Here is a 54,305-nt window from a genome sequence, read left to right on the forward strand (position 1 = left end):
TGCGAAGCAAGCTGTTCGTCCCCGGCTCGCGGCCTGAGCTGTTCGGCAAGGCGCTCGCTTCGGCCGCGGATGCCCTGTCGGTCGATCTGGAAGATGCGGTCGCCGACAGTCAGAAAGCGCGGGCCCGTGCCGAGCTCGGCCAATTCCTGCGAGACCTGCCGGCCCCCGCGCCCAAAATCATCGTGGTCCGCGTCAACGCCCCCACGACGATTGAATTTGGCGCCGACATCGACGCGCTCGCCGGAATGCGGATCGACGTCATCAATCTCCCGATGGCGGAAGATAGGGATGATGTTGTCGACGCCATCGAGCGGATCGAACGCAGCGAAACGCTGCATTCCTCCGACAGGCAGGCCAAAATCCTGCTCAACATCGAGACTCCCAAAGGCCTGCGTCATGCCGCCGAACTTGCGAGCGCACATCCCCGGGTGGTCGGCTTGCAGATCGGCTACGCCGATCTGCTGGAGCCCTGCGGCATCGCCCGGTCGGACGGCAGCGCACTTGCCCATATCCGGCTCACGGTCCGCTTCGCCGCTGCGGAAGCAGGTGTCGCCGCCTATGATGGCGCCTTCGCGAGCGTCAAAGATATCGACGGCTACCGCGCCGAGTGCCAGGCCGCGAAACGCCACGGTTTTGCCGGCAAGAGCTGTATTCACCCCAGCCAGATTGCCGCCGCGAACGAGACGTTCATGCCTGATAGCGCTGAAATCGCCTGGGCCAGGAAGGTCGTGTCAGCGGCAGCGGAAGCCGACACACGCGGTGTGGGCGCCTATCTCGTCGACGGCCAAATGATCGACAAGCCCTTCGTCGAGCGCGCGCGTGCGATCGTCGCGCTGGTGGATCGTATTCAGGCCGGAGACCCGAGATGAGCAACCTGCACGCCCGCGACTACCAACCTGATCGTCAGGGCACGCTCGATGGCATCCGCGTTCTGGACCTCTCGCGCCTGTTCGCGGGAAACGTCCTCACTCAACTCCTCGGCGACTTCGGGGCCGAAGTGATCAAGATCGAACCGCCCGAGGGCGACACGCTGCGCGGGTGGAAGACCGAGGGCATTGAGACGCACTGGAAAATCTATGCCCGCAACAAGAAGAGCCTGTGCCTGTCCTTGCGTGATCCGCGAGCCATCGAGATCATCCGCAAACTGGTGCCATCGGCGCAGATCCTGGTCGAAAGCTTTCGGCCCGGCGTGCTGGAAAAAATGGGGCTATCGCCGGATGCGCTGCTGGCGCTCAACCCGTCGCTCGTCGTCGTTCGCATTTCTGGATGGGGCCAGGACGGTCCTTATGCCCAGCGCCCGGGTTTCGGCACCGTGATTGAAGGCGTATCGGGTTTTGCCGCGATCAACGGATTTGCCGATCGGGAGCCGGTCTTGCCGCCGATGTATCTTGCCGATGGCGTTGCCGGACTCTATGGCGCCTCCGCGGCGATGATCGCGCTACGCGAAGCGGAAATGAAAGGTCGGGGCCAGGTGATCGATCTGTCACTGCTCGATCCCCTGTTTGCAATCCTGGGCCCGCAAGCCGCCAACTACCGCCTCACCGGCAAGGTAAAGCCACGCACCGGAAGCCGCTCGACCAACTCGGCGCCCCGCAACGTCTATCGATGCAGCGACGGTCACTATGTCAGCCTATCAGGTTCAATCCAGAAGATGACCGAACGCCTGTTCCGGGCGATCGGGCGAGCGGAGCTGATCGACGATCCGCGCTTCCGGACCAATTCGGACCGCCTGCGTCATGCGGAGGAACTGGACGCCATCATCGGCGCATTCATCGGGGAGCGCACGCAACAGGAAAACGTCGCATTCTTCGAAGAAGCCGAGGTCACGATCGGCCCGATCTACGACACGCCCCAGATCATGGCCGACCCTCATGTCATCGCTCGCGAAGTGATCGCCGACTATCCGGACCCGGAGATGGGACACATCCCGATGCACCACGTTGTCCCGCGTTTTGCACAGACACCGGGCTCGATACGAACGCCGGCGCCGGCTCTTGGACAGCACAACCGCGAACTGCTCGCCGAGATCGGCATCAGCCCGGCAGCTTACGACGAGCTCAAGCTGGCAGGGGTGATCTGCGGCGGCTGACAATCGGTCCGATAGGCATCGGCCAGCCCCGAACGCAAAGACACACAAAACCGGCGCCCAATATGAAAAGGGAGGAGAAATCCGTGGCGACTCAGGAAATATCAGCCCCATCTCACCGACGAAGCTTCGTGGCGGGATCGGTCTATCTGTTCGAGCGGCTTCTCCCCGATCCGTTCGTCATTGCGATCGGCTTGACGTTCGCCGTTGCGGCCGCTGCGCTCCTGTTCGCTCCCAAGGGTGATCTCGTTACCGTCGTCACGTCCTGGTATGCGGGCCTGTTCGGCATCATCGGCTTTGCTTTCCAGATGATCATGATCCTTGTGACCGGGCATGCGGTCGCGCACGCGCCGCTGGTGCAGCGTGGACTCAAGCGGCTCGTGGCAATGCTCTCCACGCCGAACCAGGCAGTCGTCGTGACCTTTCTGATCGCCGCGGTCGCCTCCTGGCTGAACTGGGGATTTGGACTTGTCGTGGGCGCCATTCTGGCGCGGGAAGTCGCGAAGCGAATTCATCTCGATTTCGGCTGGCTCGTCGCAGCCGCCTATTCCGGATGGGTCATTTGGGCGAGCGGTCCATCGAGCTCGATCGCGCTCTCGCAGGCGACACACGGAAATGCGCTCAACATCGTCGAGAAGTTGACCGGCCAGATGCTTCCATTCGGGCAGACGGTCTTTACCACCTTTAATCTGGTGCCGACGCTGGCCGTGGTCGTCCTGGTCCCGATCGTCTTTGTGTTCCTCAAGCCCCGCGAGGATGAAATCGTGGCGTTCGTCCCCGCCGATGCGCAAGAGGCATCGTCCATCAAGCCCGCCAAATCCGCGGATTCATTCGCCGAAGCCGCCAATCGCGCGCCGATCGTGAGCCTCTTTCTCGTCTTGCTGGGCGTGAGCTATCTCGGGTTCACATGGTGGTCGAAGGGCGTCAACTTCGACGCCAATAGGGTCATCCTGATCCTGCTGATCGTCGGCGTGGCCCTCCACGGCACGCCAGTCGCCTATTCGGAAGCGATGAAGAATGCGGCGAAGCAGGCCGGCTCCATGATCCTGCAATATCCGATCTACGGCGGGATCATGGGCATCATGGACACAACGGGCCTGGCCGCGATGATTTCCAAGTTCTTCGTTGCTATCGCCACCGCACACACTTTGCCGTTCTGGACCTACTTCGCATCACTGTTCATCACCTTCCTGGTCCCAAGCGGCGGCGGCCATTGGGCCGTGCAAGGACCATTCGCGATCCCCGCCGCGGTGGAGCTCCACGCATCCATTCCAGCAACGACGATGAGCGTTGCAATGGGCGAGCAGGTCTCGAACATGATGCAGCCATTCTGGGCGCTGCCGGTCGTTGCGATGGCCGGGATCGGGATTCAGCGTGTTCTCGGCTATACCGTGATCACGTTTTTCGTTGCGGGCATCATTTATGGTGCCGCGCTGCTGTTGCTGACATGACGCAAGTACCGAATTCCAGCGGGACCGCACGTCCTCAAACCGCCGCGCCGGCGGGAGCGTGCGATTCACACTGCCACGTTCTCGACCCCCGCTTTCCGACGCCCGAACTCGAACGGCCGGCCGGGATGACCGCGGCCGACTATCGTCAGCTTCAGTTGCGGATCGGGACAAATCGTGTCGTCTTCGTGCAGGCCAAATATCATCGTACCGACCATGCCTGTCTTCTCGACGCGCTCGAGCGCTTTGGCGACAAGGCGCGGGGCATCGGCGTATGTGGTCTCGACGTCACCGATGGCGAATTGAAGCGGCTCGACGCCGCCGGCATTCGCGGACTTCGCTTCAGCGTCTGGAATCCGAAAGACACGGTCACCACGACCGACATGATCGAGCCGCTGGCCAGGCGTATCGCGGATATCGGCTGGCACGTGCAGATACATATGTCCGGCGAGCAGATCGCCGATACGGCGGCCATGCTCGGCAGACTACCTTGTCCGATCGTTTTCGACCACATGGGGCGGTTGCCACCGCAGCAAGGACCTGATCATCCCGCCTTCCGCGTCATCCTCGATCTCGTGGACAAGGGCCGGGCCTGGGTGAAGCTCGCAGGTGCCTATCTCAACACCACGCAAGGACCACCCGCCTACGCGGATGCAACCAGAACGGCGCGGGCTTTCGTGGCCAACGCGCCCGAGCGGCTCGTCTGGGGCAGCGACTGGCCTCACGTAACGGAGAAGCACAAGCCGGACGATGCAAAGCTCTTCGATCTGCTTGCGGTCTGGGCGGACGACAGCAAGGTGCGGAGCGGCATCCTGGCCGACAATGCCGCCAAGCTCTATGGATTTGAGAAGAATTAGAGTGGTCGCTGCGCTCCGCGAATTGGGAGGACGCGCGCCCAACCTCCGGCGTCATTGCGAGCGCAAGCCAAGCAATCCAGACTTTCTCCGCGGATGGAGTCTGGATTGCTTCCGCTTACGCGCAAAGGCGCTTCGGCAGGACTTCACGCCTCGCCATAGCTCGCGCAGCGAGCGACGGCGGGTCGTCGCCTTCGCTCCTCGCAATGACGGGCCAGGAGAAAGCGCTCGCCCCGGCTCCGCAAGTTGATCGGCGGACGCCGGCAAGTCGCCTCACCTCAGCCCTGAAGCTGCTTGGAGAAGTCACAAAGCGTGCGGGCAAGCTCTACTACCACGGAGGTCAAGGCGGAGGGGCGATCGTTCCGGTACATCGCCGTGTAGGGAACGGGCGGAAGCGCGGGCCTGGTCGGAACGATCATGAGCTTACCGGCCTCGATCAAGGGCCGGAAGCACAGGGGCAGATAGCTCACGCCCAGCCCCGCCACCGCGAGACCGAGCACGGCTGTCATGCTGTCGCAGGTCAGCACGCGCGGAAACACCACGCCTTCCGATTTCAGCCACTTGCTGAAATAAAGGCCAGAGCCCGACTTGGCGCCCTGCATCAAGATCGGATAATCGATGAGAAGACCGGCGCTGAAAGCTGGATCCCCCTCTTCGATGATGCGGGCGTCGCGCTCTATCCCGAGCTGATGGCCGAGCTCAATGCCGTCAAGCGCGATCGCATCGGAGGCCTGATGCTGCGACGTGATTGGGGCAACCGCGGGCCGTGGCCTACATGGCCCAAGCCGGACATGCCTGACTTCACGCACATGAGTCGCAAGGTGAAGGAAGTGATCAGGGCCGCCGGCCTGCGCGATGAACTGTCCTTCACATCCTTCCGGCATGGCGGGCTAACTGAGACCGGCGATGCCGAGCTGACCGACCGCGAGATCCTGGCACAGAGTCGGCACACCACCGTCAAGGTGCTGCCGAAGTACGTCAAGCGCACCACGAAACAGATCGCACAAGGCACGAAGAAGCGTCGTGCCGTGCGAACGAAAGACGGACATTTGTCCGAATGAGCACCAGCATGCTTGTCCGAATGGAAAACGGAGGATGTGTTAAGTGATTGAAAAGCTTGGAGCGGGTGAAGGGAATCGAACCCTCGTATTCAGCTTGGAAGGCTGCTGCTCTACCATTGAGCTACACCCGCGAGGCCACGGGATCACCTAACACGGTCGGCCTGCCCGCTTCAACCGTCCTAACGCGCTTGTTCCACGGCGGAGGCGCTTTAACGGACAGCTTTAAGAAGCGCCTTTAACACGCGGCTGGGCGTGCCTATATTGGTTGTCCCATCAACAATGAAAGGAGGTGATCCAGTGTCTTATCCTAAGCGCTGTCACCTCGCTGAGGTCGCCCGCTAGGTACGTCTAGCGCCTGGCAATGGGCGCCTCGGCGCCTGGACCAGCGAGTTGCAACAGGTGAGCGCGGCGGGAGCGATCCCGCCGCGTTTCTGTTGGCCGGGTTATTCCCTCAATTTCGCGCCCTCGTTTCGAAGCGCGCGCCTACCGGCACTGGTGCGCTGTGCGGTCTCAGGATCGTTTTGCCGCATTGTGGCGGCGAAGGTTTGTGCGATGTCAGAAATGGCAACGCTCAAACGTCCTTGAGTAAGGTCGATCCGGTCAGGAAAGGGGAAAGCGATGCTCTATGCCATTCTCGCCTATCACGTCGAAACCGAGGTGATGTCGTGGACGCCGCAAGCCGATGCAACTGTCATGATGGACCTGGCCAAGGCCCATGAGCGCATCAATCAGCAAGGCAGATTGGGGCCCGCGGCGCGACTGGGCACGACCCAAAAGGCGCGGACCTTGCGCGGGCCCGGTGTAGGCACCGTGCTGGACGGCCCCTTTGCCGAAACCAAGGAGCAATTGCTTGGCTTTTACATCGTCGAGTTCGATGACGAGGATGGTGCGATCGCGGCCGCGCGCGAGCTGAAGAAGGCCAATCCCAGCGCGGTCTACGAGATCCGCCCGATCGGGGTGTTTCTGCCCGGCCAAACCATTTCGAGGAACGAGGCACCCGAGGTGATTCGCCCCGACTAAAGCGCGGAGGTCGAATCGACATCGCCCTTCCAGCTTCTTGTTCGAGCATGATCTCGGCGCAAATGCTTGGGGTTTGCGCCAACGCGGCCCTCCGGGTCCGGCTCATGCTCTGGTTACGCTACGGTTCGATCGCCGACGAAGCGATGCGCCAGCACGCCGCCGAAGGCGAGCAGCCAGAGATATTGGGCATATTGTGGGGCAACGGTCGCCAGTAGCGTGCCCGACAGCAGCAGGAGCAGCGGAAACAGCGCGCCCGCAAGCTCTGGGCGCGCCGGTTGGCCGCGGGTCGCGATCCACCACAGCCAGGCGTTCACGGCGGCAATCGCGGTCAGATGCAGCCCATAGAGCACCGCCACCGCGCTGCTCGCGCCATAATTGCCGTAGAGGCCGTTGCTGACCGGCAGGAGAATAATCAGGAGCAAAAAGCCCAAATTAATGAGGACCACCGCACGGCCGGCATGGGGCTGCCGGGCAAGCCTGCGCTGATGGCTGACCCAGAACACCCCGGCAATGACAAAGCTGAGCACCAGCGCGATCAGCCGTGGCGCATAGAGGTGGTAGAGCTCGGCCCAGCCCGGCGCATGGCCAAACTCCGTGGCCCGCGGCAGGTCATAGGCAAGCAGGGTCATGGCAACACCGAAAATGGTGTTGCTCAGGGATTCCAGCCGCCGCATTTCGAACTGTTCGGGGCTGGGTTTATCCATGGCGGTGATGCCTGGTCTAAGTCCGTCTTCGCTTTCGCTCGGCTTAAGCTACGCCGGACTCGCTTCGCCCTCACGGGCTAGGCGCGGCCGCGCCACCCGTAGCCCGCCTCCACCCTTTTCGGCGTGGCAGCCTTCGCGCTCAGTCGGCTTGCCAAGCCGCAGCTCGCGAAGCGAGCGAAGGCTGGTGGGGGAGGAAGGACTCGAACCTTCGAAGCCATGAGGCGGCTGATTTACAGTCAGCTCCCTTTGCCACTCGGGACACTCCCCCGCTCGATGGCCTCGCAACCCGCGAGGCCGCTTTCCAAGCGGCGACGGACCGGGACCATGGAGGGTGAAGACCGCGCCGCCCAATGACGGCGAACAGTCGGCCGCGTTTATGGGGACGGGGCGCGGCAAAGTCAACCAAGGCCGCCGGCGAATTTGGTACCGATTGGGGCCAAATTGCCATTGTCCGGAACCCGTGACACAAGGCGCGCAGGATGAGTGGGAGCCCATGACCGATCGCGACCGAAAGCCGCCGTTCCGGCGCGGCGGAAGACCATTCGACAAAAGCCGGTCCGGCGGCCGGCCGGCCTGGCGCGCTCGCGAGGGCGCGGGCGATGGCCCGGTCATCCTCTACGGCTGGCATACGGTGACGATGGCGCTCGCGAACCCACAGCGCCGCATCCGCAAGCTCTTGCTCACCGAGAACGCCGCGCGGCGGCTGAGTGAGGACAATATCGAGACCCTTGTGGCGCCGGAAATCGTGCGGCCCAACGAGATCGACCGCCTCTTGAGCGCCGATGCCGTGCATCAGGGGCTCTATGCCGAGGCCGATCCCCTGCCCTCGCCGGATCTGTCGACACTCGCCCCGGAAGGCCTTGTGCTGGTCCTGGACCAGATCACCGATCCGCACAATGTCGGCGCCATCCTGCGCTCGGCGGCAGCGTTCGCGGTGAAGGCGATCGTGACCACCGCGCGTCACAGCCCGGAGGCGACCGGGGTGCTGGCGAAAGCGGCCTCCGGCGCGCTCGAGCTGGTGCCGCAGGTCACGGTGCAAAACCTGGCGCGGGCGCTGACTGCGCTGAACGAACGCGGCTTCCTGACGGTCGGGCTCGACAGCGAAGGCAGCGAGGATCTCTCCACCATCGAGCTGCGCGAGCCGCTGGCGCTGGTGCTGGGCGCCGAGGGCAAGGGCCTGCGGCAATTGACGCTGGAGACCTGCCGCGCGGTGGCGCGTCTCGACCTGCCCGGCGAGATCAAGAGCCTCAACGTCTCCAACGCCGCGGTGCTCGCGCTCTATATCGGCACAAGCCGGCTTGGGCTGATGAAATGAGAGCGCCCGTCCGCGGGCTGCGAACGGGCGCTGAGATTCAGGCTGGAGCTCTTACAGCTCAGTAGTAACGGCGCAGCACACGGCGGCCATGGTAGTACGGGCCGTAGTGGTAGCCATAGTGACGCGGCGCGTAGCTGTGGTGGTAGCGATGGTGCCAGCGATAGCCGTAGCCATAGACGGGATAGGCATCTTCCTCGTAGGCCGGATAGGGCGCGAAGGCGCCGGGGCCGGTGTAGGTGGGGCCCTGGTTCACGTAGTAATATTGCGTGGTCGGTGCGGCGAGGCGCTCATAGGCCCAGCCGCCGCAGGTGCCGCATCCCGTGTAGCCATAACCGTAGCCGTAGCCATAGCTGTAGCTCGGCACATAGGCCGGCGCGCAAGGAGCGACATAGGCTCCACCACAAGGTGAGCAGCCGCCGAAGCCGCACGCGTTCGCCGTCGCGGCGCCCGCGGTCATCACGGCCGCAGCCGCAATCATTCCTGTTAAAATCTGACGCATTACTCTCTCCTGTTAAGCCTGTTTTTGTTGGCTTTTAGAATTCGGTGCGGACGTTTCTTGATTTTTGGCGGCTCGATATCACCGATAGTTCTGCGGCCCGCGCGCGCCGCCCATCGGCGGGGCGACGATGACAGGCGGCGGATAAAGCGGAACGTCCGGCGGCTGCGTGGCCGGCAGCGGCGCGGAATGCGCCGACCATGACTCGTGATATTCGGGTGGCGGCGGCGGCAATTTGCGATTGGGCGGCGGCTCGATCTCGAGCCGGCCATAGCCGGGCTTCTGGCCGAGGCTCGGATAATAGTGGCCGACATTGGGCGCGTAATCGACGTAGCGTCCGCCGTAAACGGTCGGCAGATTGTTCACGCCCTTGCCGAGGCCGAACTCGCCCTCGACGACTCCATAGGACGCATCGACGCCGTTGATGATCACGGGAATGCCGGGCCGCGCGGGGATGACGACATTGAATCCCTCCGAGGCAGACGCCGCCGAGGTCATTGCGATCAAGATGGCCGATGTCAAAGACAGACGCATGGATTGGTCCGATTGCTAAAATGCAATCTATCCGAAGGCGGGATAGGAAGGGTTAAAGGGGCGCGCCAAACTGCCGGTAAGCCTAACGCACGAGGCATTTACCGCGCTTAATTGCCGCCAATCCCGATACGAAACCGTTAACGATTCAAACGAACATGGTCTCGACGAGGGTGCGCAGGCCGATGGCGATGGTGATGACGCCGACCGCGCCCTGCAGCGCGCCGTTCGCGGCGGTGAGCCAGCGCGCGGAGACTGCAATGGGCACCGCGATCACGGTCGACAGCGCGCCCATCCCGATCATCGAGCCGATGCCGAACAGCGCGACATAGCCAAGTCCCGCGGCGACGCTCGGCGCCTGCGACACCGTCAGCACGAGCAGCGCCGCCGAGCCCGCCATGCCATGCATCAACCCCACTAGCAGCGTACGCCAGCGGAAGCCGTGGCTGTGCTGATGGGGCGCGCGCCCATGCGGCATGGTCTCGCCGGCATGGCTGTGGGCGTGAAAATGTACGGTGCCGTCGCCATGGCTGTGACTGTGGAAATGGATGCGGTCACGCCAAAGCCGCCACAGCACGTGTACGCCCAGGCCGACCAGCATGATGCCGACGGCCGTCTCCAAGGTCTGCGACCAGTTGTCCGGAATGGCATGGCCAAGCATGATGGCCGCGCCGGCGAAGACAAACAGGGTCACCGTGTGGCCGAGGCCCCAGGTCAGGCCGTGCTTGACGATATCGCCGACCTCGCTTCGCCGGGCGGCGATGCTGGATACGGCGGCGACGTGATCGGCCTCCAGGGCATGCTGCATGCCGAGAAGAAATCCGAGCCCCAAAATACCGAACATCGTCCCCGCCTGCGCTCGCAACTACCCTCGCCGCCTGTTCCACGATTCAGGCTGGCGGTGGCGGATGGAACTTCACACTGGTTCGGCCCTTGTACAACCCTCCTTCGCAAAAACCTCACGGCTGTGTGAATCGAGAGCCAAAAAAGAAGGGAACGACATCCGGCGCGAGTGCGTAGGGCTAGGTTCAACGTCAATGGAGCACCCCCATGACAAAATTAGCGATCCTTGGTGCGACGGCGCTTGCCGTCTCCGCGCTGGCGAGCCCAGCGATGGCCTGGGTTCATCATTCTGCCGGCGGTCAACATGCCGAGCGTGGTTATCGGCACCCTCATCGTGCCTATTACCCCGCAAACCCAGCCTACCAGCAGCAGGCGTATCAGCAGCAGGCCTGGAACAATGGTTATTACAACCGTGGCTATTATAACCAGGGCACCGGCTTCTGGCCCGCTGATGTCGCGGCCGGTGCGGTGGGAACCGCGGGTGCCATCGCCGCAGGTGCCGTGAACACCGCGGGCGCCATCGCGACCGCGCCGTTCCGCCCGGCTAATTCCTACGGCTATTACCCGGCTAATTCCTACGGCTATTACCCGGCCAATTCCTACGCCTATTACAATGGCTATAATGCCGGCGGCTGGCCGCAGCAGACCTATGCCGGGCCAAACGGCTTCGCCTGCACCCCCGGTACCTATTTCATGGGCGCCGACGGCCGCCGGCATCTGTGCCGGTGAGCAGGCGAAACGTTCCTCGAGAGGTAAAAAAGCGGTCCCTTCCGGGGCCGCCTTTTTTAGACGTTTTGAAGCTCGGACTTCGGCCGATGGCTTGGTTCACTAAATGTCATGGAAATGGTGCCGGCTGAGGGGATTGAACCCCCGACCTTCGGTTTACAAAACCGCTGCTCTACCGCTGAGCTAAGCCGGCTTGACCCAATTCGCTGGTGTGATCGGGCCGACGAGCTGTCGCGCCGGTCAGATAGCAGAGTTGGCGGCCAAGGGCTACAGTCCTCACTCCGCCAAGGACGGCAAGTTACCGCCCCTGCTGGATGCCCGGAATGGCCGCGATCTCCTGCGCAAGGAAATCGATCAATAGCCGCACGCGCGCGATGCCGGCGCGTTCCGGGACGATCAGCATGTTCAAGGGCACCGAGGGCGGCGCGTAGTCGGGCAGGATCGGCTTGATCCGGCCCGCGGCGATAAGATCATCGACCAGCCAGTGGTGCGTGGGCCCGATGCCGCGGCCGGCGACCAGCGCTTCACGCGCGGCCAAGCCATGGTCGACGCGAAGGCGCCCGCCAAAGGGCACCGCGTGGCGATGGCCGTCGGGCCCCTGCAGCACGAGCGTGTCGCTGCCGGCGACATTCGACATTCGCACGCCCTCATGTCCGGCGAGATCCTGCGGCACCATCGGCGTCCCGCGCGCAGCGAGATAATCGGGCGCGGCGACCAGCAGGCGGCGGGACCGGCCGAGCGGGCGCAGCTTCATCGAGCTGTCGGTCAGAGGCCCCAAGCGCAGCGCGATATCGACGCCCTCACGCACGAGATCGACGCGCTCGTCGGTGAGACTGAGATCGATCCCGACATCGGGATAGCGATCCTGAAACGCGAAGATCAGCCGGCTTACATGCATCACGCCGAACGCCGCGGTGCAGGAGATGCGGATGTTGCCGGCCGGCGCGCCGCGCGTGCCGCGGGCCTCGTCGCCCGCCTGCTCGACCAGGCGCAAGATCTGCACGCAATTTGCGTAATAGCGGCTGCCCTCGTCGGTCATGGTGACGCGCCGGGTCGTCCTGCTCAGCAAGGGAACGCCGACGGCATCCTCGAGCTCGCGAAGCTGCCGCGTCACCGTCGATTGTCCGAGCCCAAGCTCGCGCGCGACCGCCGACAGGCTGCCGCGCTCGGCGACCCGAACGAAGGTCCGCATGCGCTCCAGGGTAACGTCCGATCTATCCATTTTTCGGCACAATATTATGCGTCCGCGCCATATAGCGGATCAGTGGCAAATTCTCTAGTTGCGCGGCAGTAGCTCACCAACTGGACGCGCCTTCCCATGAAAGTTCTGCTTGTCTTCGCCCATCCCGAACCGCGCTCGCTCAATGGCGCGCTGCGCGACGTCGCCGTCCATGAACTCGAAGCGCAAGGCCATGAGGTCCGCGTCTCGGACCTTTACGCCCAGACCTGGAAGACCGCCGTCGATCGTGCCGATTTCCCGCCGCTTACGCCGGATGCACGCCTCAAGGTTGCGGATGCCTCCAAGCAGGCCTTCGAGGCGGATGCGCTGACCGAGGACGTGAAAGCCGAAATCGACAAGCTGTTATGGGCCGACGCGCTGATCCTGCAGTTTCCGCTGTGGTGGTTCTCCATGCCGGCGATCCTCAAGGGATGGGTCGATCGCGTGTTCGCCTATGGCTTTGCCTATGGCGTCGGCGAGCACAGCGACAGACGCTGGGGTGACCGCTACGGCGAAGGCAGGCTTGCGGGCAAGCGCGCGATGCTGATCGTGACCGCCGGTGGCTGGGAGGAGCACTATTCCGCCCGCGGCATCAACGGGCCCATCGATGACCTGCTGTTCCCGATCCAGCACGGCATACTTTATTATCCTGGCTATCAGGTGCTGCCGCCTTTCGTGGTCTACCGGGCCGACCGCCTCGACGAAGCCGGCCTTGCGTCTCATGCGGCGCGGCTGCGCGCGCGGATGCGGACGCTTTCGACCACAGCGCCGATTCCCTACCGGCAACAGAACGGAGGCGATTATCTGATTCCGAGCATGCAGCTCCGCGCAGGGCTCGCCGATCCGCACGCGCGCGGCTTTGCGCTGCACGTGAGAGATGAGGACGCGCTTCAGGTGCAGTCAGACCTTGAAGCCGCAGGGTGATACGGTTCGAACAGCTAAAGCGCGATGGGATTAGATCGAATCGCTATCGCGCTTTAGATTCTTGTTTGAGCATGATCTTTTCGGAAAACCGCTTCACACTTTTCCGGATCATGCTCTAATACCGCGTCCCGTCCTTGCGAAAATATCCCGCCGCGGTGGCATGCAGATCGACATCAGGATAATGGGCTTGGTCCTCACGCAGATTGGCCGAGCCGATTTCGAGAATGCGTGCGGCCGCTTCGCTGCGGTTTTGCAGGTGATGAGCGTCGGCATCGCCGGCGCGGAAAGCCGCGCAGTCGCCGGCGCGTAAAATCTCCTCGCCCGCGTCCGTCACCAGCACGACCTCCCCTTCCAGAACGTAGACGAACTCTTCCGCCTTGGTGTGCCAATGCCGCTGGCTCGACCAGGCACCGGGACCCAGCTCCAGCAGGTTGACGCCGATCTGCTTCAAGCCGGCGCCCGCGCCGAGCCGGCGGCGAAGCTTGTTGAGGCAGGGCAGCGCCAGTTCTCCGGGATAGCGCGAGCCCGATGAAACGGGTGCTTTTTCGATATCGATCCTTTTCATCCGCCTTACCCTCCCAAGTTGGCGTTCGCCTCGCGCGCCCACGCCACAGCGGTCCGACGCCACAGAAATTAACCTGGCGTTAGCCATGATTGGAGCAGCCTCGGAACCAAGCAATTCGCTGCAAATTGTCCCTGCAAGGAGACGGGGCATGGACAGATTGGCATATCTTCAGGATCAGGCGCTGCGCGCCGAGCGGCTCGCCAAGAGCATCACAGACACGCTCACCGTCGAGCGGCTGCAATCCTTCGCTGCCGAATGCCGTCGCCAGATCAAGCTGATCAGCGGCAGCCCGGATCCCATAACCTGCGCGGCGAAGCTGCACCAGGCGCAACAGGCGGCGCTTGCGCGCTCTCCTCTTGGCTAGACATTGAGAATGCGAAAATCCGACCGCGGCACGGTCCGTACCGGCGCATCCATTGCCTTGCTTCGCGCCTGATTTTGCGCGGCCAGTTTTTGCAGGCAGGCCCGCAGTTCGGCGTCCGTTTGCTTGATCTGGTTGCGAATTTCCTGCCGCTCAAAACGGGTCAGCGATGGCTCGGCGAGGTAGCGCCACGCCTGCCTGAGCCATTCCTTCAACGCCTGTACATCTCGTTCCAGAGTGTCGGCCATGGCCTCATCTTTCCAGGTACGGCATCGATAGCTTAAGCGATTCGCGGCCGAGCGAGCCCTCATCCGGTAGTTTTACGGGGAGAACTATGCGCTTTGACCTTGGTCGTCGCCGGCCGAACCTGCCGCGCCATCGCCCACTCCGGATCGGGCGTCGGGCCGGTGGCATCGCCGGTCGTTCCGACCAGTTGTCCCGGCAGCGCGTCGGTCGTCCGCATCCAGCTTTGTGTGGAGCAGAGCAAACCGAGCAGGCAGCCCTTGATGTTCAGGCGCTCGGCGCCGTCGCGCCAGATCGTGATGCCGTAGGTCCTGCCGTCCTCGGCGTTGTAGATCTCGCCGGCAAAGCGCCCCTCCTGCGTCGGCCTCAGGCCGAGGATGAGCTGATGGCCGAGAAGCGCGCGTGCACGCTTGGCAGGATCGGGATTGAGCTTGTCCCGCAGCGGCTGGCCTTTGCCGTCGGCAGCCTCCTTCATCCAAACGATATAGCCGCAGATCCGCTCCGGCGCCGCGCCGCAGTGCTCGACCCGAATGCGGGCGCGGCCGTCTTCGGTCAACCACGTCCCGCTCGGATCGGAGAGGGCCGCCGCCTGACCGCGGTTTTGCGCCACGGCCAGCAGGGTGGCCACCGCGGTACGGATGATTATTCGCCACAGGATTTTCAACACCCTCGTCGTCGTGCGCGTCTCGCCAAACCATCATCTGAGCTGAGCCAGGAGAGCGTCGGCGCCCTTGTCGATGCCGGCCGGCGCGGCTGTGAGCGCGCCGACGCTTGCCTTGATGTCGTAGGGCGTCGGGTATTGCTTGCCGACGAAGGCGTGAGGAGCCGCCCGCTCGGCGCATCAAAGACCTCGACGACATAGACCACCGAGCCTGTCAGCGTTCCTTCGCCGTCGCGCGCGGCCCGCACCCCGTTGTAGACGGCGCCGGCAAGGTCGAAGCGCGACAGGGTGCCCAGCACCGGCGTGTTGGCGACCGCTCCCGTCAAAGTGAGCCGCACGCGCAAGGTGTTCGGCGCCCGACTGCTGGTGATCGCAAAACGGCTGCCGAGGCTTTCCAGAAAGCTGGTCCGCATATAGGCGGCAAGCGTCGCCTTGTCGCGCTCGGACATGTCGCCGAATTGGTGATCGCGTCCGCGATAGATCACGAGAGGATCGAGCATGACCTTGTCGTAGGACCGCCAGTCCACAGCCGCGGCGTAACGGTACGGCATGCGGCCCGAGGAATCGGACTGGTTGGGCGCGAGATAGGCCGACGAGGCGAGCTCCGAATAAGCCACCGGCGCCACGCTGGCGCATCCCGCAGCACTCGCGCACAGCGCCAGCAGCAGCACGCCGCGCGCGGCGGTCCAACCATTCATCTCGATCTCTCCTCATTTCGGAACCGGAAAACGGACGGCGTGGCGCGGCCGACGTCGTGAAAGCGTAAGGCTGAGGCACCGGGGGCTGCAGCCATGCCGAGCATCTTTAAAACCGACCAGGCGGTTTGTAAATGGGTTAATCGACGTGAGGCGATCCGCCGCAACCAGGGCAAGCGAGCGCGAGCGGCTTGCGTTCAGCGCCTTTGACGGGAGACGGCGCGCTTGTACCTAGCCGTTCCGGCGGGCCGGTGCACGAACGGGCCGCTCGGCCTGCTCCCTCTGCGGCTGCTCGAGCGCGGGCCAGAGGCTCTCGTCAAGCAACCGCGCGAACAGCCGCTCCGACTCGGCTTCGGAGATCGGGGATAGCCGGAGCATCGCGAGCAGTGCGAGTCCGCGCGCCGCCGCCCAGCGCAGAACAGCCAAATCCGGATCGGCAGCCTCCGCCTTGATGGCATCGAGGTTCTTGGCGTCGCGGTCACGGGCCTCGGCAAGCAGGCTGGGCTCGGAAGCGAGCGCGGCGAGCATCGCCTGGGCGACCGAATATTGCTGGGCAATGATTTCCCGTGACGTGGCTATGGCCGTCGCCAGCTTTGGTTCGCGCGAAGATGAGCCGGCCGTGTTCAGAAAGTCGATGGAGAACTGGTTGAAATGCGAAAACTGCTGCTCCAGCAGTGCTCTCAACACCGCGTCCTTGGTGCGGAATTGGTGCATCAGGCCGCCTTTGCTCAGGCCGCTTTCTCGCGCGATCGCATCCAGCGTCAGCCGGCCCGGCCCATCCCGCGCAATAATGGTGAGGGCTGCGGCAAGCGCGGCTTTACGGGACCGTTCGGAGCGAGAAGGATTATCCATCGTTCAACTAAAAAGCGGGGCGCGACGGACCGGAAGCAGCGGCCGGAATGCGACACAGGACGCGCAGCGACGCCAATTGCCTGCGTTACCCCAAGCAGTTGGGATGCCAATGCCTCCCCTGTCAAGCCGTCCGGAGATCACGTCCTTGTCCGTTCCTCCGCCAGCAGCCGACAACTTCTGCAAGTCGCTGATATTTACTTACAACTTGCGGCAGGCCGCCCGCCCTTGACCGAAATCCTTATGGCCTGCGGCAAAGCCCTGACACGGCCCTTGATTCTCCCCTCGCCCTTTGCTGAAATCACGCGCGGCTGAGGTGTGCCATGAAGTGGATGCGAGAACGCGACGCTTTGATCGCGCAGACACTGGCCTTCGTTCAGTCGGTCGCGGGCAGGAAAGCGGCTGCCGGCGCGCCGCCACCTTCTCCTGCGCCCGAGTCCGCCGACACCGGCTCTGCCGCCCCCGAGATGGCCCAGCCCGACGGCACATCGACCATCGCGTCGAACCCGCCGGTCCCGCCAGCCACCGATCTGCCCCCACTCCCGGCCGCTAACGCGCGATCGAGCATCGCGGACGACCTCAAGACCGAGATCAATGCCCGTGTCGCCAGCTTTCGCGCACACCAGGAGCGGTTCAACCGCGAACGCGAGGAATATTTTTCGGCCACGCTCGCAAAGCTGCGGGCCGCAATCAGGGATGGCGCGCCGCCCCGTCCGCGAAAATAGGCCGTCGCAAGCAGCGATCCACCTGAGCGTCCAACAGGATCAGAGGAAAGCCCATACCAGCGCGACATTGGCGGTGCAGGCGACCAACAGGCCGGCCGCCAGCGCCAACTGCACGCGTTCGCCGAAAGTATGGAGTGTCGTTCCCATGGGCGAGAACATCCGGCGATTCTGGCCGTGGAGTCTCGGGGATTCTTTTTCTCGGCATTCACTTCCTGTTAAGGACTCAGGCGCCGCCCGAAGGCCCTGGTCCGGGCCTCAAGCGCCGGTTCCGGCCCGCCCCGCTGGCGGAAACCTGAAGCGGCTCCAGGCGTTATCGGCCGGCTAATCCGGAGCCAAGCCATGCCTTATGCGTTGTTTTTGAATGACGCCAAGTTGAGCAAGACCTATCCCACCGAAGCGGATGTCTGGAAACTGGCCCGCAAGAGCGGTCTTGTGGTCGACGTCGCTTCCGAAGAGGACAAGCCGACGCCCCATCCAGTGCTCGACAATGACTACGAAATCCGCGCCTGCCTGCCGGATCCGCAGGAAGACCCGGAACAGAACCAAGCCGATGCTGAACGCGACGAGGCGCGGACCCCGCAAATCTGACGCACTACTCTCAGTCGCGATTTACGTCCTGCCCCCAGCAGCTCCCGCCGTTTGACGTGAACCGAACAGCCCCAGCGCAGCCGACGTCAGGGCGTCGCGACCGCAAGCGAGGCCTGCTCGGACGAGAGCACGACGCATGCGCGCTTACGATGCAGGCCGCGGATCGCGCCGGTGACCCTCAACACCTGGCCTGCGGGGCAGGATGCATCCTGCACGAAGGCGACCTCGTACGGTCCCAGCACCAGCGGTTCGGATTTCAGGATCGTTCGGCCGGAGCAAGGCACCATCATCGCAGAGAAAATCAGCACCGCTACTAAATTACGCATGTTTCTCGTCCACCCGCCGGCGGCTGCATAATAACCGATCATCGGCTAAAGTTTCGCAAAGGGCGAAAAAAATTTTGTGCCGCGAGCTGCGCGCACACAGCGAAGAACAGAGAGCAAAAGAAAAGGCCGGCAATGAGCCGGCCTTTTGCAAGAGACGAAACGGTTCGGGCGTCTCAGTACCTGGACTGGACCGGACCACCCCAGCCGAAGCGATAGTTCACGCCGACCTTGACCGTGTGCTCATCGTCGCGGAAGCGGGAGCCGACGATCTCGGCAGGGCCACTGGTGAAGGTGGTGTTGCCGAAATTGTAATACTGGTACTCGGCCTTGGCTGACCAGTTCGGCGCGAACATGTATTCGAGGCCGGCGCCGACGGTCCAGCCATCCTTGTGCGCGCCGTCGGCCGTAAAGGCGACCGGCGTGCCGCCGACGCTCACCCCGATGTTGGGATTATCGCGCCAGGCGTAACCGCCCTTGGCATAGACCAGCGCCGGACCCCAGGTGTAGCCGAAGCGGCCGGTGACCGAGCCGAGTTGGTCATTCTTGCTCGTGATCAGGCTGCCGCCCGGAAACAGCACGCCGCTGCTACCGTTGGTCAGCCAACTGTACTGGGCCTCGGCGCCGATCACCCAGTTGGTCGCGAACTGGTAGTCGAAGCCGCCCTGCACGCCACCGAGGAATCGGCCGTCGCTTCCGATCAGGCTGTTGTTGCCGGCGAAGGCGCCGCCGATGTGGCCGCCGATATAGAATCCAGTCCAATTATAGATCGCCTGCGGCGGCGTATAGACGGGAGCCTTCGTATAGGTACGCGCCGGCATGTCGGCCGCCATCGCAGAACCTGCGAAAGCCATCAATGCAGCCGCGCCAAGCAAAAGCCTTTTCATCAGAATTCCCCTTATTGCGGTGGCGACCCTATCCAACAACATGGCCTCAATTTGGTTGCCCGGAGGGGATGCCGCAGCTTTGATCGTTCGCGACTGTGACGGACCGGCAACAAAGCGGTTTTGTTCCGGCCTGCGTCAATCTTTCGCAAACAGCGCATGCTGTTCCCTGTCATTTGGTGATCAGCGTTGCTGGCCGGTTCAGCGTTCGCAGAAAATTGAACGGATATCCCCCGCGCTGCTTGGCCGCAGTTCCCGCGACACGCCCGGACCTCGGCGGCTAGCGGCTCATATGCTCGAGATCCGGGAACGGCTGGTAATTGGCGCCAACGCAGAGCTCGCGCGCATCCTGCACCACGCGATCCAGCCTGCCATTGATGAAGAGCACGGCTTGCTCGCGTGGCGGGCGGTACGTGCCGTCGGCTTGCTGCTCGGAAAAGCGCAGGCAGCTAACGTAGCGCACCCTGCCCCCGACCGTTCGCTGCACCGGATCGGCCATCATGGCATCGCGCACGCCGACCGGATTGTTGAGGTACGTCCGCATGAACGCCAGCAATTCCGAACGGTAATTTTCGGGAAAGGGTTGCGGCGCGCTGCTGTCCTCCATGAAGGACGGTGGCCCGCTCTCATCACTGCCCAGGCAACCCGCAAGCGCGAGCGGCAACAGCACGATCGCGACAAGCCTTGCTGAAATCCCCAATTGCCGAAATCCCCAAGCTCCGGAAACCCGAAGCGCAACTCGTCTTGAAGTTCCCGAAATACGCGGCCGACCGGCACGCGTGCGCCGGCCTTCTATCCTCTCACCTGAAAAAAGGGAATCGACTTTTCGGCCAACTTCTTTTCGGCCGACTGTAAGACACGGCCCGGCCCGCCGCCATGTGTGCCAGCAGATGGCGAGGGCCGGGCCTGACGTCCGTCGGCGCGGTGGGGAAACGGATCAGCCGCGCCGAACGGAATCGCGGATCAGCTCCGCTTGGTCGAGAGCGCCGCGGGTTTGGTGCTGACCTTCGCGGCGACCTTCGGATGGCTCTTGTGCAGGCTGACCTTCTTGTGGTGATGATGGCGGATCATCTTGGCATTCGCGTTGAGCTTCTTGCTCTTGCTCGACGTGGCCGTGGCACTGGTCTGCGGCTGTCCGGTCTTGGCGGCCGGGGCTTGCGTCTGTGTGGTTTGGGTCTGGGTGGTCTTGTTCGCCGGGTTTTGGCTGCCTGAATCGGCGGCAAGCGCGGGGGCTGCGATCATCGAGGCGGCAAGCAGAGCTGCAGAAATCGTCTTGAGCATGGTTCATCTCCTACTCAGGATCTGACGTTGCCGGCCGGAGCGGCCGGGATCCGTCGATCATGCTGGCCAGCCTAGGCGGCGCGCACTGAACCTGCCCTGACACGCGAGGTCGGATTTCGTTCATCTGCATGACGACTTCGTCATGTTCCCAATAAATTGAGCACCCGAGGCCGAACTCGGACAAATAATGGCCGCCGGTTGGGAATTTTCTTTCCTTGCGGCGGTTCAGGTCCTCGGGCCTTTGGCTATGAGCGGAGGCCGCCGGGATACCGGGTCGTCACGACATCAACAGGAGAGATGCATGCGAAAATCTGCGGCCAGGCTTCTGACACTCGCGACATTGTCAATGGTACTGGCGACGGCGCCGGTGATTACAAAGGTCTACGCCAACGGCGACGACAATCCGTCCCCGCCGGCTTCCGAAAGCAAGAAGGGCAAGAAGAGGAGCGAAGCAAGGCCGAGCCAGGAGTACGCGAAATTCGCAGAAGGCTATCGCGCCGCCTACACCACCGTCTACGACCGCCAGGATTATGCCGGCGCGATCGATCAGTTGAAGGCGCTCGGCCATGACGACAACGCCGCGGTCGCCAATCTGATCGGCTATTCCTATCGCAAACTGGGCGACTACAAGCTCTCTCAGGTCTGGTACGAACGCGCGCTGAAGGCCGATCCGAACCACGTGAAGACCTGGCAGTATTACGGCTTGTGGCAGGTCGAGCAGGGCAACCGCGATCAGGCGCTGTATCATCTCAACAAGATCGCACAGCTCGCCGGCAAGGACAGCGAGGAATACCGCTCGCTCGCGGCAGCGCTTGAGCAGCCGCCTGGAACGGGCCTAGTTTATTGAGCGATCAAGCCGTCATTCCGGGGCGCGCGGCAGCGCGAACCCGGAATGCCCCGAATGAGCACGGCCCATTTGCGCTATTTCATTAACTGCTGAACCTCGGTCCGAAACGCCTGGCGCGAGGCGTCGCGGGAATAGAACATGTGTCCGCCGGGATAGACCGCGAGCTTGACGCGCGAGGCAAAAGGCGGGAGCTGATCCAGCGCGATCTGCGATCCGAAATACGGCGTAGCGAGATCGAACAGCCCATGTGCGACCAGCACCTTCAGCTTCGGATCGAGCGCCAGGATCTGGCGCAGGTCTGACGTCGATTCCAGCGGGCGCAGGCCACGGCCGAAATCCCAGGCCCGTTCCACGGCCCCATTCAACGTCTCGTAAGAACCATCCGGTCGCCAGTTCAGTTTGCGGGTGGTGAGATCGACCGCCGCGCTCGTCAGCGGCGCAACCAGCCTGTCGCCCGAGGGGTCGCCGAAGTGGAAGGAACTCGAATCCGGATAAGGATCGGTACCGAGCACGGATGCATCATAGCGACCCGTCACCTTGCCGTCGCGGCGGTCGAATTCGCGGCGAAACTCGTCGATATCGAAACGGCCGGCGAGTCTGCGGCTGACCGCCTGGTCGATGCCCGTCAGCGCGGCGACCTTGTCAGCGATCCTGTTGGTCGCATCCGTGTCGGCCTGGCCCTTGAGCAGGTCCACCAGAAAGTCGCTCCGCGCGTAGCTCTCGACATCCTTTACGTCCGCGCGCGAGAGATCCCCCTTCTTCTCCCTGTCTCGGGCGACGGCCGCAAAGGTCGGCAGGCTCGCGACATATTGGAGAATGCTGGAGCCCGACCATTCGCGGAAATCGAGCACCGGTGAGATCAAAATCAGCCCGCTGACGCCGACGCCCTGCTGCGATCCCAAATTACGAACCACCTTCGGCCCGCGGATGCCGCCATAGCTCTCGCCCGCAACATATTTGGGCGACAACAGACGATCGTTCTTTTCCAGCCAGCGGCGGATCGTCACGGCAATCGAGGCGACATCGCCATCGACCGAATAAAATTTCTTTCGCACGTCCTCGCCGGTCGCGACGAAACGGCTGTAGCCGGTACCGACGGGATCGATGAAGACGAGATCGGTGAAGTCGAGCCAGGTCTCGGCATTGGGCTTGAGATCGGGCGCAGTCGACGGCGTGACCGCATCCGCATTGATATCAAGCCGCCAGGGGCCGTTGTTGCCGAGCTGCAGCCAGGCCGACGCCGCACCGGGACCGCCATTGAAGATGAAGGTGACGGGCCGGCTGGCGCGGTCGGCCCCGTCGAGCTGATAGGCCGTATAGGCGATATCGGCCTGCGGTTCGCCCTTGTCATCGAACAGGCGGATGGAGCCGGCGGTTGCCGTGAACGCCAGCGAGCGGCCAGGCAGTTCGAGCGTGTGCTTGGTCGTAGAATCCGGCGGCAGCTTGTGTTGCTCCGCTGTCGCCGCCGAGGCGGGCGTGCTGCCGCTGCGCGCACCCGGTCCGCCCTTTTGCCCCGCCGGTGCGGTGGCCGTCGGTATATGCTCCTGCGCATCCTGGGCGGATGCGCTCGGGACGGCGGCGAACAACATGAGCAGCAGGCTGAGGGTGCGGACGGCCGGCGTTTCGATGAGCATGATTGTTCTCTCCAAGCTCCCCTGTGTAGGCCACGCGGGTTGTCCAGCCACGCAGGCATGAGCGGCCTTTTGCGGGGGTATCTAGCCCGAAATTGCGACATGTCCACGGTACCACCGCGCAATCGGTCCGGCCGCGCATCAAAAATCCGGCAATCCGCGCCCGTAAACGCCGGCATTTACGTTGATTGGCGCGGAAGCACATTCCTTAACCTCGACAAGCACGGCCGGGGTGTATAGACGACGCGGCGAATTCCCTTCAGGCGTTCCAGACGAGCTTTTAGGTTCATGAGTAAGCCCAAGCGATATGAGAAGATCGCCTTCGTCGCGAGCTCCGTGCCCGAAGCACAGGCGGCGCTGGCGCAACTCTCCGAGCTCTACGGCAATTGCGCGCCGGAGGACGCCGACGTCGTGGTTGCGCTCGGCGGCGACGGCTTGATGCTGCAGACGCTGCACAAGCACATGGGCTCGGGAAAACCGATCTACGGCATGCACCGCGGCACCGTCGGCTTTCTGATGAACGAGTACTCGACGCACGATCTGCGCACGCGGCTCGCGGCCGCGCGCGAATCCGTCATCCATCCCCTCTTGATGCGCGCGACCGACAACCACGGCGGCGTGCATGTCCATCATGCCTTCAATGAGGTCTACCTCTATCGCCAGACCTATCAAGCTGCGCGCCTGCGCATCCTGATCGACGAGCAGGAGCGCATGCCGGAGCTCATCGCCGATGGCGTGCTGGTGGCTACGCCTGCCGGATCGACCGCCTACAACCTTTCGGTGCAGGGCCCGATCCTGCCAATCAACGCCGCGCTGCTCGCGCTGACGCCGATCAGCGCGTTCCGGCCGCGGCGCTGGCGCGGCGCGCTACTGCCGAACACCGCCTATGTCACCATCGAGGTGCTCGAGGGCGAGAAGCGCCCCGTCGCGGCGGTCGCCGACCATGACGAGGTGCGCAACGTGTGCCGCGTCGAGGTGCTCTCCGACAAGACGATCTCGATGCGGATGCTGTTCGATCCCGGTCACAGCCTCGAGGAGCGCATCCTGCGCGAGCAGTTCGGTTACTAAAAGCCGCGGCTCGACGAAACTCTTTGCGGAATGGCTGCTGCCGGGCGTGCAGCGCAAACGCTTCGTTAACCAGCGCCCCATATGGTTAACAGCAATATACCGACATCCGACGTCGCGCCTTCGCGTTCCCAAGGCCGGGCCATGTTCCGCATCGATTTCAACAAGCTGCGATTTCTCGTCTGCGACGACAACCCGCATATGCGCAGAATCTTGCGCACGCTCCTGCACTCGTTCGGCGCGCGCGAGGTCTATGAGGCCGAGGACGGCGCGACCGCCCTGGAAATGTACACCCACTATGCGCCCGACATCGTCATCACCGACTGGGCGATGCCGATCTTCGACGGCCTCGAACTTGCGCAAATGATCCGGCAGCCGGAAGCCAAGGGCAATCCCTACGCGCCCATCATCATGTTGACCGGCCATTCCGAGAAGCGCCGCGTGACGGTTGCGCGTGACGCGGGCGTCACCGAATTCCTGGCCAAGCCGATTTCAGCCAAGGGGCTTTACCAGCGTATTCTCAACGTGGTCGCCAATCCGCGCCCGTTCATCAAGACCAAGACCTATTTCGGTCCCGACCGGCGGCGCAACACCAACAACGCCTATATCGGCCCCGAGCGCCGCGTCGGCGGCGAGGCCGAGGTACTGCAGCAGCCTTCGCTGCTCGACAAGGCGCGGTCACCGGTCTAGGGCGCAAGGAGACGTTCATGGCCAAAGACAAATCCTCCGGGCTGGAGATCAAGAGCTACGCCACCCATCACGTCATCACCCCACCCAACCCTCTGCGCAGCGTCTTGCGGCACGTGGACGGCAAGAGCGGCGACGATCCGGTCGCGCGAGCCGAACGGGCGCTCGCCGGTCTATCAGGTGAATTCAAGGGCTGGATGGTCGTCGAGACCGAGCGGCTGTTGGCCGCTTATGCGGCCGTTCGCAACCAAGGCTTCACCGATGCCGCCAGCGAGGAGCTGTTTCGCGCCGCCCATGACATCAAGGGCGATGCCGCAACCTTCGGCTTTCCGTCCGCCGCCGCGACGGCCGACAGTCTGTGCCGCATCATCGAACACGCCCCCGATCTCGAAAAGGTGCCGCCCGAACTGATCGAGCACCACGTCAACGCCATCCAGGCGATCGTGCACGAGCACACCAAGTTCGACACGGTGGCGGTTTCCTCCGAGCTCAGCCGCCGCTTGCGCCGCGTCGCCGACGAATATCTCGCCCACGTCAATCGCGGCCGCCCCGAGCATCTCGAAGCCATTCTCGCCCCGAGCATCGTGCCCGGGGAGTGAGATAAAGCCTTCGGTATCTCTTCATCATTGCAAGGAGCCAACGGGCCGCGCTTTGCCCGGACCCGTTGGCTCCTTGCAATGACGCTAAGCCGCGATCAGCTCATGATGCTGCCGCGCAAGCGCGGCTTCCGCGGCCAACTCCTCGCAGAACAGCCGCGCCTCTTCCCTCGCCGATTCCGTTGCAAAGCGACGCAACAGGATCAAGAGCTGCTCGGTGGCGTTGCCGTCGGTCTCGCACTGGGTCAACACGCGCTCCACCATGCGCCGGCGCAGGCGGGCGGCGGTGCCCGCCGAGTCGGCAAAGCCGATCTCATGGCAGACCTCGAGCGCGACACGGAACGCCGCAAATGTCGATTCCGGCAAGCCCGCACGGCGCAACAACGCCTCCAGACTCGCACTGCCGCGGTCATGCAACAGCGACGAGACCCGCGCCAGCGGCAGTTCGGAAAGCTCCGCCAGCGCCGCCTCGAACAACTCCAGATTGGCTGACAGCAGCGCGCGCAGGATCAGGCCGGCGGAGAGCTGACCGGTCTCGCGCAGGTGGCTGACCAGCCCGCGCATGTCGTCGCCGCGCGAGCGCGCCGCGATGTTCAGGGCCGAACGGTCGCGGGCTTCGCTCGCGAGGCGCCCTGCCCGGTCGGCGCTGAGCCAATTCCTGGCCACCACGAATTGCGCCAGCGTCTCCGAAAGCTTTGCCACCAGCGCCGCGCGTGTCGCGGCCGGCAGATCGTCGAGCAGCAGCATGGATTCCCTGATCGCGGCGAGATGGCCGTGGCGCTCGACGATACGGTCCCACGAAAACGGCGCGAGCTCGGCATAGGGATTTTCGATCAATTCCAGTGCCGCCGCCGCGCTGCCGACCTCGGCAATCGCGGCGCCGACCGATGCCGGCAGGCTGATGCGGCGGGCGATCGCGCATTGGGTTTCGCAATCGCCGGTCGCAACGATGTCGACAAGGTCGGCATCGATCAACAGCGGCGAATGTTCGAGGATGGAGACCGCGACCGATGGCTGGTCGAGCGCGAGCGCCTGCACGATCGCGGCCGGAGCCTCGCCGCTGCGCGCGAACACATCGGCCATGGCCTTTCGCACCAATGGCGACGGATCATCGAGCATCATGAGCAGCGCGCCCTCGGCCGCCGCACGATCATCCTCGGAAAGATCGGAAATCAACCAAGCCCGCGCCAGCGAGCGCGTCGCTTCCGCCCGCTCGCCCGCGGACGCGGTCCTGACCCAACTGATGAACTGCCGAACGATCATTGTCTTTCCGGCTTACGCAACCAAACGATATCGGCCTCACCGAGTCTGGTCCGCAATCGACGCCGCGGATCAGGCTGGTGGCCACAACAGGGGAAAATAAACCACGACGCTTAACAAAGCGTTCACCATAACCGACTGGTTTTATTGACGTTTTATTAAGACCCACTGGCCGGAGGTAAGATGGGAGGCGGCGGCAGCCGTTTCGGCGACCGCCGCGAACTGCGGACCGCTCATGATGCGACCCGCGCCAATGGCGCACCCGACCGCAATGAATGTCACTTGCGCTTGCCGCGCAACTTCGACGTCCGTTTCACTGCCTGCTTTTTTGTGGCGCTCCTTGTCGTCGGCGATTTCTTGCGCGGCGATGTCTTGGTGACGCGCTTCTTGCTTGCCGCCGCCACCCTCGTCGTTGCCGGGTGTTTCGGCGCGCGAGATCGCACCGGCCGCGAAGGCGCTGCCGGGTGCTCCGGAACATGCACCGGCTGCGGCGGCGCCGCCGCTCCGCTCGCGGCCGCTCTCGGAAGCAGTCCCATCCAGAATTTCAGTTCGGGCAAATCGCTGCCGTCCGGATCGAGATAGCTCTCTTGCCAATTATCGCGGTCGACGAGACCGTGCCACACCTTTGGATCCTGCCGGTGCGCCTCAACATAGCTATTCCAGCGATAGGTATGGTAGGTCGCAATGATATTGGCGGCATAAGCCGCCGCGAGCCGCGCATTACCCTCGATGATCATGAGATTGTCATCGTTCTTGCTGGACGCCTTGAAGCCCAGGTTGTGCGAGCCCGTCATGACAACTGGATGCTCGCCGAAAGGATCGAGCACGATGACCTTGCTGTGGATGTGCACGCCCTGGCCGAGAATCTCGGTGGCCCAGTTGTGGAAGACGTCCTTGATGTTCTTGGGCACCATCGATTCATAGCCAAGGTGCTGTGGCGGCTGCTTGCCGCCGGAAAACAGCGTCACGGGCGTGCCGGCCGACGGGTCGAGCGCGGCGCGGGGTGAAGGCCTGGCCGGTTTGTCGGTGATGGATTCCTCGGTGAGGCCGGCGATTTCCTGGTTCACCACGCCGCGGATGTAGAGATTCGGATTGTAATTCTCCGTACCCTCGTGATGACGGAACAGGATGTTCTGCAGCAACGTCCATTTGTTTTCCGGCTGACCGTCGGGAACGAACACGCCGGGATTGAAGAACAGGAACAGAATGCCCTGCTGCGCGCCGTTGATCAGCTTGCGCGCATAGTCGAGGTCTTCGCCCTTGTCGGTCGGAGCGAACCATTGGGTGATGCTGGCGCCGTCGACCTTGAAGCTATTGATGCCCTTCGCTCCGGCGCTGCCGTTGGTCTTGGCGAGAGCCGGCGGATAGGCGTTCTTGGCGTCCTTCAGCAGATTCCATTCGTCGAGAAAGTATTGCGCGAGTTTCGCGTCGTTTACGACGATGCCGTTGTTGGCCTGCGTGCACAATCCGGTCATCGTCCAGTTGGTGCTGCCGGAAAGCACCCGCTGCGGCTTGCCTGCGGAATCGCACGCCACCAGAAATTTGTTGTGCGCGAAGTGCCCCTGCGGAACCAGCCGGTCATACAGGTCCACCACGCCCTTCAGTTTCGCCCGAACCGTCTTGTTCTCGTCATTGTCGTTTTTCTTGCTGAAAGCGCCGTTGGCCAGGATCAAGTGACACTTCTTGCCGAGCGCCGTGAGGCCGGCGAGCAGTTCGGGGTCGTTGAGCTCGTAGAGCGCTGCATAGACATGGCCGTTGCCGTCTTTCACGTCCTTGAGCATTTGCAGGAGCTGCAGCCGCAACAATCCGCTCAAGGCGTCTCTCAGTTCATTGCCCGGCGCTTTGATAATATCCGCGATCTTGGGCTTCTTGCCGAGCGAGGCGAGCGCGCGTGACACCCACTGCGCGGAGACGATGCCCTTGTTGAAATAAGCACTGATGTTCGCCGACGCTTGGCTCGAGATCGTGATCGGCGCGGTCAAAGCGCTCGCCGCATTTTGGTCGAGTTGCAAATTGTCCTTGGTGCCGATCACCGGCACCACCGAATATTGCACGGTGTCGCCCGGCTTCACGCCGTAATCCCACCACATGAATCGCTGCAGCGGATGCTTCCAGGGTGCACTCTGGTCGAGCTTGTCATCGTCCGAAAATCCGACAAAGCCGTGCAAATAGACGTCCGGACTGCCTTTCACGACGCGGCGAATGGTGAAGCCGCGGCATCCCGGAATCGGCCTGCGGTCCGCGGGCAGCCAAACCAGACAAGTATGATCGCCGTTGTCATAAACCCTTACATCAATGGACATAGAGTATCCTCCAGCGAAGAGTCCCCCGCTGGCGAAGCTACTTCTCTACCTGAAAGCGTACAAGTTAACGGGCACACGTTTCGCAGAAATTGCCCGCGATGCCGCAAGGCAAGCCGCCTTCCGTGAAGGAAGACCGGCCGGCTGACCGCAGGGTATGCGCGTCAACCGCTGAAGGTGCCGTTGCGGTCGCTGAAGAGATCGAGCGGCGCCGGCGCGCTGGTGCTGCCCGTGGATGCCGTATCCGACGTCAGCGACGAAGAGTTGCCCCACAGGGTGTGAACGGTCGAGGAAACCGGCTGCGATCCGTCGACCTGATACAGCGAACGAAACATCGGATCGTTCGGCTGCGCGCCGTTGTTCGCGTCGCCCGTGGAAGCCGCCGCGGCCGATGCCGAACGAACATCCGGGAAAGACGAGAGATAGGCCGCGTTGTCGATTGCCGGGGCCGCGCTCACAACCGAACTCGCGGTCGCGCCCGCACCGAACATCGCCAGCGCCGTTTGCGTCTGCGGGGAGCTGGCCGCGCCGGCATAACGCGCGCTCAAGACCGAATAGACTTCCGAGACGCTGCGCGGCTGCCCCGCCCGGTCGTAGAAGATGGAGTGGTTGGCGGCGGCGGCATTCGGAAACAACCGGGCGGCATTGGCTTGCGGAGTGTCCTCGGCGCTGTTGATCAGCCTGGCGGCGCCGCCGACGCCCATGAAATGCGCCATATAGAGTTCGGCATCGCTCGGCCGGCGGCCGATCATGCCCGTGAGCTCAAAGCTGTTGGATTGAGTCAGCGCCCCCGCCATCGCGGACGCGATCGCCGGGTCGTCGCGCAGCTTCATGATGGTCCGCCGCGTCGCGGGGTCGCTGACGACATACTCGCCTGACGATGTCTTGGTGATGGCATCGGCGAGCTGGCTATAGCCGAGCTGGCCGCCGGCTTCCTTCACGGTGGCAAGCCAGGTCTGATCGATGAACTGATAGAGGCCGCGCGCCGACGAGGTGGAAGCGCTTGCGGAGGGGTTGAAGTCGGACTCCATCTTCGCGGTGGCGAGAAGATATTCGAAGCTGGCGCCGGTGTTGTTGGACGCCTGCTTGATCGCACCGGTCACTCGCGTGCGCGAAGGATCAACAGCCGTCGCGGCCGTAGCGTTTGACGTGTCGACCGACATTTCCTGCTTCCGCCCTGTTCTGGCGCCCTGATGCGCCGGACAGTGCGGCGATTATGGTTAATGCGGGGTTAAGAAAGTCCTGCCACTTGTGTCATTCCGGGGCGCGACGAAGTCGCGAACCCGAAAATCCGGAGCTTGCGGCGCGAGATTCCGGGTTTGCGCTTGCGCGCGCTCCGGAATAACGAGCGTCTATGACGGAGCTATTTCTTGTAGACCGTCTCCGGATCGACCAGCCGCTCCGCATCGACAAAGGCGAGCCGCGGTCCGCCCGCGCCCGGCTCAAGCTTGCGGTAGAAGCAGGAGCGCCGGCCGGTGTGGCAGGCTGCGCCCTTCTGCTCGACCTTGATCCAGACCGCGTCCTGGTCGCAGTCGACCCGCATCTCCAGGACGCGCTGCACGTGACCTGAGGTCTCGCCTTTTCGCCACAAGGCATTGCGCGACCGGCTGAAATACCAGGCCTCACCGCTCTCGACGGTACGGCGCAGAGCTTCCTCGTTCATATGCGCGACCATCAGCAATTCGCCGCTGGCCGCATCGGTGGCAATGCAGGTGAGGAGCCCCGACGCGTCGAACTTGGGCCGGAAACCCAAGCCCTCTTCGCGCTCGTCAATCGCTGCTGTGGACACGAAAAACCCTCGCTCGTTCAAGCGAGGGCTGGCCGCCTAGCGGTTCGGCCCTCGCACCATGGACAGGAAACGCTGCTGCTCCGCCGGATTGTCGCGGAACATCCCAGTGAAGCGGCTGGTGAACGTCATCGCGCCATGTTTGGCGACGCCGCGCACCGACATGCAGGTATGCTCCGCTTCGATCATGACCGCAACGCCGCGAGGCTTGAGGACCTCGTCGATCGCGGCGGCGATCTGGGCGGTGAGATGCTCCTGGGTCTGCAGGCGGCGAGCGAAAATATCGGTCAGCCGCGCCAGCTTCGAGAGCCCGACCACCCGTTCGACCGGCGTATAGGCGATATGCGCCTTGCCGTAGAACGGCATCATGTGGTGCTCGCATTGCGAGGTGAATTCGATGTCGCGCACCAGCACGAAATCGTCATAGCCCGCAGTCTCGCCGAAGGTGCGATCGAGCACCTCCGCCGGGCATTGATGGTAGCCCTGGTAAAGCTCGTCAAACGCCTCGACCACCCGGCGCGGCGTGTCCAGAAGGCCCTCGCGGCTCGGATCTTCGCCGATGTAGGTCAACAGCGTCTGCACGGCCGCCTCGGCCTCCGCGCGCGAAGGGCGCGGCTGGTCGGGAAGGACGGCAGCTCTGAGGAACTCGGAAGGATCGAGTTCTGCGGGACGGGCTTCGGGCAACTTGGCGTCGGAAGGCTTGTTGGGGCGGATCGGCTTAATTAATGCGTCCATGTCAACTCCGTTCGACGGTCCGTTCACGGACCGGAGTGTCACCGGCAGACGGGGCGGGATCTCCGCCGGACGCCTGAGGATCGGGGCGAGACTGTATTTCCCCCGCTTGCCCCATATATAAGACGATGAAACCCGGCCGCCAAGGCCGCCTTCCCGCGCCAGCCGCAAGACTCGCATGCCATGCTGAACGACATCTACAACAAAAAGATCATCGAACTGGCAGGAAATATCCCGCGGCTCGGCCGCCTTGCCGATCCCGACGCCAGCGCGACCGCCCATTCCAAGCTGTGCGGATCGACCGTCAAGGTCGACCTGAAAATGGATGGCGACGTCGTGACCGATTTTGCCCATGACGTGAAGGCCTGCGCGCTCGGTCAGGCCTCCTCCTCCATCATGGCGCGCCATGTCATCGGCGCGACGGCTGACGAGCTTCGCCAATTGCGGGAAACCGTGCGCAAAATGCTGAAAGAGAACGGCGCGCCGCCTCCGCCGCAAGACAAATGGGCCGACATCGCGCTCCTGGAACCCGTGCGCGACTTCAAGGCGCGGCACGCCTCGACCATGCTGACCTTCGACGCGGTGGTGGATGCGATCGGCCAGATCGAAGCGAAGAAGCAGCCGGCTGCGGCGGCCGAAGGCTGATTGCCGTCATTCCGGGGCGCTCTCGCCAAGAGCGAACCCGCTATCTCAAGATTTCCGGGCTCGGTGCTGTCGCGCCGCCCCGAATGACAAATGAGTGGCCCTTATTCTTTCCCGGGCGGTGCCGGGGCGACCGCCGCGGTCGCTTCCGCCGTCTTGGTCGACCTGGCAGTCGTATCCGTCTCCGCCTCGACATTGACGAAGCGGTCCTGCAGCGATTTCGACTTGATGGCTGCCACCGCTCCCGACGGGTCGTTGCGCGGCAGCACGTCGGCAACCCGGTCGGTCGTCACGACATTGGTCAGCCGCAGTTCCGCGGGCGTCAGTTCATGCAGGTCTTCCCACGGCGGCACGTTGAGCGAGAGAGCCAGGAGGTCGCCAGCGCCGCCCATGTCGAACGTATATTTGGCGAGCCGCCCGATATCGCGTTCCACGATCGTGAGGTCCTGCGCCGTGTAGCTTGCGGCTTTCGCATCGTCCGCGCGGTCGCCCATCCAGATCTGATGCACGCGCACATGCGCAGTCGGCGGAACATAGCGCGCCGTGCCCGACAGCAGGAGATAGACGCACATGGATTCGCAGAAGGCTTCCGGCGCAATGCTCGTGCGATCGCCTTGCTGGGTGTGGTTGACCACGCTGATACCGACGGTCGTCAACATGCCGAGGCCGCGGAAGCGGCGTCCGAGCGTGATCGAGTCGTTGACCGAGCCACCGCTCGAATCCAGCACCAATGTGGCGCCGCCGAGTTGCCGTCCGCGCGCAAAGTCCTCAAAATCCTTTGGCGTATCGGAGGTGACGATGCCGACCGCACTGACCCAACCGCGGCAATTGGGCCGGCATTCGACCCAGGTGAATTTCATCGGGGCCTTGCGCTCTTCCAGCGGCGCGCCCGCGCGGGCGGTCGCAAGCGGGTGGAACAGCGTCAGCGCGGCAATCGCTAGCGACGCCGCGGCAATAATTGTCGAGGTGCGAAATGTGGAGGATCTTGCGAGTTTCAACTTAGTTCCTTCCCCAAGCCCCAATCGACTCACAGCAAGTATCGTGCCGTTCATCAAGTCTCACACGAATGTCGCAAAAATGGTATCCGGGGGACTACGCGTCGTCCAGAGTGGCTTGCTGCACTGCGCCTAAAAGCATCTGATAATTGCTCAAAATATGGCACGATTTCAGGAACTTGAGTTCCCTGCTGAGGAACCGCGCAAATGCGCGCTCATCAGTGCGGCAGCCGGCCTATGAACAGCGCATCCTCTTCCAACCACGGGTTCCATCTTGCGGTCGCGCTCAAGCGCTTGCCGCGCAATCTCGGCCGCGCGCTGATCTGGATCTATCGCCACACACTGTCGCCGCTCGTCGGCTATCACTGCCGTCACCTGCCGACCTGTTCGGTCTATGGTGACGAAGCGATCGAGCGATTTGGGTTGTGGGCGGGAGGCTGGATGACGCTGGCGCGGCTGTTGCGCTGCCATCCCTGGGGTACGTCAGGACTTGACCTCGTGCCGACCACGCCGCCGCCCGGCGCGCGCTGGTATCTACCCTGGCGCTACGGACGATGGCACGGCGTCAACGCACCCTGATGTATTCAGTTTGTTGCGACGCCTTCGAACCTGCATCCATTCAGGTGGTGGGAACGTCGCCTCCTTGCTCGCATTGTTTTGAAAACACTCCTTCGGGAGGAAAACAACAATGCGCTGGAAACTCAGCGACCATGGTCACGATCCCCGGCAGATCGATCTCCTTGCGGTCGTGGCGCTCATCCTCATCAGCATCGGGGCCTATTTCTACTATGCCGACTACTCGGCCCCGCGACCGCACACGACAAGCTTTATCGTGCCGAGCCAGAACGTGCGCTGGTGAGAGCGCCAGCGCGAATTAGCGCCATGGCCAGAAGAAGTAGCCGGTGGTCGATTGTCCGAGCGGCGCCGGCGGGCGCGGCTTGCGGGCGCGCACCGGTTTCGGCGCCGGAGCTGGAGCGGGTTCAGCGGATGAGGCCGTCTCCGCTTGCTCCGGCTCGTTCGATGCCACCCTCACCGACAGCAGCAGGTTGGATTCATAAGCACGCCAGCGGTAGCCGATGCCGAAATCGATCGGCTGGGCGCGGGTGAACAGCTCCGCATATTGCGGTTGGTAGCGTGAGGGGAACTTGTCGATCGGCCCGGCGTAGCGGCCGAACGGGAAGAACCGCCATGCCTTCGTGCTGTAAGAGGCGAGCGGGATGCCGGAATCGTCCTGGATGATGGTGGCGCTGTTGGCGAGCAGCCAGTTGCGGACGGTGCTGAAGTTACCCGCATGCAACAGATAGGACGCGCTCTTGAGGAGACTGTTGCCGGGGGCCAGCGTATCGCAGAATTTCAGAAAGCCGCTGCGCCGCACGCCTGAGTTCGAAAGATCGGTCGAGAAATAAAACAGCGTCTTCTCCAGGCCGTCGCTGCCCGCAAAGGTAATCTTGACGCCGTGGGTGACCCCTCTGCCCTCGTCGCTGCCCGACAGCAACGTGCCCTTATCGTCGAGCGCGACCGGCGTGACGCTATGGATGGTCTTGCCGGAGCGCGCCAGGAAAACATAGAGGATCGGCAGCGTGCCGCTGATCTCGTTCGCATCCAGATCCACTTTCATCTGCTTGGTGATGAAGAACGAGAAGCTCAGGATCGAGGCCAGCGAGTGCTCAACATTGCCAAGCGCAGCATCGACGCTGCCGCGCGGGAGTCTGGTGAGATCGGGCACCGCGCCCGGCGGCTCGAGCGCAGCGAACACGTAGGTGTTCGCCTTCGCATAGAACGCATTGGCGTAAAGGAAGTCAGGCCCCGAGAACATGTAGAACATGGTCGGGCGCGGCGCGGCCAGATTGGCGTCGGCCCAGTTCCGGATCTTCGAGAGCTGGCGCTGCTCGAGCTGGGCAAAGGCGCCATTGAAGAATTTGGCGTGGCGTTGCCAGCCCGGGTCGCTGGTCAGCGGCAGCAGCGGCGAGTCGGCGGACGGCTGCATGCCGGCAAGAAAGCGTGCGGTATCGTCCGCAGTCACCTCGGCGGCGCCCGCCGGCATTGCGATTGCGAGGAGCAGGCCGGCGGCAGCGGCCGCAATTCTCAGCAAATGACGCATCGTCCGTCGCGGCCTCAAGCTGCGGAGCCGGATTCGGCCCGCTTGTGGAAAATGGCGTAAATCAAAAGGCCCGACGTCATCATCAGCATGCCCAGGAATGACTGCAGCGGCCGCTCCGTCAGCAGATAGTACATCATGAAACCGGTCACGAGCAGGAAAACCAGTGGCGTCACGGGGTATCCCCAGGCGCGATAGGGCCGCGGCAGATCAGGCTGCATGATCCGCAGCTTGATAACGCCGAGCACCGTGAAGAACGAGCAGAACAGCAGTGCAAACTGGATGAAGTCGAGCACCGCCTCGAAGCTGCGCGTGAATAGCAACAAATTTGCGACCGCGAGCTGGAACAGGATCGCGTAGCCCGGCGCCCCGCGCTGCGAGCGGCGCGCGAAGATCGTCAACGCCGGGATGTCCTCCCCCATCGTCATCATCACGCGCGGGCCGATCCACATCATCGCGGAGATCGATGAGACGAGCCCGACGCAGATCATCACGGCGACGACGCGTCCGCCGATATCGCCGAAAATGTAGCTGCCGGAGATGCTGGCGACATCGAGCTGGCCGGCCAGCCTGTCGATCGGCGCGGTGTGCAGGAACACCGCATTGAGCGCGACATAGAGCACCATCACGATCAGCGTTCCCGCAAGCAGCGCGCGCGGCAGGTTCTGCCTGGCGTCATGCATCTCGCCGGTGATGTAGGTCGCCGCGTTCCAGCCCGAGAACGAATACATCACGAAGACGAGGCCGATGGCGAAGGGCGCGCTGACGATATGGGCGAAGTCGCCGGCCTGAGGCGCAAAGGAGATCGGCTGGGCCGTGCCGATCGCGAATCCGGCCGCCAGGAACGCGACGATCAGCACCACTTTCAGTATGGTCGAGATCAATTGGAAGCTCGAGGAGTGCTTCACCCCGGTGAGCTGCACGATCGAGACCAGCCAGACCACGCCGATCGCCAGCGCCAGCGGCGAGCCTTCCGGAAACACGGACTTGCCGTACTCGCCAAACGCCATCGCCGCCAGCGCCACCGGCGCGGCGAAGCCGACGGTGGCCGACACCCAGCCTGCAAGAAAGCCGAAGGCCGGATGATAGGCGCGGCTCAAAAAGTTATATTCGCCGCTCGAGCGCGGAAACATCGCGCCTAACTCGCCGTACGAAAATACCCCGCACAGCGCGACGAGCCCGCCCACCGTCCACAACAGCAGGATCGAGAAACCGGACGGGATATCCTTGACCTGAAAGCCGAGACTCGTGAAGACGCCGACACCGATCATGTCGGCCACGACGATGGCGGTCGCCACGATGACTGAAACCGAGGGCCCGTTCGCGAGAAGCCGGCCCGGCCACGCCGCGCTTCCCGTCTCTGATGCCGTCATGTCGCTTGCCACTCTTGGTGATCGCGTCATGCTGCAGGCTGACGCCGCTCCATTCAAGAACGGTTAAGAAGGATTAAATTTGACGGGGCGAGCCGGTACTTTTCTACCGAACGACCACCCCGTGTCACCACGGCATTGCCGACGCCCGCCGGCCGCCCCACAATCAGGACACGATTTGATGGTGTTGTTTATTGATGGTCTTCTTGGGGTTTTCCGGATGTGGGGAATATGTCTGGGAAGCACCGACGTCGCCGAGCCCGACGCGCGCTAGCCGCTCGACCCGGTAGACTTGGTGGGGTGGATGGTCGGAGCCAATCCCAATTTCCATGGAAATGGTCGCGCGCGCCCGGAGAAACAACCGGGCGCGCCAGCCCATGTCCGCGCGCCACTCGCCGTGGTCCTGCTTTGTCTGCCGCTATCGCTATTGCTCGCGCAATGCAGCCAGGCGCCCAATGCCGGCGCGCTCGCGGCCAATGCGCATCCTGCCCCCATGCAGGTCGCGGCAAGCGCGACATTCGACGAACGCTTTCCCGCGCCGCAGTTCAGGGACCGCTTCCCCTCACCGGGCGAAAGCCTGGTGCAGCGGCAAATGTCGGATTTCGCGCCCAAGCCCGCGGACGCGCAGGCCGAGACCGCCTCCTACCGCGTCGCCTCGCTGGAGCCTCATGTGCCCTACAGGCGTCCCGGCGCGCATGACGACCTGACCACGCTGGTCAGCATGAAATCCTCCGCCTTCCCCTATTTCGGCAACAATCCAGCCTCCGACGCGCCGTTCCTCAACGTGGCCAAAGGCGAACGCCGCGGCCATCGCAGCCTGTCCGGCCGGGTCTATTGGGAAGACGAGACCTACAACGACAGCCGCGTGCTGGTGCACATCCCCGAGAATTTCGACCTGCACAAACCCGGCGTGATCGTGGTGTTCTTCCACGGCAACGGGGCGACGCTCGAGCGCGACGTCCGCGACCGGCAGTTGGTGCCACGGCAGATCTCCGATTCCGGGGTCAACGCCGTGTTGCTGGCGCCGCAGATGGCTGTCGATGCCGCCGATTCCAGCGCCGGCAAATTCTGGCAGCCCGGGGGCTTCCGCCGCTTCATCATGGAATCCGCCGACCATCTCGCCCGACTCTACGGCGATCCCGGTTCGGCCAAGGAATTCGCCAAGCTGCCGATCGTCATCGTCGGCTACAGCGGCGGCTTCCTGCCGACCGCCTGGAGTCTCGACGTCGGCGGCCTCAGCGATCAGGTGCGCGGCGTCGTCCTGCTCGACGCCGTCTATGGCCAGCTCGACAAGTTCGCCTCATGGGTCGAGAACCACCGCTCCGGCTTCTTCGTGAGCTCTTACACCCACTATACGGCGCGGCACGATCACGAGCTGATGCAGATGCTGCGCGACAAGGGCGTCAAGGTTTCCGAAGACATGGATGCGCCGCTGCACCCGGGCAGCGTGCTGTTTGTCGAGACCGGCGAAGGCATCACCCATCGCAACTACGTCACCCAAGCCTGGACCAAATATCCGATCGAGCAGGTGCTGGTGAAGATGGCCGCGGCACCGGCGATGAAAGTCGCATCAGGCATCCCCAGCTCCGCGAGCCGCTAGCGACGCGCCGCGGCGCGCACGTCGCCCGGACGGCAACGCGATGCAATGGCTGCGTGTTGCCGTAGAGAGCCGGCGCGGCGCGGCGATCAGGACTTCGGCAGCTTGGGCATGCTTTCGACAAAGCCGTTGAAGCAGGCCAGGCGCTCGTCTTCCTCCTTGGTGAACTTGCAGTCGGTGACGCGCTTGGCCGTCGGCGCCTTCTCCTTCGGCTCGGGCTTGATCACCGCATCGTAGCAGTTCAGCCGCTCCTTGGTGCCGTCGTCGATATCGAGACAGGACTGCAGGCGGACGGCCATCGATTGAGGCTTTGCCGACGCTGCGTTGCGCGGCTTGACCTGCACCAGCGGCTTGTCGCCGACCATCGGGGGCGGAGCTGATTGGGCAAAAGCGGGGACCGAACAAAGAACCGCGGCGAACACCAAAGCTACTCTCATGTCACATAACTCTCATTGGTATTGAAAGAGCGGGCGCCGGCCGACGGACCGGCGCACCCGGTTGCGGCTTGCGCTTTAATCCTGTCCGGTTCCCTTTGCCAAGTTCGAAAGGCGGGATTTGGGCCACAAAAGCCCGGTACGGGCCCGGGCTAGGTTGCCGGGCAAACGGCCCGCCTCGGCCGGCTCAGGATCACCAGGATCACCGCCACGGTCAGAAAGCTCATGGCGACGAAGCCGATGCCGTGGAGCAGATCGCGCCCATAAAGCACCCCGCCGATGGCCGAGCCCACCGCCTGCCCGATATACAGCACCGAGGTGTTGAGCGACACCGAGGCCGAGGCGAGTGGCGGCGCGGCGGCCACCAGCCTCACCTGCTGCATGGAATTGCTCGAGGCAAACCCAAGCCCCCAAATCGCAACCGAGACCGCCATCCAGGCATAATTGCCGGCACAGACCGCCCATCCCGCTATCCCCGTCAACATACACCCCGTCGCCAGCACGGAGGTGTTGTACGGGCCCCAACGATCCACGATCCGGGTCGCGATAACGACCCCGACGAAGCCGGCAATCCCATAGAGCGCAAACACCAGGCCCACCGCGTCGGACCCGACATGGGTCAGCTTCGACAGCAGCGGACCCATGAAGGTGAACACCACAAACTGGCCCGACATCTGCACGGTCGTGATCAGGAGCAGAAGAACGACGGTCCGGTTGCGCGCGAGCGCGCCCCAGGTCTTTAAGTCCACCGGCACGCCCTTGAGGCCTTCCGGCAGGCGCCATGCGACCAACAGAAAACAGAGAATGCCGAACGCACCGGCCGCACCATAGGCGGATCGCCAGCCATAGTGGCTGGCAATGAAGGTGATGAGCGGCAGGCCTGCGGCCGCGGCAAGCGACCAGCCGAGAAAGACATAGGCGATGGCACTGCCGCGCTTCTCAGTCGGCACGATCAGCGCGGTGGTGCCCGCCGCCTGCGGCGTATAAAGCGCGCCGATCGCCAGCATCACCATCCGGATGACGAGCAGGCTGGCATAACCGGGCGCAAGCGCGGAGGCGAGATTGGCGCAGGCCATGACGGCGAGCGTCGCTGCCAGCAGCGTTCGCCGCTCGATCCGGCTGGTCAGCCAGGCCGTCAGCGGCGAGCCGATGCACAGCACCGCCGCGCCGAAGGTAATGAGCAGGCCTGCGGTGCGGATGCTGATGTCGAGGCCATCGGCCAATTCGGTAAGCATCCCCGCCGGCGCCAGGACCGAGCAGCCGGTGAGGATGTTTCCGAGCATCAAGGAGGTGGGGGCGAAGCGGCGAGTCACGCATTCGTCATAGCAGATAGTTTAATGCATTTGCATGAAACCTTCTCATGCGACGAATGCATTCTTGGAGGACGAGGCGGGCGAAGCCCGATTGCAACACCCGAATCCCCTGCTATATCGGCACTTTCCCGCTTACCTGCGCTCGTTCGCAGGAGTGAGCTCAAGGAGCACCCATGTCCGAACAAAAACCCTCCGAACAAAAGCCGTCCGAGCAAAAACTATCCGAGCACAAATCCGAATCCGGGTTCCAATACAGCCTCTCCAATCTCAAGCCCGTGCAGCCGCCTGAGGAGATCACCCTCACCTTCCCCGACGGCGCCAAGCGCAAATTTCCGAAAGACACCACCGGCCTGGACATCGCCAAGGGTATCTCGCCCTCTCTTGCCAAGCGCACGGTCGCGATGGCGCTCAATGGCGATCTCGCCGATCTCAACGATCCGATCACGCAGGACGCCAGAATCGAATTCGTGTCCCGTGAGGAGCCGCGCGCGCTGGAATTGATCCGGCATGACTGCGCGCATGTGCTCGCGGAAGCCGTGCAATCGCTGTGGCCGGGCACCCAGGTGACGATCGGCCCGGTGATCGAGAACGGCTTCTATTACGACTTCTTCCGCAACGAGCCGTTTACGCCGGAGGATTTCGCCGCGATCGAGAAGAAGATGCGCGAGATCATCGCCCGCGACAAGCCCTTTACCAAAGAGGTTTGGGATCGCGAAAAGGCAAAGCAGGTGTTCCGCGACAAGGGCGAGGCCTTCAAGGTCGAGCTGGTTGACGCCATCCCGGGTGAAGAGCCGATCAAGATCTATTTCCAGGGCGACTGGTTCGATCTGTGCCGCGGTCCGCACATGACCTCGACGGGGAAGATCGGCAACGCCTTCAAGCTGATGAAGGTCGCGGGCGCCTATTGGCGGGGTGATTCCAACAACCCGATGCTGACCCGAATCTACGGCACCGCTTTCGCCAAGCAGGACGAGCTCGACGCCTACCTGAAGCAGATCGAGGAAGCCGAGAAACGCGACCATCGCAAGCTCGGCCGCGAGCTCGACCTGTTCCACTTCCAGGAGGAAGGTCCGGGCGTCGTGTTCTGGCACCCGAAGGGCTGGACCATCTTCCAGCAGTTGATCGCCTATATGCGCCGGCGCCTTGCCGGCGACTACAACGAGGTCAATGCCCCGCAGATCCTGGACAAGTCGCTGTGGGAGACCTCCGGCCATTGGGACTGGTACCGCGAAAACATGTTCGCGGCGCAATCGGCCGGCGACGAGGCCGAGGACAAGCGCTGGTTCGCGCTCAAGCCGATGAATTGCCCGGGCCATGTCCAGATCTTCAAGCACGGCCTGAAGAGCTACCGCGACCTGCCGTTGCGGCTTGCGGAATTTGGCGTGGTTCATCGCTACGAGCCGTCCGGCGCCATGCACGGCTTGATGCGCGTGCGCGGCTTCACCCAGGACGATGCGCATATCTTCTGCACCGAGGACCAGCTCGCCGACGAGTGTCTGAAGATCAACGATCTGATCCTCTCGACCTATGCCGATTTCGGCTTCGAGGGCGAGCTGACCGTGAAGCTCTCGACCCGGCCGGAGAAGCGGGTCGGCACGGACGCGATGTGGGATCACGCCGAGCGCGTGATGGCGACAGTGCTGTCGGAGATCGCGGCCCAGCGCAACAACATCAAGACTGAGATCAATCCGGGCGAAGGCGCCTTCTACGGGCCGAAATTCGAATATGTGCTGCGCGATGCCATCGGCCGCGACTGGCAGTGCGGAACCACGCAGGTCGACTTCAACCTGCCGGAGCGGTTCGGCGCGTTCTACATCGACCATGATGGATCGAAGAAGGCGCCGGTCATGGTGCATCGCGCGATCTGCGGCTCGATGGAGCGCTTCATCGGCATCCTGATCGAGCATTACGCCGGCAATTTCCCGCTTTGGCTGGCGCCGATCCAGGCGGTGGTCACCACCATTACCTCCGAAGGCGACGAATACGCCAAGCAGGTGGTGCAGCCGGCCCGCCGCGCGGGCCTGCGGGTCGACATCGATCTGCGCAACGAGAAGATCAACTACAAGGTCCGCGAGCATTCGCTGGCGAAAATCCCGGCCCTCCTGGTGGTCGGCAAGAAAGAGGCCGAGACGCATTCGGTCTCGGTGCGCCGGCTGGGCAGCGACGGGCAAAGGGTGATGCCGACGGACGAGGCGATCGCCGCGCTGGTGGAGGAAGCGATCCCGCCGGATGTACGGCGGGCGCGACTGCGCGCGGCGGCCGAATGAAGCGATCATAATCGCTCTAAACTGCGCTTCCGCTCGCGGGAGCGCACGCCTATCTGTGCGGCGATTGTCATGTCCGAAGAAAGAAACATCGTGCCCGACGCCATTGAACTCCTGAAAGCCCGCCGTTCGGTCAAGCCGCGCGAGATGACCGGCCCCGGCCCCTCGCCCGCCGAGATCGAGACCATCCTGACCATCGGCGCGCGGGTACCGGATCACGGCAAGCTCGCGCCCTGGCGCTTCATCATATTCGAGGGCGACGCGCGCGAGCGCGCGGGTGAAGTGATCGCAAAGGTGTTCGCGACGAAGAAGCCACAGGCGAGCGCGGCCGAGATCGAGATCGAGAAAAAGCGCCTGATGGATGCGCCGCTGGTGATCGCGGTGGTCAGCTTTACCAAGCCGCATCCGAAGGTGCCTCCGTTCGAGCAGGAATTGTCCGCCGGCGCCAGCGCGATGAACATCGTGACCGCGGCCACTGCGCTCGGCTACGGCGCCTGCTGGCTGACGGGGTGGTTCGCCTTCGACCGCGACGTGCTCGACGGTCTCGGATTGAAGCCGGACGAAAAGATCGCTGGCTTCATTCATATCGGCAAGCCAAGCAAGCCGAACGAGGAGCGCCCGCGCCCGGCGCTGTCGGAGATCGTGACGCGGTTTTAGTCCGCTGTCGTCCCCGCGAAGGCCGGGACCCATACCGCGGAATCTCTCGGTAGGCCCCTTGGCGGACAACCTTCGCGAGAACGAGGTCCTGTGGTTATGGGCCCCGGCTCTGCGCTTCGCTTGGCCGGGGACGACGGGAGACTCTTCACGCCGCCTTCACCGCACGCGCGCCGAACCGGAACAACAACTGCTCGACTTCGGCGGCCGGCTTGGCGGCGCTGAAAAGGAAGCCCTGCACCTCGTTGCAGCCCTCCGCGCGCAGCCAGTCGAGCTGATCGACCGTCTCCACGCCTTCCGCCGTGGTGGTGATGTTGAGGCTGCGGCCCAGCCCTGAGATCGCGCGCACGATGGCGAGGCAGTCGGAACGTTTCGCCAGGTCCTTCACAAAGGAACGATCGATCTTGATCTTGTCGAACGGAAAGCTGCGCAAATAGCTCAAGGACGAATAGCCGGTACCGAAATCGTCCATCGAAATGCTGACACCGAGCTCGCGGAGCTGATGCAGAATGGCGAGATTGGCCTCGGTCTCGGCCAGGAACACCGACTCGGTGATCTCGAGCTCGAGCCGCTTCGGCGACAGGCCGGAATTTGCCAGCGCCGAAATCACCACCTGGACCAGGTTGCGGCTGCGGAATTGCACCGGCGACAGATTGACCGCGACCTTCACCTGGTCCGGCCATTTCACCGCCTCGTTGCAGGCTTCGCGCAGCACCCACTCGCCGATCGACGTGATCAATCCGATGTCTTCCGCGATCGGAACGAATTCCGCCGGCGAGATCATGCCTTTCTCCGGATGGCGCCAGCGCAAGAGCGACTCGAAGCCGGAGATGCGGCCGCTCGCGATGTCGACCAGCGGCTGGTAATGCAGCTCGAACTCGCCATTGGCAAAAGCGTGCCGCAGATCGAGCTCCATGTCCCGGCGCTTCTGCGCCTGGCGGTCCATCTCCGGCTCGAAGAAGCGATGCACGCCGCGGCCGTCTTCCTTCGCCCGATAAAGCGCCATGTCGGCGTTGCGCAACAGTTCCTCGCCGCTCGTGCCGTCTCCGGGCGAGAGCGCGATGCCGATGGAGGCGCCGATCACCACTTCGTTGCCGTCGATCTCGTAAGGCTGGCTGAGCACATTGATCAGGCGCCCGGCAAAATCGCTGGTCTCGTTCGGCGAAGCGATGGAGGTGAGGATCACCGCGAATTCGTCGCCGCCGAGCCGCGCGGCAAGATTGTTGCCGTGGACATGCGCCCGCAAGCGGTCGGCGACCTGCCTCAGCAGGCGATCCCCCATGGGATGGCCGTAGGAATCGTTGACGTTCTTGAACAGGTCGAGATCGACGCAAAGCACCGCGACGCGCTTGCCGTCCGCGTTGCTGCCCTCCAGCGCCTGCTGTAGGCGTTCCTGGTAAAGCTCGCGGTTGGCCAGATTGGTCAGGCCGTCATGGTGGGCCATATAGGCGATGCGGGCCTCGGCCTTGAGGCGCTCGGTAATGTCGACGACGGCGACGAGATAGGCGTTGCGCCCCTCGAATGAGAGGCGGCGCCCGAAGGTGAGCACGCAAATCTCGCTGCCGTCGGCCCGCAGATGCCGCCAATGCCGTCCGGACTGATAGTGCTCGCCGAGATGCCGCAATGCCTGGCTGTGGCTCACCCACTCCTCCTGCGGCCACATCTCCCGGATCTTCATGCTCAGGAATTTTTCGCGGCTGTAGCCATAATGCTGCACGGCCGCGTCATTGACCTTCAGAAATCCCGTCGTCTCCGGATCGAACACCCACATCGGCATCGGATTGCTGTCGAACAGCAGCCGGAACGAGGCTTCGCGCCGCTTCAAGGGCGTGACATCGGAAATCGTCAGCGACAGGATATCGCCGAAAGCGGTCACCCCCAGTCGCAGACTGCGCTCGTCGCTGTCGATCTCGAACTGATCGCGCACCCCGTTCGCGACCGCCTCACGCAGTCGCGCGACCACCAACTCCGAACAGAGCAGATGCCCGCCTTCGCTCAAGCGCCGCCACTGCAGGCCCTGTGCGGGCACCTTGAGCAGTTTCGCCGCCCCCTCATTGTGGTGCACGATCTGGAAGTCGGATGGAGCGCCGCTCGCGTCGCGAATGGTCGAAGCCGAGATCACGCCGTCTTCGGTGGTGGAAAAGATCGCGTCCAGGAGATTGTATTGCGCCCCGCGCTCGTTGACATAGGTGCCGACCAGCGTGCCGCCCCAGCGCGAGAAGGTCGGCAGCGCCAAGACGTCATAAGTCCGCACCATGCCGTCGCGCACGCAATGAGCGACGGCCTGATAGGGGCGGCTGGTCTTCACCGCATTGGACGCCGCTTCAGTGAGGACAGTCGCGCAATCCGGCGGCAGCACGTGCATCGGAATGTCCCAGCGCTCGTCGCCGAGCCATTTCTGGGCATAGCGGCCGGTGCGCGATACCGCGAACGCGTCATGATCGCCGTTCAGCAGCACCATGTGGTCGGCGAGCCGTCCGAGGCTGCCCAGCATCACGTCCTCGTAACGGGGAAGGGTTTCGCCGGGCTTGAGCGCCGCCTGCCACTTGCGCCGCAGCACCGGCACGTCCTCGAACATGTCTGTCGTTAGTTTTGCGGACTGCTTTTTGGCAACGCCCATGAGATTCCCCGCGCACCCGGCCTTCTGCCCCGCGCGGCATCCAATGCGGACCGGCTTAATGGGATGTAAAAAATGAACGACGCGAGCGCACGATAGGCAATTATGACAGTTTTAAGTCATCCGATGGTTAGTGCGCATTAGGGACTATGACAGCAGCAGGCCAACTGGTTGCACATGCTCCGCAATTTCGCTCAGCCTTAGCGCGAATCCCTACTCACTTCTACGCTAACGCGCGATCACCTCGACCTCGCCGTCGACGCCATTGACGACGTTGAAGGGCCGCTCATAGACCTTGCCTTCGTTCTTGGCGATGGCGCGGTATTCGCCCTCAGACAGCACCACTTTTGGGAAGGCGCCGATCGATTCCTTGATGACGTCGCCGCCCGGCGTGATCACCGACCAGGCGGTATTGGCGAGCGCCTCGCCGCCCTTGTCGGTGACGAGTTTCAGCGTGATGACCGCGGCGCGATGACTGACGGTGACGTCCGTCAGCTTGCCGGCCTGCACGCGGATGTCGGAGCGCACCACGGCGTTGGCGTCGCCGTAGTTGGAGACGATGTAATAAGTGCCCTCGGGAAGCAGCACGACGTCGCCGGCGGCCACGTTGGGCACCAACGGCGCGCGCTCGCCGACTTCGAACTGGCTGCCTTTGTAGATCGCAAAGGAAATCTGGTTCTGCGGAATCTTGCTGCTGCCAACACGGCCCTCCAGCCGCAGGCCGCCGGCCGGAAGCACGAACGCCTCGCGATCGGTTTCGGCTTTCAGCGAGACCGTCCTGATCGCACTCACCAGCCCCAGCGCGACATGCACGACATAGTTGCCCTGCGGCAGCACGATGCTCGGCGTGGCCGCGCGATCTTCGCGGATCATCTTGAATGCGCCGGTTTCGTCGGGCCGATCCGCAAACACCCGCCAGACCAGCCCGGCATTGATGACCGGCAGATCCTTGCCATAGCGCGCCGAGAGCGACAGCACGCCCTGCCCGGGCGCCACGCTTGGAGCCGCGGTCGGCGGAACCGACGTGCTGGAGGGCTGATTAAGTGCGGGCTGCGTCAGTGAGGGTTGCGTCAGCACCGGCGGCAGGCCCGGGCCCGTCGCAGGCCCGCTGGAAGGTGCAAGGCTGACGGCGGGACCTGGGTCCGGTACCGCTCCGGGCGGGACCGGTGGTGGGCGGTCGCTGAACCACTGGGCTTTTGCGGGCGCAAATGCCAGCGCAGTCAGGGCAATGGCCAGCAGGAAGCACGGCAGCAGTCGATTGCTGCGCCGGAAATCGATGAAACCGTCGCTCCCCCGTATCATGAAGCAGCCTTTTACCGGAAACACGGCAAATTCAAGCCGGAAGCTGAACCAAGGGCGGGATAACGGAACCCACGGGAACCAGAAATGTTGTCTCGCTTCAGTCACAAATGCCGCCTACCGACCTCGCAGACGGCATAAACCATGCTTCTGACAGATTCTGGCAAGAGGCAATTGTCGCGCTTAGCCTGTGAGAGGCCTCTCCTGGCTTGGCGGGATGGCCTCCAGGAGAGCTTTCGGTGTTGGACGGTCTGATCAGGCGCGGACGAGACGAAGGGAACGGCATCGAAAAGGTGGGGCTCGGCACTATTCGACGCCCGGTCATCGGGCTTGCGCTCGGCGGAGGCGCGGCGCGGGGGTTTGCCCATATCGGCGTTCTGCGAACCCTGCTCGCCCATGGCATCGTCCCGAATATCGTGGTCGGCACGTCGATCGGCGCGGTGGTCGGTGGCGCCTACGCGGCCGGTCACCTCGACACGCTGGAGGAATGGGCGCGCGGCCTGCAGGTGCGAAACATTCTCGGCTATCTCGATATCCGCCTCAACGGCTCAGGCCTGATCGGGGGCGAGAAGCTTGCGGCAAAGCTCGAAGCTTCGATGGGCAATATGCTGATCGAAGACCTGCCGGTGAAATTCGCCAGTGTCGCCACCGAAGTGCGCACCGGTCATGAGATCTGGCTGACCCATGGCCGAGTCGTCGACGGCATGCGCGCATCTTACGCCCTGCCGGGCATCTTCGCGCCGGTCCTGATCGGCGACCGCTGGCTGGTCGACGGTGCGCTGGTCAATCCGGTCCCGGTGTCGGCGGCGCGCGCGCTCGGCGCCGAGATCGTCATTGCCGCCAACCTCTCTAGCGACGTGTTCACGCACTCGACCACGATCTATTCGCATGGCGCACCGGCCGAGGTGCCTGAGACCGTGATCGATTCCACCGTGCCGCCCAAGCGCGGCATCGGCCGCTTCTTCTCGCCGGAGCGCACGGTCAAGCGCGAATTTTTCGGCAGCGCCGGCCGGCCCGGCATCTCCTCCATCATGGTCGACGCCTTCAACATCATGCAGGACCGCATCACCCGCGCGCGCCTTGCCGGCGATCCGCCGGATCTGCTGATCACGCCGCGCGTCGGCCAGATCGGCTGGTTCGATTTCCATCGCGCCGCGGACCTGATCGACTTCGGCGCGCGAGCCGCCGAGCGCGCGCTGGATTCGATCCAGGAAGCGATCCCGGCGCTGGCGCCTAAAGCGGAATAACGTAAGCCAAGTTACCGGCCGCACGCGCAGCCGTGCTCCTTCTCCCCGCCTGCGGGCCGCGACGAGCAAAGTTCGCGCTGGAAAGGCTGGGACGAGGGGCTGCCGCCGCGAATGCGTGGAGAGAGCGCGTCAAGCCGTCTTGATGTATGTCCGCAGCGCTTCCTGCTCGGTCTCGTACTCCTGGACGCGCCATTTGACGACGTCGCCGATCGAGATCAGACCCACGATCCGCTCGCCCTCAAGCACCGGCAAATGGCGGAACTTGCCGAGCGTCATCATTTCCATGATGGCCGCGACCGTATCGTTCGGCCGGCAACTCACGACCTTGCGCGTCATGACCGCGCTCACCGGCTCCTCCAGCACGGCGGCTCCCCGCTCGCCCAGCACGCGCACGATGTCGCGCTCGGACAGAATGCCATCGATACGGCCCTGGCTCATGACCAAGACGGCACCGATCTTGCGCTCTCCGAGGAGCTTGATCGCCTCGGAGAGCTTGGCCTCCAGCGGGACACTAACGATTTGGTGGCCTTTGGTGTCGAGGATTGCACGTACCGTCATTGTCGTCTCCCTGAAGCGATCGCGCCCCAAAAAGCCGGCGCGGTCTTTTTGTGAGTTTCAAACAACAGTCGGGCGCCAATTTCGTTGCAGGCGCTTACTTTGCGGGCGCACGTCTCACCGGCCGCCGCTTTCTGCGGGGCGCGCGCGGCCCTCAGGCCGCGTGAGTTGAACCATCGATGATGAAGGAAATCGCCTGATGCTGCAAGCTAGTACGCCGCACCTGCAGCATCGGGATTGGTGCGCGGCACAGGATCGAACAACGAGAACAACACCAGCCCGGCGAAGAAACCGCCGATATGCGCCTGCCAGGCGACGCTGGTGCCATCGGCGCCGATCGCCAGCGAGCCGATACCGAAGATGAGGTTGACCCCAAACCACACCAGGAGAAAGGCGAGCACGCGACCATTGCGCAAGGACCGCGACAGCGACAGCGCCGGTACCTTCGCGGCAGCCTCCGCATCGCCGCGGTTCAACGACAGAAAGCTGCCTCGCACGAAAGCAAAGCGGATGGCGGCGGCCATGGCGCCCGAGACTGAGGCGGAGGCGCCGATCATCGGCGCCACGGCGTGCTCATGGGTGATGAGATGCGCGAGCGCCCCCGCGGCGGCGGTCACCGCCATGAACAGGAAAAAACGCAACGCGCCGAAGCGGCGCGCGAGCGCGCTGCCGAACGGCAAAAGCCACAGCACGTTGAAGCCAATATGGGTGAGATTGGCATGCAGCAGAGAATAGGTGACGAAGGTCCAGACCTTGGCACCGGCCCCGCCGGGGAAGGTCAAGTCGATCAGCGTTGAATCGTAGCGCTTCGGAATGAAGCCGAAGACATCGACGGTCCAGTCTTCCCATTCGACCGGCAGCAGCACGCGCAAATGGATCAGAGCGAGCAGGAGAATGTAGGCGGTCAGCGCCGGCGGCAGCGTCAGGATCGGCTCGCGCGGGCGATGTTCCTGCAGTTCCGACGAGGCGTCCTGCGGGGGGTCGAGAGGGGCTTCCAAGGGGATTTTAGACCTCAAAATGAGCGCCACCAGGCGATGATGGCCAGATAGGCGGCTTTGTCCCCGCTGCGCAAGGGCACCGAGGAGGCCAAAAATCAAAAATCCCACTGACGCGCCCCCGCGGAGAAAATTACACGCGCACGCAAGCCGCAAAACAGATTTCGCTGCCATTGCTTTCAAACGGCCAATTCACGACATTGTGGGCGGAAAGTCGCGCGCGAAACGATGATGCAGGACCCCCAATTCGACCCCTTTGGCGAGCCGGTGGCAATAGCCGAGACGCGGGCGACGGCGCGCGGGTCGCGCTGGTTGACGCGAACCGGCGCCGGCCTGTTCTGGACGCTGGTGATCGTCATCGTGGCGGCGCGTGCGATCTACTTCGAACCGGGCGTGTTCAACGGCTTCGATCGCGCCGTCGCGTTCGCGCAAAGCCTGCTCGCGTCGCTGTGATCGGACTGGCCCGGACGTAAGCGAGCCGGTCGCTGCCCATGCTCATTTGCGTGGCTGATAAACGCTCTGAGATGCAATTTCTCCCTACCGCGGCAATCTGAAAATATATTACCTTCCAACCCCCACTCAGCGCACAGTTTGTTCTGAAGCGAGGGTTTGTGCCGCTCGACAAGACAATTGCGAACAAAGATTCCGAGCAAGGCCGCCCGGGCTCCGCGTTGCGACGCCTCGGCGCCGCGCTGCCCGGCGTCGCGCTTTGTCTGTTGATTACGGTGACGTCCTTGGCGATCCAGCGGCTGGAGGAGCGGCTCTTCGGCCACCCTTATGTTGAGGCGCTGGTGATCGCGATCCTGCTCGGCATGGCGGTGCGCTCGTTCTGGCGCCCACCTGAGCGCTGGCAGATCGGCATTGCCTTCAGCGCCAAGCAGCTCCTCGAAATCGCCGTTACGCTGCTCGGGGCTTCCATCAGCTTTGCCGCGATCGCCGCCTCGGGCTCGCTGCTGCTGGCCGCCATCATCGGCACCGTGATCGTCGCGCTCGGCGTGAGCTTCGGTGTTGCCCGTGCGCTGGGCTTGCCGACGAAGCTCTCGATCCTGATCGCCTGCGGCAATTCGATTTGCGGCAATTCGGCGATCGCCGCCGTGGCGCCCGTGATCGGTGCCGACGGGGACGACATCGCCTCCTCCATCTCCTTTACCGCCGTGCTCGGGGTGCTGATGGTCTTGGGACTGCCGCTCCTCATTCCGCTGCTCGAGCTCTCGGCGACCCAATACGGGATTCTCGCAGGGCTCACCGTCTACGCGGTGCCCCAGGTGCTTGCCGCCACCGTGCCCGCGGGCGTGGTCAGCACCCAGATTGGGACGCTGGTGAAGCTGGTGCGCGTGCTGATGCTGGGACCTGTCGTGGTCGGGCTTTCGCTGATCGCCTCGCGCAGGCGCGGCGTTGGAGCGGCCAAGGCCGGCGGAAAGCCGGCAGGCCCTTTCAAGCTGGTGCCGTGGTTCATCATCGGCTTTCTCGTGCTCGCCGCGTTGCGCTCGCTGCAGATCGTGCCGGACCTGGTCGTGGAGCCGGTGACGCGGACGGCGGCGCTGCTCACGGTCGTCTCGATGGCGGCGCTGGGGCTCGGCGTCGATGTCCGCGTTCTCTCCAATGTCGGCGGCAAGGTAACAGCGGCGGTGACACTGTCCCTGATGCTGCTGCTTGCGATGAGCATCCTGCTCATTCAGCTCTTCAAGTGAAGAATTCGCCGCAAGACAGTTTCCTGAAAACGCTTTCTTCGAAAACGAAGAGGGAGGATGCTGAGAACATCCTCCCTCGCGCGGTTGGCTATTTTCACGCGGGTCCGGGGCAACATCCCCACCCCTCCGCGCGCTGACCCAATCCGTTTGACGTCGCCCGTGTAACTGCGCTTCCGCACTGCCCGTGGCCGGCAACCTGGAGAAAGCGGCCGAAGGCGAAAGCGTCATCACCTTACCAGCAACCCAGCGTGCGCCAAGCACATCGTTAATTTAACCTTAACGACGTAAAGCCCTCGGGAAAACGGCGCGAAAGCCGCCGGCGGCATGGACGCTGCACGACCCGTCCTGCACTAATGGTTAAGGGAAAGTAAGTGCGCGAGAACGGGACAGAACTGTCCCGATCGCAGCGCCGGGGAGTATGCGTCATGAAGCATCCGTCCAGCCGCGAGTTCTTCGCTTATTGGGACGGCAAACGCGGAAGCGCGCGCGCCCCCGATCGCAGCGACATCGAGCCGAACGCCGTGCGCGGCCTGCTCGGCGACATCTTCGTCCTCTCCTGTGATCTCGACGCCGGCTATCCGTTTCGCGTCGCCGGCACCCGGGTGTGCGCGCTGTTCGGCCGCGACCTCAAGGACGAGAGCTTCGCCGCGCTGTTTACCCGCGAAAGCCGCCGCGAGATCGAGGACATCGCAACCGTCGTCGCCGAGGAAATGCTGCCGAGCATCGCGGGCCTCACCGCGACCGCCGCTGACGGCACGCGGACGCATCTCGAACTGTTGCTGTTACCCTTCAACGCGCGCGCGCACACCCCGATCAGCATGACCGGCCTGCTTGCTGCGTTCGAAAGCAACCCCGGCATGCTCGGCGCGCTCGAACTGGTCTCGCACCGCTATCTGCATCAACCGGAAAAGATCATTCCGCGCGCGATCCGCAAGCTCGCGATCGCCCGCGGCTTCATGGTGTACGAGGGACTGCGTTAGCCCTTCAACCGCCGCGTCAGCGCCGCGACGAAGCGATCGGCATCGACGTCGTCGTTATAGACATGCGGTGCGATGCGCATGCGACCAAGGCGGGCCGCGACGTGGATGCCCTCGCTTGCCAGCCTCTCGATCAGCCCCGCCGGCACGCCGCCCTTGAAGCCGAGGCTTAGAATATGCGGCGCCCGCAAGCTGCGGTCCGGCACGGATAGGCCCAAACCGCGGATGTCATGGGCGATGCGATCGGTCAACATCGACAGCCGCTGCACCACCCTGCCCTGCCCCCACTCGGCCATCATCTCCATGCCGATCGAGGCCATCTCCATCGAGATGAAATGGTCGCGCTCTCCCATGTCGAAGCGGCGCGCGTCCGGCACGTAGCGCAGATCGGCGAAATAGACCGCGTTCTCGGCGCGCACATCGCGGCGGCCGTAGGATGTCTGCTCGAGCGGAACGCCGCCCTGATGCCGCTTGGCGATGTAGATGAAGGCGCGGCCATAGGGGCCGAGCAGCCACTTGTATGTCGGAAAGATCACGAAATCCGGATCCAGGCGCTGCACGTCCATCGCCAGCACGCCGGCGCTCTGCGTCGCATCGACCAGGAGCATCGCGCCTTGCCGCTTGAGCGCAGCGCGTATCGCTTGGACATCGATCACTCCGCCGTCCGACCAGTGTACCGAGGAGATCGAGGCGAGTCCGACCGGCGGCCCGCCCGGCCGTTCGACGATCGCAAGGATGGCAGATGTCCAATCGCCGTCGTCGGGCCGGTTCACCGTCTCGACGCTGAAGCCTTGCGCTTCCGCACGCGCGCGCCATTCGAGCACTGGCGAGGAATGATCGTTCTCCAGAACGATCACGCGCGAGCCGCGCGCGATCGTCACGATCTTTGCGGCGGTCGCAACGCCATAGCTGACGGAGGGAATGAGCGCGATGTCGGCCGCATCGGCATTGATCAGGCGTGCCGCGGCCCTGCGCGCGCGCTCATACTGCTCGGCCGCGAAGCTTGCATCGAGTGTCCATGGTGTCGCCTTGCGCCCGACAGCGGCGCGGCCGGCTTCTTGGGTCCGCAACGGTAACGGGCTGTAAGACGCCGCATTCAAGTAGCAGATGTGGCGCGGCATTTCGAACAGCTCACGTTGCGATGCAAGCATACGAATCCCTTTAATCTCTTACAGATTGCATTTAGACTGAAACACACGCGCCTGGCGTTCGCCGCCGGCTGGCGCTCCCGGCCTTTCTCATTTGATCACCATAACTTTCTCGGGCGGCGTCCGCATCAATTGCACGCGGCGAGCGTTCGTCGCGGAAACGTCAAAATCCCCACTATGTTGGGTTCCGGGATGATCGGAGACACAGGGCCGGAAGCGAAAGTAACGAAGCGTTCAACATTTGGGCGCCGCAAGGTCGTGCCGCGCGCCACCATCGTCGACAGCAAGAAGCATAACCAGGCTTTCCTGCTGGAGACGCTCGGCGAACTCGGATTCATTGCCAGCCCCTGCCCCGCCGAGCCGGCCAGCATCATGGAGACGGCGCCGGATCTCGTGGTGCTGGGAATCTCCGGCGGTGACGGCGTCGAGATCAGTCAAATTCTACGTGTTCTCGCCGATGCCGAGTTTGCGGGCTCGGTGCTTGCCATCGGGCCGGCTCATTCGGTTCTGGTCCAGGCCGTCCGACAGCTCTGCAATGAGCTCGGCCTTGCCATGCTGCCGATGCTGCCCACGCCTTTCAGTGTCGAGGTGCTGCGCGGGCGCGTTGCCGGATTTCTTGCTCCGGGAGCCGCGCCCAGCCCCGTGGTCGACGTCGCCGAAGCACTCAAGCTTGGCTGGCTGGAATTGTGGTATCAGCACAAGATCGACGTCCACTCGTTGCAGCCGAGCGGCGCCGAAGCGCTTGTCCGCATCCGCCACCCCGCGTGGGGTGTCGTTTCGCCCGCGGACTTCATTCCGGACAGCAGGGATTTGAGCTTCCGCCGGTTTTCCGAGTTCGTGGTCAGCCGCGCCGTGGAAGACTGGCATATGTTCGTGCAGGAGCGCGGTCCGGTCGAAATCTCGATCAACCTTCCGCTGGCGTTTCTGAAGGACCGTCCCGGGGTGCTTGATCTTTGCCGGAAGCTGCCGAGCCATCCGGCATTCGGCGGTCTGCTGGTTGAGATCAACTGCGATGACATCATTCGCAACGGCGATCTGGTGGTGGATATCGCCCAGCAGCTCCGGTTTCGCAATCTCGCCATCTCGGTCGACGATGTCGGCGC

Annotated in this window: 58 protein-coding genes, 3 tRNA genes and 1 pseudogene (2 of these 62 cut by a window edge); 27 read left to right on the plus strand and 35 right to left on the minus strand. The window is 63.5% G+C overall.

Annotated features, from left to right (window positions below; genetic code table 11):
* The 4 genes from P6U23_RS25520 to P6U23_RS25535 form a co-directional block, all read left to right on the plus strand.
* A protein-coding gene (locus P6U23_RS25520) for an HpcH/HpaI aldolase/citrate lyase family protein (RefSeq protein WP_407175281.1) crosses the window boundary here: on the plus strand, window positions 1–869 show its 3' portion. It extends 7 nt beyond the left edge of the window; the window shows 869 of its 876 coding nt (coding positions 8–876); its start codon lies off the left edge, out of view; it ends in the stop codon at window positions 867–869.
* The gene (locus tag P6U23_RS25525) at window positions 866–2,089 is read left to right on the plus strand and encodes a CaiB/BaiF CoA transferase family protein (protein ID WP_407175282.1); all 1,224 of its coding nucleotides are present in this window, start codon (window positions 866–868) and stop codon (window positions 2,087–2,089) included. Before P6U23_RS25520 ends, P6U23_RS25525 begins: the two co-directional genes overlap by 4 nt.
* Before the next feature lie 83 nt (window positions 2,090–2,172).
* Window positions 2,173–3,537: a short-chain fatty acid transporter gene (locus tag P6U23_RS25530; RefSeq protein ID WP_407175283.1), complete on the plus strand. Its 1,365-nt coding sequence runs from the start codon at window positions 2,173–2,175 to the stop codon at window positions 3,535–3,537.
* Window positions 3,534–4,391 (plus strand): amidohydrolase family protein, encoded by an 858-nt coding sequence (locus tag P6U23_RS25535; RefSeq protein WP_407175284.1) that lies wholly within the window; start codon window positions 3,534–3,536, stop codon window positions 4,389–4,391. The genes P6U23_RS25530 and P6U23_RS25535 overlap by 4 nt, the downstream gene beginning before the upstream one ends.
* Before the next feature lie 275 nt (window positions 4,392–4,666).
* On the opposite strand, the gene P6U23_RS25540 is transcribed toward P6U23_RS25535, so the two are convergent.
* Window positions 4,667–5,197, minus strand: a complete 531-nt coding sequence (locus P6U23_RS25540; RefSeq protein WP_407175285.1) for a substrate-binding domain-containing protein — start codon at window positions 5,195–5,197, stop codon at window positions 4,667–4,669.
* On the opposite strand from P6U23_RS25540, the gene P6U23_RS25545 reads away from it, so the two are divergent.
* A complete protein-coding gene (locus P6U23_RS25545; RefSeq protein ID WP_407175286.1) occupies window positions 5,180–5,449 on the plus strand; it encodes a hypothetical protein in 270 nt (89 codons plus the stop codon). The two genes, P6U23_RS25540 and P6U23_RS25545, sit on opposite strands and share 18 nt — an antisense overlap.
* Before the next feature lie 57 nt (window positions 5,450–5,506).
* On the opposite strand, the gene P6U23_RS25550 is transcribed toward P6U23_RS25545, so the two are convergent.
* Window positions 5,507–5,580: transfer RNA gene (locus P6U23_RS25550), tRNA-Gly, on the minus strand.
* A gap of 487 nt (window positions 5,581–6,067) precedes the next feature.
* On the opposite strand from P6U23_RS25550, the gene P6U23_RS25555 reads away from it, so the two are divergent.
* The gene (locus tag P6U23_RS25555; RefSeq protein ID WP_407175287.1) at window positions 6,068–6,469 is read left to right on the plus strand and encodes a YciI family protein; all 402 of its coding nucleotides are present in this window, start codon (window positions 6,068–6,070) and stop codon (window positions 6,467–6,469) included.
* Window positions 6,470–6,582: 113 nt separating this feature from the next.
* Here P6U23_RS25555 and P6U23_RS25560 read toward each other — a convergent pair whose 3' ends face one another.
* Complete coding sequence (locus P6U23_RS25560; protein ID WP_407175288.1) at window positions 6,583–7,173, minus strand: TMEM175 family protein; 591 nt, start codon at window positions 7,171–7,173, stop codon at window positions 6,583–6,585.
* A gap of 182 nt (window positions 7,174–7,355) precedes the next feature.
* Window positions 7,356–7,441: transfer RNA gene (locus tag P6U23_RS25565), tRNA-Tyr, on the minus strand.
* Window positions 7,442–7,666: 225 nt separating this feature from the next.
* Here P6U23_RS25565 and P6U23_RS25570 point away from each other — a divergent pair.
* Window positions 7,667–8,488, plus strand: a complete 822-nt coding sequence (locus P6U23_RS25570) for a TrmH family RNA methyltransferase (RefSeq protein ID WP_407175289.1) — start codon at window positions 7,667–7,669, stop codon at window positions 8,486–8,488.
* 58 nt (window positions 8,489–8,546) lie between these two features.
* Here the strand turns inward: P6U23_RS25570 and P6U23_RS25575 are convergent, their stop codons facing one another.
* From P6U23_RS25575 to P6U23_RS25585, 3 genes are all read right to left on the minus strand, one after another.
* Entirely contained in the window at window positions 8,547–8,987 is a 441-nt protein-coding gene (locus P6U23_RS25575) for a hypothetical protein (RefSeq protein ID WP_407175290.1), read from the minus strand.
* A gap of 78 nt (window positions 8,988–9,065) precedes the next feature.
* Entirely contained in the window at window positions 9,066–9,518 is a 453-nt protein-coding gene (locus tag P6U23_RS25580) for a hypothetical protein (RefSeq protein WP_407175291.1), read from the minus strand.
* A 145-nt stretch (window positions 9,519–9,663) separates the two neighbouring features.
* Window positions 9,664–10,359: an urease accessory protein gene (locus tag P6U23_RS25585; protein ID WP_407175292.1), complete on the minus strand. Its 696-nt coding sequence runs from the start codon at window positions 10,357–10,359 to the stop codon at window positions 9,664–9,666.
* 206 nt (window positions 10,360–10,565) lie between these two features.
* Here P6U23_RS25585 and P6U23_RS25590 point away from each other — a divergent pair, with 206 nt between their 5' ends.
* Window positions 10,566–11,087 carry a hypothetical protein gene (locus P6U23_RS25590; protein ID WP_407175293.1) on the plus strand — a complete coding sequence of 174 codons (522 nt, stop codon included), beginning with the start codon at window positions 10,566–10,568 and terminating at the stop codon, window positions 11,085–11,087.
* Between the two features lie 115 nt (window positions 11,088–11,202).
* Here P6U23_RS25590 and P6U23_RS25595 read toward each other — a convergent pair.
* Both P6U23_RS25595 and P6U23_RS25600 read right to left on the minus strand, forming a co-directional pair.
* A tRNA-Thr gene (locus P6U23_RS25595) sits at window positions 11,203–11,277 on the minus strand.
* Between the two features lie 105 nt (window positions 11,278–11,382).
* Window positions 11,383–12,306, minus strand: a complete 924-nt coding sequence (locus P6U23_RS25600; protein ID WP_407175294.1) for a LysR family transcriptional regulator — start codon at window positions 12,304–12,306, stop codon at window positions 11,383–11,385.
* Between the two features lie 96 nt (window positions 12,307–12,402).
* On the opposite strand from P6U23_RS25600, the gene P6U23_RS25605 reads away from it, so the two are divergent.
* A complete protein-coding gene (locus P6U23_RS25605; RefSeq protein ID WP_407175295.1) occupies window positions 12,403–13,227 on the plus strand; it encodes an NAD(P)H-dependent oxidoreductase in 825 nt (274 codons plus the stop codon).
* 115 nt (window positions 13,228–13,342) lie between these two features.
* On the opposite strand, the gene P6U23_RS25610 is transcribed toward P6U23_RS25605, so the two are convergent.
* Window positions 13,343–13,792, minus strand: coding sequence for a cupin domain-containing protein (locus P6U23_RS25610; protein WP_407175296.1), 450 nt, complete (start codon window positions 13,790–13,792; stop codon window positions 13,343–13,345).
* A 148-nt stretch (window positions 13,793–13,940) separates the two neighbouring features.
* Here P6U23_RS25610 and P6U23_RS25615 point away from each other — a divergent pair, with 148 nt between their 5' ends.
* Complete coding sequence (locus tag P6U23_RS25615) at window positions 13,941–14,156, plus strand: hypothetical protein (RefSeq protein ID WP_407175297.1); 216 nt, start codon at window positions 13,941–13,943, stop codon at window positions 14,154–14,156.
* On the opposite strand, the gene P6U23_RS25620 is transcribed toward P6U23_RS25615, so the two are convergent.
* The 4 genes and pseudogenes from P6U23_RS25620 to P6U23_RS25635 form a co-directional block, all read right to left on the minus strand.
* Entirely contained in the window at window positions 14,153–14,401 is a 249-nt protein-coding gene (locus P6U23_RS25620) for a hypothetical protein (RefSeq protein ID WP_407175298.1), read from the minus strand. The two genes, P6U23_RS25615 and P6U23_RS25620, sit on opposite strands and share 4 nt — an antisense overlap.
* 59 nt (window positions 14,402–14,460) lie before the next feature.
* On the minus strand, window positions 14,461–15,060 hold the full coding sequence (locus P6U23_RS25625; RefSeq protein WP_407181573.1) for a DUF2147 domain-containing protein: 600 nt from the start codon (window positions 15,058–15,060) through the stop codon (window positions 14,461–14,463).
* 33 nt (window positions 15,061–15,093) lie between these two features.
* A pseudogene (locus P6U23_RS25630) lies at window positions 15,094–15,755 on the minus strand (DUF3313 domain-containing protein).
* A 228-nt stretch (window positions 15,756–15,983) separates the two neighbouring features.
* A complete protein-coding gene (locus P6U23_RS25635; RefSeq protein ID WP_407175299.1) occupies window positions 15,984–16,604 on the minus strand; it encodes a TetR/AcrR family transcriptional regulator in 621 nt (206 codons plus the stop codon).
* 320 nt (window positions 16,605–16,924) lie between these two features.
* Between P6U23_RS25635 and P6U23_RS25640 the strand changes: the two genes are divergently transcribed.
* Window positions 16,925–17,326, plus strand: a complete 402-nt coding sequence (locus tag P6U23_RS25640; protein ID WP_407175300.1) for a hypothetical protein — start codon at window positions 16,925–16,927, stop codon at window positions 17,324–17,326.
* Window positions 17,327–17,365: 39 nt separating this feature from the next.
* Here P6U23_RS25640 and P6U23_RS25645 read toward each other — a convergent pair whose 3' ends face one another.
* Entirely contained in the window at window positions 17,366–17,473 is a 108-nt protein-coding gene (locus P6U23_RS25645; protein WP_407175301.1) for a glucose transporter, read from the minus strand.
* Window positions 17,474–17,665: 192 nt separating this feature from the next.
* Here P6U23_RS25645 and P6U23_RS25650 point away from each other — a divergent pair, with 192 nt between their 5' ends.
* Window positions 17,666–17,914, plus strand: coding sequence for a hypothetical protein (locus P6U23_RS25650; protein ID WP_024510622.1), 249 nt, complete (start codon window positions 17,666–17,668; stop codon window positions 17,912–17,914).
* Between the two features lie 86 nt (window positions 17,915–18,000).
* Here the strand turns inward: P6U23_RS25650 and P6U23_RS25655 are convergent, their stop codons facing one another.
* The 4 genes from P6U23_RS25655 to P6U23_RS25670 all read right to left on the minus strand — a co-directional run bounded on the left by P6U23_RS25655 (window position 18,001) and on the right by P6U23_RS25670 (window position 20,402).
* A complete protein-coding gene (locus P6U23_RS25655) occupies window positions 18,001–18,240 on the minus strand; it encodes a hypothetical protein (protein ID WP_407175302.1) in 240 nt (79 codons plus the stop codon).
* A gap of 173 nt (window positions 18,241–18,413) precedes the next feature.
* Window positions 18,414–19,124 carry an outer membrane protein gene (locus P6U23_RS25660; RefSeq protein WP_407175303.1) on the minus strand — a complete coding sequence of 237 codons (711 nt, stop codon included), beginning with the start codon at window positions 19,122–19,124 and terminating at the stop codon, window positions 18,414–18,416.
* Between the two features lie 277 nt (window positions 19,125–19,401).
* A complete protein-coding gene (locus tag P6U23_RS25665) occupies window positions 19,402–19,821 on the minus strand; it encodes a hypothetical protein (protein WP_407175304.1) in 420 nt (139 codons plus the stop codon).
* 263 nt (window positions 19,822–20,084) lie between these two features.
* Entirely contained in the window at window positions 20,085–20,402 is a 318-nt protein-coding gene (locus tag P6U23_RS25670) for a His-rich protein BRANT (protein ID WP_407175305.1), read from the minus strand.
* Window positions 20,403–20,703: 301 nt separating this feature from the next.
* On the opposite strand from P6U23_RS25670, the gene P6U23_RS25675 reads away from it, so the two are divergent.
* Window positions 20,704–21,249 carry a tetratricopeptide repeat protein gene (locus P6U23_RS25675; protein WP_407175306.1) on the plus strand — a complete coding sequence of 182 codons (546 nt, stop codon included), beginning with the start codon at window positions 20,704–20,706 and terminating at the stop codon, window positions 21,247–21,249.
* Between the two features lie 74 nt (window positions 21,250–21,323).
* Here the strand turns inward: P6U23_RS25675 and P6U23_RS25680 are convergent, their stop codons facing one another.
* Window positions 21,324–22,883 carry a S10 family peptidase gene (locus P6U23_RS25680; protein ID WP_407175307.1) on the minus strand — a complete coding sequence of 520 codons (1,560 nt, stop codon included), beginning with the start codon at window positions 22,881–22,883 and terminating at the stop codon, window positions 21,324–21,326.
* A gap of 285 nt (window positions 22,884–23,168) precedes the next feature.
* Here P6U23_RS25680 and P6U23_RS25685 point away from each other — a divergent pair, with 285 nt between their 5' ends.
* From P6U23_RS25685 to P6U23_RS25695, 3 genes are all read left to right on the plus strand, one after another.
* Window positions 23,169–23,948: an NAD kinase gene (locus P6U23_RS25685; RefSeq protein ID WP_407175308.1), complete on the plus strand. Its 780-nt coding sequence runs from the start codon at window positions 23,169–23,171 to the stop codon at window positions 23,946–23,948.
* A gap of 141 nt (window positions 23,949–24,089) precedes the next feature.
* Window positions 24,090–24,635, plus strand: a complete 546-nt coding sequence (locus P6U23_RS25690) for a response regulator (RefSeq protein WP_024510630.1) — start codon at window positions 24,090–24,092, stop codon at window positions 24,633–24,635.
* Between the two features lie 17 nt (window positions 24,636–24,652).
* Window positions 24,653–25,231 carry an Hpt domain-containing protein gene (locus tag P6U23_RS25695; RefSeq protein ID WP_407175309.1) on the plus strand — a complete coding sequence of 193 codons (579 nt, stop codon included), beginning with the start codon at window positions 24,653–24,655 and terminating at the stop codon, window positions 25,229–25,231.
* 84 nt (window positions 25,232–25,315) lie between these two features.
* Here P6U23_RS25695 and P6U23_RS25700 read toward each other — a convergent pair whose 3' ends face one another.
* The 5 genes from P6U23_RS25700 to folE form a co-directional block, all read right to left on the minus strand.
* Window positions 25,316–26,491 carry a DUF2336 domain-containing protein gene (locus tag P6U23_RS25700; protein ID WP_407175310.1) on the minus strand — a complete coding sequence of 392 codons (1,176 nt, stop codon included), beginning with the start codon at window positions 26,489–26,491 and terminating at the stop codon, window positions 25,316–25,318.
* A 275-nt stretch (window positions 26,492–26,766) separates the two neighbouring features.
* Window positions 26,767–28,791, minus strand: coding sequence for a phospholipase D-like domain-containing protein (locus P6U23_RS25705; RefSeq protein ID WP_407175311.1), 2,025 nt, complete (start codon window positions 28,789–28,791; stop codon window positions 26,767–26,769).
* 161 nt (window positions 28,792–28,952) lie between these two features.
* Window positions 28,953–29,951 (minus strand): transglycosylase SLT domain-containing protein, encoded by a 999-nt coding sequence (locus P6U23_RS25710; protein WP_407175312.1) that lies wholly within the window; start codon window positions 29,949–29,951, stop codon window positions 28,953–28,955.
* Window positions 29,952–30,151: 200 nt separating this feature from the next.
* Window positions 30,152–30,577: a phosphoribosyl-AMP cyclohydrolase gene (gene hisI, locus P6U23_RS25715; protein ID WP_407175313.1), complete on the minus strand. Its 426-nt coding sequence runs from the start codon at window positions 30,575–30,577 to the stop codon at window positions 30,152–30,154.
* Window positions 30,578–30,613: 36 nt separating this feature from the next.
* Window positions 30,614–31,309, minus strand: coding sequence for a GTP cyclohydrolase I FolE (gene folE, locus P6U23_RS25720; protein WP_407175314.1), 696 nt, complete (start codon window positions 31,307–31,309; stop codon window positions 30,614–30,616).
* A 180-nt stretch (window positions 31,310–31,489) separates the two neighbouring features.
* On the opposite strand from folE, the gene P6U23_RS25725 reads away from it, so the two are divergent.
* The gene (locus tag P6U23_RS25725) at window positions 31,490–31,951 is read left to right on the plus strand and encodes an iron-sulfur cluster assembly scaffold protein (RefSeq protein WP_407175315.1); all 462 of its coding nucleotides are present in this window, start codon (window positions 31,490–31,492) and stop codon (window positions 31,949–31,951) included.
* Window positions 31,952–32,052: 101 nt separating this feature from the next.
* Here the strand turns inward: P6U23_RS25725 and P6U23_RS25730 are convergent, their stop codons facing one another.
* The gene (locus P6U23_RS25730; RefSeq protein WP_407181574.1) at window positions 32,053–32,808 is read right to left on the minus strand and encodes a hypothetical protein; all 756 of its coding nucleotides are present in this window, start codon (window positions 32,806–32,808) and stop codon (window positions 32,053–32,055) included.
* 372 nt (window positions 32,809–33,180) lie between these two features.
* On the opposite strand from P6U23_RS25730, the gene yidD reads away from it, so the two are divergent.
* Window positions 33,181–33,522, plus strand: a complete 342-nt coding sequence (gene yidD / locus P6U23_RS25735) for a membrane protein insertion efficiency factor YidD (protein ID WP_407175316.1) — start codon at window positions 33,181–33,183, stop codon at window positions 33,520–33,522.
* A gap of 109 nt (window positions 33,523–33,631) precedes the next feature.
* Window positions 33,632–33,802, plus strand: coding sequence for a hypothetical protein (locus P6U23_RS25740; RefSeq protein ID WP_407175317.1), 171 nt, complete (start codon window positions 33,632–33,634; stop codon window positions 33,800–33,802).
* A gap of 15 nt (window positions 33,803–33,817) precedes the next feature.
* Here P6U23_RS25740 and P6U23_RS25745 read toward each other — a convergent pair whose 3' ends face one another.
* The gene (locus tag P6U23_RS25745; protein WP_407175318.1) at window positions 33,818–35,044 is read right to left on the minus strand and encodes a hypothetical protein; all 1,227 of its coding nucleotides are present in this window, start codon (window positions 35,042–35,044) and stop codon (window positions 33,818–33,820) included.
* Between the two features lie 14 nt (window positions 35,045–35,058).
* Entirely contained in the window at window positions 35,059–36,414 is a 1,356-nt protein-coding gene (locus P6U23_RS25750) for an APC family permease (protein WP_407175319.1), read from the minus strand.
* Window positions 36,415–36,715: 301 nt separating this feature from the next.
* On the opposite strand from P6U23_RS25750, the gene P6U23_RS25755 reads away from it, so the two are divergent.
* Complete coding sequence (locus tag P6U23_RS25755; protein WP_407175320.1) at window positions 36,716–38,011, plus strand: alpha/beta hydrolase; 1,296 nt, start codon at window positions 36,716–36,718, stop codon at window positions 38,009–38,011.
* A gap of 86 nt (window positions 38,012–38,097) precedes the next feature.
* On the opposite strand, the gene P6U23_RS25760 is transcribed toward P6U23_RS25755, so the two are convergent.
* Window positions 38,098–38,445: a hypothetical protein gene (locus P6U23_RS25760; protein WP_407175321.1), complete on the minus strand. Its 348-nt coding sequence runs from the start codon at window positions 38,443–38,445 to the stop codon at window positions 38,098–38,100.
* 149 nt (window positions 38,446–38,594) lie between these two features.
* On the minus strand, window positions 38,595–39,725 hold the full coding sequence (locus P6U23_RS25765) for an MFS transporter (RefSeq protein ID WP_407181575.1): 1,131 nt from the start codon (window positions 39,723–39,725) through the stop codon (window positions 38,595–38,597).
* Window positions 39,726–39,928: 203 nt separating this feature from the next.
* Between P6U23_RS25765 and thrS the strand changes: the two genes are divergently transcribed.
* Window positions 39,929–42,022 (plus strand): threonine--tRNA ligase, encoded by a 2,094-nt coding sequence (gene thrS, locus P6U23_RS25770; protein ID WP_407175322.1) that lies wholly within the window; start codon window positions 39,929–39,931, stop codon window positions 42,020–42,022.
* A 90-nt stretch (window positions 42,023–42,112) separates the two neighbouring features.
* A complete protein-coding gene (locus P6U23_RS25775; protein ID WP_407181576.1) occupies window positions 42,113–42,676 on the plus strand; it encodes a nitroreductase in 564 nt (187 codons plus the stop codon).
* Between the two features lie 145 nt (window positions 42,677–42,821).
* On the opposite strand, the gene P6U23_RS25780 is transcribed toward P6U23_RS25775, so the two are convergent.
* Together P6U23_RS25780 and P6U23_RS25785 are read right to left on the minus strand one after the other, a co-directional pair.
* A complete protein-coding gene (locus P6U23_RS25780; protein WP_407175323.1) occupies window positions 42,822–45,293 on the minus strand; it encodes a putative bifunctional diguanylate cyclase/phosphodiesterase in 2,472 nt (823 codons plus the stop codon).
* 225 nt (window positions 45,294–45,518) lie between these two features.
* A complete protein-coding gene (locus P6U23_RS25785) occupies window positions 45,519–46,592 on the minus strand; it encodes a hypothetical protein (RefSeq protein ID WP_407175324.1) in 1,074 nt (357 codons plus the stop codon).
* 236 nt (window positions 46,593–46,828) lie between these two features.
* Here P6U23_RS25785 and P6U23_RS25790 point away from each other — a divergent pair, with 236 nt between their 5' ends.
* Window positions 46,829–47,836 carry a patatin-like phospholipase family protein gene (locus P6U23_RS25790; RefSeq protein ID WP_407175325.1) on the plus strand — a complete coding sequence of 336 codons (1,008 nt, stop codon included), beginning with the start codon at window positions 46,829–46,831 and terminating at the stop codon, window positions 47,834–47,836.
* A gap of 129 nt (window positions 47,837–47,965) precedes the next feature.
* Here the strand turns inward: P6U23_RS25790 and P6U23_RS25795 are convergent, their stop codons facing one another.
* Both P6U23_RS25795 and P6U23_RS25800 read right to left on the minus strand, forming a co-directional pair.
* On the minus strand, window positions 47,966–48,394 hold the full coding sequence (locus P6U23_RS25795) for a CBS domain-containing protein (protein ID WP_407175326.1): 429 nt from the start codon (window positions 48,392–48,394) through the stop codon (window positions 47,966–47,968).
* Between the two features lie 206 nt (window positions 48,395–48,600).
* On the minus strand, window positions 48,601–49,389 hold the full coding sequence (locus P6U23_RS25800) for a rhomboid family intramembrane serine protease (protein ID WP_407175327.1): 789 nt from the start codon (window positions 49,387–49,389) through the stop codon (window positions 48,601–48,603).
* A 225-nt stretch (window positions 49,390–49,614) separates the two neighbouring features.
* On the opposite strand from P6U23_RS25800, the gene P6U23_RS25805 reads away from it, so the two are divergent.
* The 3 genes from P6U23_RS25805 (at window position 49,615) to P6U23_RS25815 (ending at window position 52,057) form a co-directional block, all read left to right on the plus strand.
* Window positions 49,615–49,839, plus strand: coding sequence for a hypothetical protein (locus P6U23_RS25805; RefSeq protein WP_407175328.1), 225 nt, complete (start codon window positions 49,615–49,617; stop codon window positions 49,837–49,839).
* Window positions 49,840–50,015: 176 nt separating this feature from the next.
* Window positions 50,016–51,077, plus strand: coding sequence for a YeiH family protein (locus P6U23_RS25810; RefSeq protein ID WP_407181577.1), 1,062 nt, complete (start codon window positions 50,016–50,018; stop codon window positions 51,075–51,077).
* 425 nt (window positions 51,078–51,502) lie between these two features.
* Window positions 51,503–52,057 carry a PAS domain-containing protein gene (locus P6U23_RS25815; protein WP_407175329.1) on the plus strand — a complete coding sequence of 185 codons (555 nt, stop codon included), beginning with the start codon at window positions 51,503–51,505 and terminating at the stop codon, window positions 52,055–52,057.
* Here P6U23_RS25815 and P6U23_RS25820 read toward each other — a convergent pair.
* The gene (locus P6U23_RS25820) at window positions 52,054–53,205 is read right to left on the minus strand and encodes an aminotransferase class V-fold PLP-dependent enzyme (protein WP_407175330.1); all 1,152 of its coding nucleotides are present in this window, start codon (window positions 53,203–53,205) and stop codon (window positions 52,054–52,056) included. The two genes, P6U23_RS25815 and P6U23_RS25820, sit on opposite strands and share 4 nt — an antisense overlap.
* Before the next feature lie 189 nt (window positions 53,206–53,394).
* Here P6U23_RS25820 and P6U23_RS25825 point away from each other — a divergent pair, with 189 nt between their 5' ends.
* A protein-coding gene (locus P6U23_RS25825; protein WP_407175331.1) for an EAL domain-containing protein crosses the window boundary here: on the plus strand, window positions 53,395–54,305 show its 5' portion. The gene runs 289 nt beyond the window's last position; 911 of the gene's 1,200 nt are visible here — the first part of the coding sequence; it begins with the start codon at window positions 53,395–53,397; its stop codon lies off the right edge, out of view.

This window comes from Bradyrhizobium sp. STM 3562 (genome assembly GCF_045571435.1).
Lineage (GTDB): Bacteria > Pseudomonadota > Alphaproteobacteria > Rhizobiales > Xanthobacteraceae > Bradyrhizobium.

Excerpts from the sequence above, each read along its gene's own strand:
- P6U23_RS25580 (WP_407175291.1), bottom strand. The coding sequence starts at position 9,518 with ATGCGTCTGTCTTTGACATCGGCCATCTTGATCGCAATGACCTCGGCG.
- P6U23_RS25760 (WP_407175321.1), bottom strand. The coding sequence starts at position 38,445 with ATGAGAGTAGCTTTGGTGTTCGCCGCGGTTCTTTGTTCGGTCCCCGCT.
- P6U23_RS25785 (WP_407175324.1), bottom strand. The coding sequence starts at position 46,592 with ATGATACGGGGGAGCGACGGTTTCATCGATTTCCGGCGCAGCAATCGA.
- folE (WP_407175314.1), bottom strand. The coding sequence starts at position 31,309 with ATGGACGCATTAATTAAGCCGATCCGCCCCAACAAGCCTTCCGACGCC.
- P6U23_RS25675 (WP_407175306.1), top strand. The coding sequence starts at position 20,704 with ATGCGAAAATCTGCGGCCAGGCTTCTGACACTCGCGACATTGTCAATG.
- P6U23_RS25615 (WP_407175297.1), top strand. The coding sequence starts at position 13,941 with ATGGACAGATTGGCATATCTTCAGGATCAGGCGCTGCGCGCCGAGCGG.
- P6U23_RS25545 (WP_407175286.1), top strand. The coding sequence starts at position 5,180 with ATGCCTGACTTCACGCACATGAGTCGCAAGGTGAAGGAAGTGATCAGG.
- P6U23_RS25560 (WP_407175288.1), bottom strand. The coding sequence starts at position 7,173 with ATGGATAAACCCAGCCCCGAACAGTTCGAAATGCGGCGGCTGGAATCC.
- P6U23_RS25670 (WP_407175305.1), bottom strand. The coding sequence starts at position 20,402 with ATGCTCAAGACGATTTCTGCAGCTCTGCTTGCCGCCTCGATGATCGCA.
- P6U23_RS25700 (WP_407175310.1), bottom strand. The coding sequence starts at position 26,491 with ATGATCGTTCGGCAGTTCATCAGTTGGGTCAGGACCGCGTCCGCGGGC.
- P6U23_RS25740 (WP_407175317.1), top strand. The coding sequence starts at position 33,632 with ATGCGCTGGAAACTCAGCGACCATGGTCACGATCCCCGGCAGATCGAT.
- P6U23_RS25605 (WP_407175295.1), top strand. The coding sequence starts at position 12,403 with ATGAAAGTTCTGCTTGTCTTCGCCCATCCCGAACCGCGCTCGCTCAAT.
- P6U23_RS25815 (WP_407175329.1), top strand. The coding sequence starts at position 51,503 with ATGAAGCATCCGTCCAGCCGCGAGTTCTTCGCTTATTGGGACGGCAAA.
- P6U23_RS25650 (WP_024510622.1), top strand. The coding sequence starts at position 17,666 with ATGCCTTATGCGTTGTTTTTGAATGACGCCAAGTTGAGCAAGACCTAT.
- P6U23_RS25645 (WP_407175301.1), bottom strand. The coding sequence starts at position 17,473 with ATGGGAACGACACTCCATACTTTCGGCGAACGCGTGCAGTTGGCGCTG.
- P6U23_RS25780 (WP_407175323.1), bottom strand. The coding sequence starts at position 45,293 with ATGGGCGTTGCCAAAAAGCAGTCCGCAAAACTAACGACAGACATGTTC.
- P6U23_RS25690 (WP_024510630.1), top strand. The coding sequence starts at position 24,090 with ATGTTCCGCATCGATTTCAACAAGCTGCGATTTCTCGTCTGCGACGAC.
- P6U23_RS25680 (WP_407175307.1), bottom strand. The coding sequence starts at position 22,883 with ATGCTCATCGAAACGCCGGCCGTCCGCACCCTCAGCCTGCTGCTCATG.
- P6U23_RS25695 (WP_407175309.1), top strand. The coding sequence starts at position 24,653 with ATGGCCAAAGACAAATCCTCCGGGCTGGAGATCAAGAGCTACGCCACC.
- P6U23_RS25765 (WP_407181575.1), bottom strand. The coding sequence starts at position 39,725 with ATGCTCGGAAACATCCTCACCGGCTGCTCGGTCCTGGCGCCGGCGGGG.
- P6U23_RS25555 (WP_407175287.1), top strand. The coding sequence starts at position 6,068 with ATGCTCTATGCCATTCTCGCCTATCACGTCGAAACCGAGGTGATGTCG.
- P6U23_RS25620 (WP_407175298.1), bottom strand. The coding sequence starts at position 14,401 with ATGGCCGACACTCTGGAACGAGATGTACAGGCGTTGAAGGAATGGCTC.
- P6U23_RS25710 (WP_407175312.1), bottom strand. The coding sequence starts at position 29,951 with ATGTCGGTCGACACGTCAAACGCTACGGCCGCGACGGCTGTTGATCCT.
- thrS (WP_407175322.1), top strand. The coding sequence starts at position 39,929 with ATGTCCGAACAAAAACCCTCCGAACAAAAGCCGTCCGAGCAAAAACTA.
- P6U23_RS25820 (WP_407175330.1), bottom strand. The coding sequence starts at position 53,205 with ATGCTTGCATCGCAACGTGAGCTGTTCGAAATGCCGCGCCACATCTGC.
- P6U23_RS25705 (WP_407175311.1), bottom strand. The coding sequence starts at position 28,791 with ATGTCCATTGATGTAAGGGTTTATGACAACGGCGATCATACTTGTCTG.
- P6U23_RS25655 (WP_407175302.1), bottom strand. The coding sequence starts at position 18,240 with ATGCGTAATTTAGTAGCGGTGCTGATTTTCTCTGCGATGATGGTGCCT.
- P6U23_RS25575 (WP_407175290.1), bottom strand. The coding sequence starts at position 8,987 with ATGCGTCAGATTTTAACAGGAATGATTGCGGCTGCGGCCGTGATGACC.
- P6U23_RS25725 (WP_407175315.1), top strand. The coding sequence starts at position 31,490 with ATGCTGAACGACATCTACAACAAAAAGATCATCGAACTGGCAGGAAAT.
- P6U23_RS25570 (WP_407175289.1), top strand. The coding sequence starts at position 7,667 with ATGACCGATCGCGACCGAAAGCCGCCGTTCCGGCGCGGCGGAAGACCA.
- P6U23_RS25750 (WP_407175319.1), bottom strand. The coding sequence starts at position 36,414 with ATGACGGCATCAGAGACGGGAAGCGCGGCGTGGCCGGGCCGGCTTCTC.
- P6U23_RS25525 (WP_407175282.1), top strand. The coding sequence starts at position 866 with ATGAGCAACCTGCACGCCCGCGACTACCAACCTGATCGTCAGGGCACG.
- P6U23_RS25585 (WP_407175292.1), bottom strand. The coding sequence starts at position 10,359 with ATGTTCGGTATTTTGGGGCTCGGATTTCTTCTCGGCATGCAGCATGCC.
- P6U23_RS25685 (WP_407175308.1), top strand. The coding sequence starts at position 23,169 with ATGAGTAAGCCCAAGCGATATGAGAAGATCGCCTTCGTCGCGAGCTCC.
- P6U23_RS25805 (WP_407175328.1), top strand. The coding sequence starts at position 49,615 with ATGATGCAGGACCCCCAATTCGACCCCTTTGGCGAGCCGGTGGCAATA.
- P6U23_RS25590 (WP_407175293.1), top strand. The coding sequence starts at position 10,566 with ATGACAAAATTAGCGATCCTTGGTGCGACGGCGCTTGCCGTCTCCGCG.
- P6U23_RS25730 (WP_407181574.1), bottom strand. The coding sequence starts at position 32,808 with ATGAAATTCACCTGGGTCGAATGCCGGCCCAATTGCCGCGGTTGGGTC.
- P6U23_RS25610 (WP_407175296.1), bottom strand. The coding sequence starts at position 13,792 with ATGAAAAGGATCGATATCGAAAAAGCACCCGTTTCATCGGGCTCGCGC.
- P6U23_RS25745 (WP_407175318.1), bottom strand. The coding sequence starts at position 35,044 with ATGCGTCATTTGCTGAGAATTGCGGCCGCTGCCGCCGGCCTGCTCCTC.
- P6U23_RS25600 (WP_407175294.1), bottom strand. The coding sequence starts at position 12,306 with ATGGATAGATCGGACGTTACCCTGGAGCGCATGCGGACCTTCGTTCGG.
- P6U23_RS25755 (WP_407175320.1), top strand. The coding sequence starts at position 36,716 with ATGGTCGGAGCCAATCCCAATTTCCATGGAAATGGTCGCGCGCGCCCG.
- P6U23_RS25660 (WP_407175303.1), bottom strand. The coding sequence starts at position 19,124 with ATGAAAAGGCTTTTGCTTGGCGCGGCTGCATTGATGGCTTTCGCAGGT.
- P6U23_RS25795 (WP_407175326.1), bottom strand. The coding sequence starts at position 48,394 with ATGACGGTACGTGCAATCCTCGACACCAAAGGCCACCAAATCGTTAGT.
- P6U23_RS25640 (WP_407175300.1), top strand. The coding sequence starts at position 16,925 with ATGAAGTGGATGCGAGAACGCGACGCTTTGATCGCGCAGACACTGGCC.
- P6U23_RS25635 (WP_407175299.1), bottom strand. The coding sequence starts at position 16,604 with ATGGATAATCCTTCTCGCTCCGAACGGTCCCGTAAAGCCGCGCTTGCC.
- P6U23_RS25535 (WP_407175284.1), top strand. The coding sequence starts at position 3,534 with ATGACGCAAGTACCGAATTCCAGCGGGACCGCACGTCCTCAAACCGCC.
- yidD (WP_407175316.1), top strand. The coding sequence starts at position 33,181 with ATGAACAGCGCATCCTCTTCCAACCACGGGTTCCATCTTGCGGTCGCG.